Annotated in this window: 40 protein-coding genes and 1 tRNA gene (2 of these 41 cut by a window edge); 22 read left to right on the top strand and 19 right to left on the bottom strand. The window is 46.2% G+C overall.

The genetic code is table 11. The features are described 5' to 3' along the window. Both AC1RJL_RS18545 and AC1RJL_RS18540 read right to left on the bottom strand, forming a co-directional pair. Window positions 1-1255, bottom strand: partial view of an ABC transporter substrate-binding protein gene (locus AC1RJL_RS18545; protein ID WP_492916786.1) — the 5' portion only. The gene continues 53 nt to the left of window position 1, outside the view; 1255 of the gene's 1308 nt are visible here — the first part of the coding sequence; its start codon is at window positions 1253-1255; the stop codon falls past the left edge of the window. Further along, entirely contained in the window at window positions 1255-2526 is a 1272-nt protein-coding gene (locus tag AC1RJL_RS18540) for an ABC transporter ATP-binding protein (RefSeq protein WP_492916784.1), read from the bottom strand. Before AC1RJL_RS18540 ends, AC1RJL_RS18545 begins: the two co-directional genes overlap by 1 nt. Window positions 2527-2627: 101 nt before the next feature. Here AC1RJL_RS18540 and AC1RJL_RS18535 point away from each other — a divergent pair, with 101 nt between their 5' ends. Beyond that, window positions 2628-3713 carry a LacI family DNA-binding transcriptional regulator gene (locus tag AC1RJL_RS18535; RefSeq protein WP_492916782.1) on the top strand — a complete coding sequence of 362 codons (1086 nt, stop codon included), beginning with the start codon at window positions 2628-2630 and terminating at the stop codon, window positions 3711-3713. Between the two features lie 51 nt (window positions 3714-3764). Then, window positions 3765-4310, top strand: a complete 546-nt coding sequence (locus AC1RJL_RS18530; RefSeq protein ID WP_492916780.1) for a DUF4256 domain-containing protein — start codon at window positions 3765-3767, stop codon at window positions 4308-4310. A gap of 69 nt (window positions 4311-4379) precedes the next feature. On the opposite strand, the gene AC1RJL_RS18525 is transcribed toward AC1RJL_RS18530, so the two are convergent. The 4 genes from AC1RJL_RS18525 to AC1RJL_RS18510 form a co-directional block, all read right to left on the bottom strand. Beyond that, window positions 4380-7172 (bottom strand): TonB-dependent receptor, encoded by a 2793-nt coding sequence (locus AC1RJL_RS18525; RefSeq protein ID WP_492916778.1) that lies wholly within the window; start codon window positions 7170-7172, stop codon window positions 4380-4382. 362 nt (window positions 7173-7534) lie between these two features. Further along, a complete protein-coding gene (locus AC1RJL_RS18520) occupies window positions 7535-8968 on the bottom strand; it encodes a sulfatase-like hydrolase/transferase (RefSeq protein WP_492916776.1) in 1434 nt (477 codons plus the stop codon). 139 nt (window positions 8969-9107) lie between these two features. Beyond that, window positions 9108-10514: an aryl-sulfate sulfotransferase gene (locus tag AC1RJL_RS18515; protein ID WP_492916774.1), complete on the bottom strand. Its 1407-nt coding sequence runs from the start codon at window positions 10512-10514 to the stop codon at window positions 9108-9110. A gap of 76 nt (window positions 10515-10590) precedes the next feature. Beyond that, window positions 10591-13440 (bottom strand): TonB-dependent receptor, encoded by a 2850-nt coding sequence (locus AC1RJL_RS18510; protein WP_492916772.1) that lies wholly within the window; start codon window positions 13438-13440, stop codon window positions 10591-10593. Window positions 13441-13940: 500 nt separating this feature from the next. Here AC1RJL_RS18510 and AC1RJL_RS18505 point away from each other — a divergent pair, with 500 nt between their 5' ends. From AC1RJL_RS18505 to AC1RJL_RS18485, 5 genes are all read left to right on the top strand, one after another. Then, complete coding sequence (locus tag AC1RJL_RS18505; RefSeq protein ID WP_492916770.1) at window positions 13941-16427, top strand: DUF1549 and DUF1553 domain-containing protein; 2487 nt, start codon at window positions 13941-13943, stop codon at window positions 16425-16427. 56 nt (window positions 16428-16483) lie between these two features. After that, window positions 16484-17929, top strand: coding sequence for a DUF1501 domain-containing protein (locus AC1RJL_RS18500; protein ID WP_492916768.1), 1446 nt, complete (start codon window positions 16484-16486; stop codon window positions 17927-17929). 66 nt (window positions 17930-17995) lie between these two features. Further along, on the top strand, window positions 17996-18397 hold the full coding sequence (locus tag AC1RJL_RS18495; RefSeq protein WP_492916766.1) for a hypothetical protein: 402 nt from the start codon (window positions 17996-17998) through the stop codon (window positions 18395-18397). A 2-nt stretch (window positions 18398-18399) separates the two neighbouring features. Further along, window positions 18400-19095: a c-type cytochrome gene (locus tag AC1RJL_RS18490; RefSeq protein ID WP_492916764.1), complete on the top strand. Its 696-nt coding sequence runs from the start codon at window positions 18400-18402 to the stop codon at window positions 19093-19095. A gap of 47 nt (window positions 19096-19142) precedes the next feature. Continuing rightward, window positions 19143-19733 (top strand): peroxiredoxin, encoded by a 591-nt coding sequence (locus tag AC1RJL_RS18485; RefSeq protein ID WP_492916762.1) that lies wholly within the window; start codon window positions 19143-19145, stop codon window positions 19731-19733. 154 nt (window positions 19734-19887) lie between these two features. On the opposite strand, the gene AC1RJL_RS18480 is transcribed toward AC1RJL_RS18485, so the two are convergent. The 3 genes from AC1RJL_RS18480 to AC1RJL_RS18470 all read right to left on the bottom strand — a co-directional run bounded on the left by AC1RJL_RS18480 (window position 19888) and on the right by AC1RJL_RS18470 (window position 25784). After that, window positions 19888-20922 carry an Ldh family oxidoreductase gene (locus tag AC1RJL_RS18480; protein ID WP_492916760.1) on the bottom strand — a complete coding sequence of 345 codons (1035 nt, stop codon included), beginning with the start codon at window positions 20920-20922 and terminating at the stop codon, window positions 19888-19890. Between the two features lie 200 nt (window positions 20923-21122). Next, entirely contained in the window at window positions 21123-23984 is a 2862-nt protein-coding gene (locus AC1RJL_RS18475) for a TonB-dependent receptor (protein WP_492916758.1), read from the bottom strand. Between the two features lie 321 nt (window positions 23985-24305). After that, complete coding sequence (locus tag AC1RJL_RS18470) at window positions 24306-25784, bottom strand: MBL fold metallo-hydrolase (RefSeq protein WP_492916756.1); 1479 nt, start codon at window positions 25782-25784, stop codon at window positions 24306-24308. Window positions 25785-26416: 632 nt separating this feature from the next. On the opposite strand from AC1RJL_RS18470, the gene AC1RJL_RS18465 reads away from it, so the two are divergent. Next, the gene (locus AC1RJL_RS18465) at window positions 26417-26932 is read left to right on the top strand and encodes a c-type cytochrome (RefSeq protein ID WP_492916754.1); all 516 of its coding nucleotides are present in this window, start codon (window positions 26417-26419) and stop codon (window positions 26930-26932) included. Between the two features lie 135 nt (window positions 26933-27067). After that, the gene (locus AC1RJL_RS18460; protein ID WP_492916752.1) at window positions 27068-27814 is read left to right on the top strand and encodes a cytochrome b/b6 domain-containing protein; all 747 of its coding nucleotides are present in this window, start codon (window positions 27068-27070) and stop codon (window positions 27812-27814) included. A 131-nt stretch (window positions 27815-27945) separates the two neighbouring features. On the opposite strand, the gene AC1RJL_RS18455 is transcribed toward AC1RJL_RS18460, so the two are convergent. Beyond that, the gene (locus tag AC1RJL_RS18455) at window positions 27946-28737 is read right to left on the bottom strand and encodes a class II glutamine amidotransferase (RefSeq protein WP_492916750.1); all 792 of its coding nucleotides are present in this window, start codon (window positions 28735-28737) and stop codon (window positions 27946-27948) included. Window positions 28738-28766: 29 nt separating this feature from the next. After that, window positions 28767-29561, bottom strand: a complete 795-nt coding sequence (locus AC1RJL_RS18450) for a hypothetical protein (RefSeq protein ID WP_492916748.1) — start codon at window positions 29559-29561, stop codon at window positions 28767-28769. Window positions 29562-29826: 265 nt separating this feature from the next. Here AC1RJL_RS18450 and AC1RJL_RS18445 point away from each other — a divergent pair, with 265 nt between their 5' ends. The 6 genes from AC1RJL_RS18445 to AC1RJL_RS18420 all read left to right on the top strand — a co-directional run bounded on the left by AC1RJL_RS18445 (window position 29827) and on the right by AC1RJL_RS18420 (window position 35618). Next, a complete protein-coding gene (locus tag AC1RJL_RS18445; RefSeq protein ID WP_492916746.1) occupies window positions 29827-30318 on the top strand; it encodes a rhodanese-like domain-containing protein in 492 nt (163 codons plus the stop codon). 74 nt (window positions 30319-30392) lie between these two features. Further along, entirely contained in the window at window positions 30393-31361 is a 969-nt protein-coding gene (gene epsC, locus AC1RJL_RS18440; RefSeq protein ID WP_492916744.1) for a serine O-acetyltransferase EpsC, read from the top strand. Next, window positions 31358-31627: a helix-turn-helix domain-containing protein gene (locus AC1RJL_RS18435; protein WP_492916742.1), complete on the top strand. Its 270-nt coding sequence runs from the start codon at window positions 31358-31360 to the stop codon at window positions 31625-31627. Before epsC ends, AC1RJL_RS18435 begins: the two co-directional genes overlap by 4 nt. 164 nt (window positions 31628-31791) lie before the next feature. Next, window positions 31792-32724: a family 2A encapsulin nanocompartment shell protein gene (locus tag AC1RJL_RS18430; protein WP_492916740.1), complete on the top strand. Its 933-nt coding sequence runs from the start codon at window positions 31792-31794 to the stop codon at window positions 32722-32724. 186 nt (window positions 32725-32910) lie between these two features. After that, window positions 32911-34809 carry a family 2A encapsulin nanocompartment cargo protein cysteine desulfurase gene (locus AC1RJL_RS18425; protein WP_492916738.1) on the top strand — a complete coding sequence of 633 codons (1899 nt, stop codon included), beginning with the start codon at window positions 32911-32913 and terminating at the stop codon, window positions 34807-34809. 224 nt (window positions 34810-35033) lie between these two features. After that, window positions 35034-35618 (top strand): DUF4114 domain-containing protein, encoded by a 585-nt coding sequence (locus tag AC1RJL_RS18420; protein WP_492916736.1) that lies wholly within the window; start codon window positions 35034-35036, stop codon window positions 35616-35618. Window positions 35619-35708: 90 nt separating this feature from the next. Here AC1RJL_RS18420 and AC1RJL_RS18415 read toward each other — a convergent pair whose 3' ends face one another. From AC1RJL_RS18415 to AC1RJL_RS18400, 4 genes are all read right to left on the bottom strand, one after another. Then, window positions 35709-38051 (bottom strand): glycoside hydrolase family 2 protein, encoded by a 2343-nt coding sequence (locus tag AC1RJL_RS18415; protein WP_492916734.1) that lies wholly within the window; start codon window positions 38049-38051, stop codon window positions 35709-35711. Between the two features lie 80 nt (window positions 38052-38131). Then, window positions 38132-39250 carry a glycoside hydrolase family 53 protein gene (locus AC1RJL_RS18410; RefSeq protein WP_492916732.1) on the bottom strand — a complete coding sequence of 373 codons (1119 nt, stop codon included), beginning with the start codon at window positions 39248-39250 and terminating at the stop codon, window positions 38132-38134. 134 nt (window positions 39251-39384) lie between these two features. Further along, complete coding sequence (locus AC1RJL_RS18405; RefSeq protein ID WP_492916730.1) at window positions 39385-42090, bottom strand: TonB-dependent receptor; 2706 nt, start codon at window positions 42088-42090, stop codon at window positions 39385-39387. Between the two features lie 185 nt (window positions 42091-42275). Next, window positions 42276-43853, bottom strand: coding sequence for a protein kinase domain-containing protein (locus tag AC1RJL_RS18400; protein WP_492916728.1), 1578 nt, complete (start codon window positions 43851-43853; stop codon window positions 42276-42278). Window positions 43854-43993: 140 nt separating this feature from the next. Between AC1RJL_RS18400 and AC1RJL_RS18395 the strand changes: the two genes are divergently transcribed. Beyond that, entirely contained in the window at window positions 43994-44482 is a 489-nt protein-coding gene (locus AC1RJL_RS18395; protein WP_492916726.1) for a CinA family protein, read from the top strand. Window positions 44483-44531: 49 nt separating this feature from the next. Here the strand turns inward: AC1RJL_RS18395 and AC1RJL_RS18390 are convergent, their stop codons facing one another. Next, window positions 44532-46649 carry a winged helix-turn-helix domain-containing protein gene (locus AC1RJL_RS18390; RefSeq protein ID WP_492916724.1) on the bottom strand — a complete coding sequence of 706 codons (2118 nt, stop codon included), beginning with the start codon at window positions 46647-46649 and terminating at the stop codon, window positions 44532-44534. Between the two features lie 344 nt (window positions 46650-46993). On the opposite strand from AC1RJL_RS18390, the gene AC1RJL_RS18385 reads away from it, so the two are divergent. Continuing rightward, window positions 46994-47584: a hypothetical protein gene (locus tag AC1RJL_RS18385; RefSeq protein WP_492916722.1), complete on the top strand. Its 591-nt coding sequence runs from the start codon at window positions 46994-46996 to the stop codon at window positions 47582-47584. A 96-nt stretch (window positions 47585-47680) separates the two neighbouring features. On the opposite strand, the gene AC1RJL_RS18380 is transcribed toward AC1RJL_RS18385, so the two are convergent. The 3 genes from AC1RJL_RS18380 to AC1RJL_RS18370 form a co-directional block, all read right to left on the bottom strand. Then, window positions 47681-48772 carry a CARDB domain-containing protein gene (locus AC1RJL_RS18380; protein WP_492916720.1) on the bottom strand — a complete coding sequence of 364 codons (1092 nt, stop codon included), beginning with the start codon at window positions 48770-48772 and terminating at the stop codon, window positions 47681-47683. 16 nt (window positions 48773-48788) lie between these two features. After that, on the bottom strand, window positions 48789-49787 hold the full coding sequence (locus AC1RJL_RS18375; RefSeq protein ID WP_492916718.1) for a hypothetical protein: 999 nt from the start codon (window positions 49785-49787) through the stop codon (window positions 48789-48791). Between the two features lie 269 nt (window positions 49788-50056). Further along, window positions 50057-50142 (bottom strand) — tRNA-Leu (locus AC1RJL_RS18370). Between the two features lie 287 nt (window positions 50143-50429). Between AC1RJL_RS18370 and queA the strand changes: the two genes are divergently transcribed. From queA to AC1RJL_RS18345, 5 genes are all read left to right on the top strand, one after another. Then, window positions 50430-51512: a tRNA preQ1(34) S-adenosylmethionine ribosyltransferase-isomerase QueA gene (gene queA / locus AC1RJL_RS18365; protein ID WP_492916716.1), complete on the top strand. Its 1083-nt coding sequence runs from the start codon at window positions 50430-50432 to the stop codon at window positions 51510-51512. A gap of 63 nt (window positions 51513-51575) precedes the next feature. Continuing rightward, window positions 51576-52697: a tRNA guanosine(34) transglycosylase Tgt gene (gene tgt, locus AC1RJL_RS18360; RefSeq protein WP_492916973.1), complete on the top strand. Its 1122-nt coding sequence runs from the start codon at window positions 51576-51578 to the stop codon at window positions 52695-52697. A gap of 178 nt (window positions 52698-52875) precedes the next feature. Further along, window positions 52876-54759 (top strand): protein translocase subunit SecD, encoded by a 1884-nt coding sequence (secD, locus tag AC1RJL_RS18355; RefSeq protein ID WP_492916714.1) that lies wholly within the window; start codon window positions 52876-52878, stop codon window positions 54757-54759. Window positions 54760-54771: 12 nt separating this feature from the next. Next, the gene (gene secF / locus AC1RJL_RS18350; protein WP_492916712.1) at window positions 54772-55935 is read left to right on the top strand and encodes a protein translocase subunit SecF; all 1164 of its coding nucleotides are present in this window, start codon (window positions 54772-54774) and stop codon (window positions 55933-55935) included. 130 nt (window positions 55936-56065) lie between these two features. Further along, window positions 56066-57671 carry the 5' portion of a PAS domain-containing protein gene (locus tag AC1RJL_RS18345; protein WP_492916710.1) on the top strand. 404 nt of this gene lie beyond the right edge of the window, so only the first 1606 of its 2010 coding nucleotides appear in the window; its start codon is at window positions 56066-56068; its stop codon lies beyond the right edge, outside the window.

The raw sequence follows: 57671 nt of genomic DNA, 5'->3' as shown, positions 1-57671 counted from the left end.
TGCGGGTAAGGCGGCGTTCAATATCGCTCACACCTTCAGTCACGCTCATTGAGCCTCCTAATACGGCAGAGGTTGCCGAGCGAACCGCATTGGAAACTTCTGCATAACGCGGAGTTACCGGGCGCGATTTAGCAGTGAGCAAAACCGGTTCGGCAAACGGCAGCCAAGGGATTTGTGCGTTCAATGCTTCATCGCGATAAAGTGCGGTGCGCGTCGGCAATAAGCCGCCTTTTAATGCGAGATAGGTAGAGACTTCTGTTGATGCCAAATAACGCACCAGTGCAGCCGCTTCTGCCTTGTGACGGGAAAAGGCTGACACTGCCCATTGGTAACCACCGATACAACTCACGTGTTCGCCGCCGGTAATTTTCGGCAAGCGAATAACGCCGATATTGTTGTGCACACGCGAATCGGCATCGCGTTGAAATCTGTCCCAGGCAAAGCCCCAGTTGATGGCAAAAATAGCTTTGCCGGCTTTGAAATCATTTAAAGTATCGCCGGTTTTAATTTCAGCTACGGTTTTTTTGATAACACCTTGTGCGATCAGATCGCGCCACAATTGCAACCCGTTGGTGGCATGGACGCGGTTGAAACTCAGATGACCGTTGTGATCAATCACATCAGAGCCCTGGCTCCAATAAGGCAACAGGAATGTGCAGACTGCGCCTTCGATGGGTGCACCCTGGATCGATAAACCTTGCAGGTTTGCATCATTTTTTGCGGCGAGGATTGTGCGCGCTGCGCTGGCTAACGCTTCCCATGTTTCAGGGGGATTAATGCCATGTTGCTCAAGTAAATCCTTGCGGTAATACATAAACATGGCATCGCTATAAGCGGGCAGGGCGACGAGTCGATTGCCAAACCAATTGGCTTCACGATACACCGGCAAATATTCAGTAAATAATTGTTCGGCGTCATTGCCCAAATAATTATTCAACGGTTCAGTCCAACCGGCTGCTGCAAATTGCGCAGGGCTGGTGATATCCAGAATAAACACGTCATAAGTGGAATCTTTAGCGTTGAGCAAAGTAGTTAAATATTTGCGCTGCAATTCAGCCGTTGCACTGCCCACACTGATTTGGATGTGTACACCGGGACTTTTTGCCTGGTAATCATCCAGCAGTTTGCGCAATAAATCCGGGCGCGTGGTATTTCCGCCGGCAAACAAACGCAATTCGATAGGCGCATCGGCAGCACTTGCTAGCCAACTCGCAGTTAGCAGCACGAACGCGAGTAATGACAGCAGCCGCTTCATCAGGCCTGTGCCTCTGCGGAAGTTGCAGTGCTGAAAAGTTGCAGCGCTAAATTCACGCGCGTTTGCGGATCAAACCAATGCAAGCGTTGATTATCCACAGCGATAGATAACGTAGTTGCAGTTGCCAAATTGCGATCTGCCGCCCAGCGCCCGGTCACCTGTTGGCCGTGCACAGTCAAGGTCACAATAGTTTCTGCACCGAGTGGCTCAATCAATAAGATGCAGGCTGTAGTTGTTTCTGTTTGGCTTTGCGCGCGCAATATAGCTTCCGGGCGCAAACCGACAACAATGTTATCGCCTTGATATGCGGAAAATTCTGCAGGTAATGGCAGAAATAAATCGCCCAGATAAACGCCGCGACTTTCTGTATGAGAACCCGCGTGAATGCACAAGGGCAGCGTCAATAAATTCATTTCCGGCGAGCCGATAAAACTGGCGACGAAGGTCGTAGCCGGTTGGTTGTAAATTTCATCGGGCGTGCCGTACTGCTCGACTTTGCCATTCGACATAACCGCAATGCGATCTGCCAGGGTCATGGCTTCAATTTGATCGTGCGTTACATAGAGTGTGGTGATACCAAATTGCTGATGCAATTTTTTAATTTCCACGCGCATTTCGTTGCGCAGTTTTACATCCAGGTTGGAGAGGGGTTCATCAAACAAAAACAAACGCGCATGGCGGGCGAGGGCGCGGCCAATAGCGACGCGCTGGCGTTGGCCGCCGGAAAGTGCCGCCGGTTTGCGTGGTAAAAATTCGGTGATTTGTAATTGCGCTGCAACTTCGCTGACACGGCGCTCGATCTCATCTTTTGCCGCACCGCGCACACGCAAGCCGAAGGCAATATTTTCAAATACGGTTTTGTGTGGGTAGAGCGCGTAATCCTGGAACACCATGGCGATATCGCGCTGGCTCGGTGGCAGGTCATTAACCGCTTGATCGCCGATAAGGATTTCACCTTCGCTCACGCTTTCAAGCCCGGCCACCATCCGCAGTAATGTAGATTTGCCGCAGCCGGACGGACCAACCAGTACTACAAATTCTCCGGCATTGACTTCCAGATCCACACCCGCCAGAGTCTGGCGCTCGTTGTCATAACGCTTGCCTAACGCGCGCAGCGAGAGCGGAAAGCGTTCTCCATTGCTGCTCAAGGCAGTTTTAAGTGTGGCCGCATTGGACGTGCTTACTGCCTCATTTTCAGAACGGGCGGATTCAACTACCGCATCCGGGCGATAGAACAAGCTGAAGCTGGAAATGATGTTGGAAATACTCATGCGCAATACTTTTATTGTTACCGGTAACATTTGCGCAATATAATGAATGGCACTTAAGTTTCAAAAGAATACTTGGTTATCCTTATATACGATAAAAGCATATGTCAGATTCCACCGAATTCCCCATTGGGCTCTCTAATGAGCTTCCCAAAGAAACACCTGCCCGCAAACGCCGCAGTAACGCGGGTCGCACTACTATTCGCCAGGTCGCCAACCATGTTGGTGTTTCGGCAATTACCATTTCTCGCTACTTCAAACAGCCGGATTCAGTTTCAGAGGAACTGCGTGCGCAGATTGCCGCTGCCGTTGCCGAGCTGGGCTATGTCCCCAATCTGGTCGCTGGTGGTCTGGCCTCGGCCAGCTCGCGCATAGTGGGGATGGTGATTCCCAATATTTCCGGTCCCATCTTCGCCAATACCATCCAGAGCGTTAGCGACATCCTCAACCGGAATGGCTATCAGCTAATGCTGGCATCGAGTTATTTCTCGCCGGAGCAGGAAGAGAATGCAGTGCGCAGTTTTTTGGGCTGGTCGCCCGCCGCATTGGTACTGACAAGCTATTTCCATACTGAAGCGACGGAAAAGATGATCGCGCAAGCGGGGATTCCAGTAGTGGAAACCTGGGATTTGCAAACAGAACGTGCACCGATTCAAGTAGGGTTTTTGCATGAAGATGTAGGTCGCATGGCCGCGCGCTATCTCCTCGACAAAGGCTACCAACGCATCGCCTTCGTCACCAACAGCATTGTCGGCGACTTCAGCGCATTGGAGCGTCGCGACGGCTATGCCGAAATAATGCAACAACACAAGCGCGAAAGTCGCGCCTACACGCCCAACGCGCAAGCACCTCTTGAGGCGGGCGAAGAAGCATTTAAAGCATTAATGAATGGCGATAATCCCGCCGATGCCATCATCTTCGCCAACGACAACCTCGCCTGCGGCGCATTACTCGCCGCCCAACGCGCCGGAATAACAATTCCCACCCAATGCGCTATCGTCGGCTTTGGTGATTACGCTATCGCTGATAAACTCTACCCAAGCCTCACCACCATTCGTCCACCTGCAACTGAAATAGGTGAGGTCGCCGCGCGCAAGATTCTGGAGTTAGTCGGTGCTTTGCCCGAGCCGGAAAATTCGCCTGAGCATTTTCATTTGCAGTGTGAGTTGATTGAGCGGGAGAGTAGTTGATAAGTCTTGGAGAATTATTTTCTTTAAACGAAATATTTCAAAGGAGAGTGTATGAAAGCAAAACAATATGAAGAGTTACTCAAGATCCTGAAATCCCGCTTCGAGAAAAATATAAACCGTCATAAAGATATTGATTGGGATAAGGTTCAAGAGAGATTGGCGGCTAATCCCAAAAAACTTACATCATTAAATGAAATGGAAGAAACTGGTGGCGAGCCGGATGTAGTTGGATTTGATAAAAAAACTGGCGAGTTTATTTTCTTCGACTGTTCAGCGGAAACGCCGAAAGGTCGCAGAAGTGTGTGTTACGACCGCGAAGCGCTGGATTCAAGAAAAGAACACAAGCCGGCAAACAATGCTATCGATATGGCTACTGCCATGGGTATTGAGCTGTTAACGGAAGAGCAATATCGCGAATTACAAACGCTGGGTGAATTTGATTTAAAAACTTCCAGTTGGATTAAAACACCGGAAGAAATCAGAACACTCGACGGTGCACTTTTTTGTGATCGCCGTTATAACCATGTGTTTGTTTATCATAACGGCGCTTCTTCTTATTATGCGGCAAGGGCGTTTCGTGGAGTGTTGAGAGTTTGATTGTGATTTATTCACTTTTGTTTGCGCGGCGGTTTTTATCGCAAAACCGCCGCATATCAAATCATACCGTCAAAACTTTCCGCTCAATACAATACTTGCTGTGCGCGGCAATGCAGGGCTCCAGGTATTCCAGGTTTGGTTTTGGTAGGTGTCATCCTCGAACAAATTTTTCACTACCAGGCTTACATCAAACTCACCTTTGTTTTTTCCGAGACCGATAGAGAAATCGGTGGTGGTTGAACCGTCTACCCAGCCATAGCTGGACAGTGCGTTATCGGAATTAAACTTGGTGTTGTACGACGTATTTACGCTGGTGTGAAATTCGTGGGCGCTGAAAATCGGCGCGCGATAATCGATACCAATGTTGAAGCTATACTTGAATGCACCGGGTAAAGTCTCACCGGAAATATCGCGGAAGGGTGCGGCGCCCTGATAACCATTTTCTACTGGCTGTGCAGAGTTGGGAAACTCTACATAATAAGCGTCGTTATAAGCACCGGAGAAACGAATGGTGGTGTTGGGAATACCGGAATAAATTCCGTCCAGTTCCACACCCTGTGCGCGCACTTTGGGTACATTACCTGTGTAGGAGAGATAGGCGATTTCAGGAACACCATTAATGGTATTTTGTTCAGTAGTATATTCATCTACCGCACGCACAGCTTGTTGATAATCCTTGATGTCAGTTAGAAAAATATCGGCATTAAATACCAGGGTATTATCGAGCAGCACTGTTTTTACACCAATTTCATAAGAGCTGGATTTTTCAGCATCGGTTAAATAAGAAAAGCCATTTACCACTTGTGCGATTCCAGCTTTTTCCCCGTATTGCCAGGATGCATAAGCAGTTAAGTTGTTGTTGATTTTATAGGTGGGGCTGACGACAAATGCAGGTTGGGTCGCTTCAAAACTTTCTGCTTTGACCGTATTCCACAACGCTGCTGCCTGTGTTCTGCGAATGGCTTTGGCATCGGCGACCTGGGCTTTTTGTGCATTACTCAAACTACCGTAAGCAGCACCCGGTGTGCCGGTAATCGCAGTGCCGAAATATTTATTAGCCAAGGTATCAGCCAATGTTAATTGGCTGGTGGTATTGTCATTCACAAAAACGGGAGCATTGTTAATATATTCAATACGCCCTAATGTGCCAGACGGATAGGTTTGTCCATTAATCGTGGCGGTTGTGTTTAAGGAATTAAAACCATCTAAATTAACCTTGTTTACCACATTTATTGCTGCCGGATTCAATGCACTGCCTGCGCCATTATCAGAGAGCAAAGCGCTGGTCGTTGTGTTTCTATCCTCACGCGTGAAGCGTACACCGGTGGTAAGGGTTAGTGGTTCAGAGAGATGCCAGTTAGCTTGCACAAATATTGCACTGCTCTCATTTTCATATTTATTATCTTGCACGCGATTCAAGCGGCTTAATGAATCTTGTAACAATGTTCTACCACTACTACTGGCATCGAGACGATTATATTGTGCCGTGGTTGCAAACCAGGCGCCTGCATCGGAACCCCAGCCGGCACGGGTTGCGTGGTCAATATCGGTTGCTAACCAAAACAAACCGGCTTGATAATCTACGAATCCGCCGGTTTTTGAACTCAGGCGCAGTTCCTGGCTGTATTGTTTATAGTCCACCAAACCACCACCATTTTTGCTGATGTCGAAGGGCGTACCTTCATCATTGCGCGCGGCAAAATAATAATCTTTATAGGCCGTAATTGACGTTACTTCGTATTCATTTAATTGCCAATTCAATTCGGTAGATGCACCATTAGTGCCGGTGACAATGGGGTTGTAATTGTCGGCATTGATGCGGTCGCGCTTACTGTTGTCGAGCCAATCGTTTTCATAACGATAGTTACTTTGCTCAAGGAACCAGCGGCGATTCAATCGGGTTTTGGCGTCTGAACTTAAGGGGTTTATGTTAGTTCCCGCATTTGGACCCGTGGTATTGATTCCTGCATAGACAGTTGGGGTTGGTTTGTTAAACGATCTACCATTAGTGGCTTCGCCTGCTTTTGGTTGTGCGTCCAGGCTGATACGAGCAGTAAAATTTTCGCTGGGAGTTAATAAAAACTGTACGCGTGCGGATAGCCGATCTTTATTTGCATAAGTCTGGTCTTCATTGTAAGTATTAACAATATCGCCATCTGCTTTTTGCGCAGTAAATACGCCACGCCATGCCAGTAAATCATCGATAACTGCGCCGCCCAATACGGCAGAACCAAACAAATCATTGTATGAGCCGTAGCTTACCGTTGCATGAGCTTCTTTGGTAAATGTAGGACGGCGCGAGGTGATATTAATTACGCCAAGGCTCGTGTTTTTCCCCAGCAATGTTCCCTGTGGTCCACGCGTAACTTCAACGGCGGCGATATCAGTGAAATTTACGCTGGATGAAAGCGGGTTATAGGCATAATTAACGCCGTCGACAATAATTCCAACGCTTGGGTCCTGTGCGTCGGTTTGTGCTTGTTTGCCAACGCCGCGCACTGACAAACTGAATTGCCGCGGGTTGCCGGGATTCCAGATAACATTCCCTACACGTTTGCTGAACGATGCAACGTCCAATGCTTGTAACCGTTCCAATTCCTGGCCGGTAACGACGGAAATAGATAAAGGTACATCCTGCAACTTCTCAATACGGTTACGTGAGCGAACTGTCACCGCTTGTAATACGGTGGCGTTTTCTACTTTCTTCTCTGCGGGTTTTGATGTTTCCTCTGTGTCCTGGGCGAGCAGAGAGGGAGTATAAATTCCCAAGCTGCCGAGCAGGATTAACGATGCAGTTAGATAGGGTGCCGGTCGATTTTTTGCAATACTGAATATAGGTTGCGAATAAAAGAATCTTGTCATCGTTAGCTCCTTGGCATAGTGAAGTAAGTTGAGAATAAAAATGCACGCAGCATTTCGCTCTCCCCCTATCGCAAGTAGCAGGCCACAAGTTATTCGGTTTTGAATAAAAAATAATAGCTAAATTAAACTGTTGATAATTAAAAATCAGCTGATGATATTTAATTGACTGGCGTTGGTGTTTGTTTTGTATGAGGCAATAACTGCATTATTTGAAGCGGGGATGGCGTGCATAATAAGATTGCGAAGTGATAATACAACATCCCTGTTGCGATCATTATTTTTGGTGGTAAATAAATTTTTTTAGCGATTATTTCAAGTTGTTAATTTTTGATCATATTATTTGTACAGGTGTTTTAAAGGCTTCATTTTTTAGTGCTAATAACACCATGTCGATCCGCTTGCGATTTGCCATCTACTACATGTGTGCTGGCTTCCTCGGGAATAGCCAGCATGGTTTTATTCCAGTTTTCCCATTGCTGTTTAAGCTCGTTAAATTTTTCCGGATTATGCTCGGCATAATTGGCGCGTTCACGCACGTCTTCTGCAAGGTTAAATAGAAACTCGTTATTGGCGATCTTTAAATATTTCCAATCACCTGAGCGTATAGCGCGTTGGTTATTACCTTTGTAACGCCAGAAAAGTGTGCGTGGTTTGACTGGTTGTGCGCCGAACAGGATGGGCAACAAGTTTTCGCCGTCGCTTGGATAAGCTGGATCAGGCGCACCTTCTGCGGCAGATAATAGCGTTGGGAGCCAATCCATTGTAATGGCTACCTGCTCAGAGACTTGCCCACTCTTAATCGCTGCTGGCCAGCGGATAATAGCGGGAACACGTATGCCGCCTTCGAGCAATTCGGTTTTTTGACCGGTAAAAGGCCAGGTGTCGGAAAAACGCTCGCCACCATTATCACTGGTAAAGATAACGATAGTATTTTTGGTAAGGCCATGAGTGTCGAGAGTTTTTAATACCCGACCGACAGCAGAATCCAATGACCTCACCATTTTTGCGTAGGTTTCAAGGCTGCCGCCTTCATAATGGAACAAACTTTTAATTTCCTGTGCGACAGCTTCATCCTCCGGACCTTCCCACGGCCAATGAGGTGCGGTGAAATGCAGCGATAACAAAAAGGGAGTTTTTTTGTCATGGCTTTTAATGTAGTCAACTGCACGGTCTGCAATCAAGTCGGTGTAATAACCCACTTTTTCCACCGGTACTTCACCTTCAAATAATCCTTCTTTTGCATCGGGACCAACGTTGGTTTTGTGCGTGAAATAATCGAGTGCGCCGCCATAGTTACCAAAAAAAGTATCATATCCACTTTTAAGTGGCCCGAAAGCAGGTAAGGAGCCAAGGTGCCATTTGCCAAAGAGCGCCGTTTTATAACCCTGCTTTTTCAGTAGTGATGGCAAGGTTGGATGATCAATCGGCAAACCAATATTGTTGTTAGCGCTGGATAAGGGTTCTTCCAATCCGCCGCGTAAACGATATTGATAGCGGCCTGTAATCAAGCCAAAACGTGTCGCAGAGCAGACTGCGGAATTTGCGTAGGCCTGGGTGAAACGCACACCTTGTTTGGCAAGTTTATCCAAATGCGGTGTTTCAAAATGGCGCTGACCATAAACACTTAAATCGGCGTAACCGAGGTCATCGGCAAGGATAAAAATAATATTGGGTTTTACTGCAGTCTTTGCATAAGCCCATTTTCCACCAAGCAAGCCGGTTGCGGCCAGTGATGCGGCAGACACTTTTGGAATGCGTGAAATAAAATAGCGGCGGCTGTGGTCAATTCGATTCATAGATAAATCCGGAAGCAAAAAGGGATAAGCGGAAAAATCTGCCAGCAGTAGCCCACTGGCAGTAGAGGAAAAACATCCCTGTTGAGTGAATGCTCTTTATGAAGTTGGTTAGCGAATTTTTTTACACAAGTAGTTGGTGTTAATTGTTGGTATTGACGCGAAAGGTTTTTACATCAATCGCTTTTACCGGTTTCTCCGAGCGCGGTGTTCCTTCAGGAACCCAGTCATAGGGAACAGGTTGCGCGCGATACACCGTATTGTTGGAGAATTGTTGTGCATCTTCCGGTTTTGGCGTGTTGAAGTAAGGGCTTATGTATTCCCACACAATTTCACCTTTGCTGGTGATTTGGAATAAACGGCCATTCATACCTTCATTGATTAGCGTATTACCGTTGGGTAAACGGCGCGCGCTACTGATATAGGAACTATAAAAACTATAGCCTGGTTTACCCGAATCAACGCCGGTGTATTGCCATACGATTTCTTTTTTCACCGGATCAATTTCCACCACGCGAGAGCGTGGCTGGGTGCCGATATTGACTGGCGGATATCCCGCTGCGCCCTGGTTATCAAAGATCAATACATTGCCTTCACCGGGCAAACCTTTGGCAATAAGGTGCGCATCGTGCTGACCGGATATTTGGTCAACAGGACGAGGCAAATTAAATTGATTAATTGACGGTGGATAATCCGGGCCGATGCGCCACACAATTTTTCCGCTTTTCTTATCAATAATGCCAATTACGTTTGCTTCGCGTGCATCAAATAATAAATTGTCGGGGTGAAAGCGTTGGTCGCCTGCGTCATACCACTTGTTAGGGCCAACGACGGATAAATTGTTGAAATGCAAATAGTCGAACGGAATAGTTTTATCGTTGCGGGTTAATGATTCGCGCAATATTTTTAAAGATGTTTCACTGAAGCCGAATTCGTCCAGATGTTCAAAGGCAGCCCATTTCCACACCACTTCGCCTTTAGGATTGACTTCGTATACACCATCTTCCAGTAATTTTTCGGCCTTCCAGCCTTTTACCGGGATCACATAGTTAACGAGGATAATCGTGTTGCCGTTAGGCAGGCGACGCCAATCATGGTGTTGGCGAATGCTAGTGCCATAGCCGCTCGCATCAGTCGCGGTACCATTACTTGCGTACGCATCCTGCGCACCAGCAGCACCCCATTGCCACACTACCTTGCCATTCCAATCGACTTCACCAATAGATTGTGTTGTCGCATTGGCGCGACCACCGGTTTCACCGGATAACTGAACCAGCACATGGCCGCGTTTACCGTTGTTAAGCGCCGGATCAATCAATACTGGTGGAAAAGCGTTGTAATTCCATTCATGAACGACATTGCCATTCAAATCGATCAAGTGAGTTTTTTTATCTTGTCCGGCAAATAACACATAGGAGTTATAGGCTTTGGTGGGATTGTAAATAGTAGTGCCGGTTGGATATACGCTGGGTATTGCATGTGTTGTGGTATTAAAACCCAGTAACAATAACCCTGCGAGTGCAGTCCGGCGAAAATTTAATGTAATCAATTTGCTGCTCCTTGAAATCACATCACCAATGTATTGCCAATCAATTCACCGCAATGAATTGATTGGCTACCGGTAATTAAAAACGACCGCTAAAGCTGATACCAGCCCAGCGTGGGTTAGCAGGTGTGTAGCTATTCCACGTGCGGGTGCTTGGGGTATCGTCATCAAACAAATTCTTAACGATCACACTTACATCAAACGTCTGATCGGCATTGCCGATACCGATACCAAAATCCACCAGCGTTCTGCCTTCAATCCAACCGTACGTTGACAGGGAGTTATCCGAGTTGTATTTGCTGTTGTATTGGGCATTCAAATTGGTGTGGAATTCTTTACCGCTGCCAATTGGCAGGCGGTAATCAACACCAATGTTGAACGAGTATTTTGATGCGCCGGGCAAAGTTTCACCGCTCACATCTTTATAGGGATCTGCACCTGGGTAGCTATCTTCTGACGGTTGTGCCGAGTTAGTGAACTCTACATATTCTGCATCAGTAATAGCACCGGCAAAGCGCAAAGTAGTATTGGGGATACCAGTGTAGATGCTGTCGATTTCAATACCGCGTGCTTCCACTTTGGGAATGTTGGCGGTGGCGTTAGTGTAGACATCTACCGCAGTTGGGTCAGCTTGACGGTTGAGGGTGGTTGTGTATTCGTCAAATATACGGCTGGTTTGTTGGTAATCCTTAATATTCATTTGGAACAATGCAAGGTTAAATACCAGGGTGTTATCCAATAGCAATGTCTTTACACCCAACTCATAAGCATCAATTTTTTCTTCGGTTACCAGATTGGAAATACCGTTTGTTGCTTGCGCGATACCCGCTTTTTCACCATGTTGCCAGGAGGCGTATGTGGTCAGGTTTTGGTTCCATTTGTAGGTCGGACTGATCACAAAAGAGGGCAAGGTTTTTTCGTAAGGTTCCACATCAAATTCATTAAACACGACCCCGATTTGCGATTGGCGAAGTGCTTTTGCTGCGCCCACTTGCGCTTTTTGTGCGGCGGTCAGGCTCGCATAGGTATCACCGGGTGCACCGCTAATTGTTTTAGCAAAATATTCGTTAGCAAGCTGATCAGCCAATGTTAGTTGTGCTGTCGAGTTATCGGTAATAAATGTTTTGGTGCCGTCTGGATTGGTGACTACGCGCCCCAGTGTACCCGCTGGAATGGTAAGGTCATCGCTGATTTTGGTAGCGGCATTGATAGAGTGAAAGCCACCCAGATTGACATTGTTTACCACCGCCGGATTCAGCTCAGCACCAAAACCACTATCCTTAATGTAGGTTCCGGTGCGATTGGTGCGCTCCTCACGAGTAAAACGTAAACCGGTAGTCAATACAAACTGGTCAGTGAAATTCCAGTTGGCTTGCGCAAATACTGCAGCACTTTCGTTATTAATATCCTGAAAACCAGCCGGGCTATTCCATGCCATGTTTAAACCTGAGAGTGAATTAATTAACAGGTAACGGCCGTAAGAATCCCTATCGAGCGTAGTGTATTGGGCGTTACTGGCAAACCAGGCACCAGCATCGTTACCCCATACGCGTTGATATTCAGCAACGTTATTCACATCCAAATAAAACAAACCGGTTTGATAATCGACAAAACCGCCTTGTTGTGAACTTAAACGTAACTCCTGGCTTTTTTGTTTGTAGTCATTAAAAAACCCACCGGAATTACGTTGGATATCAAACGGTGTACCTTCATCATTTACTGCATTGAAATGGTAATCTTTGTACGCGGTAATTGAGGTGATGGTGAATGTATCCAATTTCCAGTTTAATTCTGCAGTGGCACCATTGCTGCCGGTGATGAGTGGGCGGCGGCCATCAGTGTTGTACTCGTTTTCGCCACCACCATAGAGATAGCTGCCTTCATAAGTATAATTAGGGCTTTGCGTAAACCAACGGCGTGCTAAGCGAGTGCTGGCTTCGGCGCTTTGTGGATTTGGGGCGCCGTTAGAATATTCTGTTGGCGTCGGTGTATAAATAGTCCGGCCATTAGTGCGTTCACCAGAGCGCGGTTGGGCATCAAATGCAAAGCGTGCGCTGAAATCTTCATTCGGTGTTAATAAAAATTGTACGCGCCCGGAAACTCGTTCTTTGTTAGAAATACTTTCATCACTGTTGTAAGCATTTTTAATATCACCTTGGCCTTTACTCACGCTAAGGGTGCCGCGCCATGCCAATAAATCATCAATGATCGGACCACCACCGGCAAAACGACCTTGTACTGTGTCCCATTCACCAATGGTAAGCGAGTAATTAAAATCCGGATCAAACGACGGACGTTTAGTGGTGACGTTGATAGCACCAATACTGCTGTTTTTACCTAGTAGTGTTCCTTGTGGTCCGCGCGTTACTTCCACCGTTTCGATATCCGTGAAATCAAAACTGGAAGAGAGTGCATTATAGGCGTAATTGACGCCATCCACGATCAAGCCAACAGCTGGATCCTGTGCTTCAGTTTGTCCTTGCTTACCAATGCCGCGGATAGAGAGGCTGCTGGTGCGTTGGTTGCCCTGGTTCCAGGAGATGTTTGCCAGACGTTGGGTGAGGGCGCTGATGTCTGTAGCATTCAAGCGCTCCAGTTCTTTACCTTGCACAACCGATACGGAGAGCGGAACGTCTTGCAGTTTTTCAATACGGTTACGGCTACGTACAGTCACAGTACCTAATACCAACGGTTTCTTGGCTTCACTTTGCCCGGCTGTCGAAGCTGTACTATTTTGCGCAGCGGTATTTTGAGAAGTTGCATTCTGTGCAGCGGCAGAATTTGCATTGTCTGCTGTTTGTGCAACAACGGCTGATGAAACAAAAACACTGGCAACAAAAAATGCTAAAGGTGATAAAGAAAATCGATTTTTATGTGTTGAAAAAGAAGCATTTTTTACGGGTGTTGATTTTTTACTAACGATGCTCATCAAGAGACTCCTGGTTTTCGAATTAAGACGACAACAGGAGTTTGGCAATTTGTATGCCATTGAAAATTTAACTATTTTTTTGAGGTCTTTCCGCAATTTAAAAAAGTCATACAAAACAAACGCTTGGTTTATGAATAATTTATTTTTTTAATAACTAAATTAAGCTATTTTTTACCTCATTTTCATCGCTACCCGGTGTTCAAAAATAATCAGTTTGCACCAGGTGATCATAGATTGAATTTCCCAATGCTGTTGGCTGTTAAAAATTCCGTGTTGCCAAGAATGCAGTTGTTTTGTTTGATGTTTTTTATCCATCACTAAACCGTTTGTTGGTGTCTATAAGCAGGATTTTCTGCGGTGTACTAAAAATAGTTTAATAAAAAAATTATCAATAGATTCAACCTTCTACAAGCAAAAATGGTTTTGTTTTTTACTCGCTTCCAAAACATGGCTCGCTAGTTGCTTTTATGGATTTGTCTTTTGCAGCTGTTGATAAATCAATGGCTTTTGTAATTGTTAATGCCAGCAGTTTTGTCGCTTTGGTGTTCCCGGTGGTGTTACGAGTAGAAGCCATCATCTGTTTTAGGAGTGAGTTGATGAACAAGAAGAAAATAGTTCAGGCCGTTCTTATCGGCTTGTCCGCATCCGTGTTTATAGCTGGGTCTGCGTATGCAGCAGAGGCTGCCAAAGCATCTGAAAAAAAACCGGCAGCGGCAAAAAAAGAAACGGTTAAGCCAATTACCAGTAATGCAGCCAAAGATTGGGCTTACCTGCCAATCAATACAGGTGTACAGGTACCAGATGCTGGTGGGAGTAAATGGGTGCGTTCTCCCATCGATAATTTTGTTCTGGCTCGTTTAAATGAATATGGTTTAAAGCCATCGGAAGAAGCGGACCGCGCAACCTATATTCGTCGCGTTACTTTGGATTTATTGGGTTTATTGCCAACACCGGCAGAAGTTGCGGCATTTGAACAAGATCGCTCACCCGATGCTTATGAGAAATTAGTTGATCGTTTGTTGGCATCGCCACACTTCGGTGAGCGTCAGGCGCGTCGCTGGTTGGATTTGGCGCGCTATGCTGACAGCGCGGGTTTCCAAAATGACCAAACCCGTCCTAACAACTGGCGCTATCGCGATTACGTCATCAAATCATTCAATGAAGATAAACCTTTCGACCAATTTGTTCGTGAGCAAATCGCCGGTGATGAGTTGTGGCCTGATAGCCAGGAAGCAAAAATCGCTACCGGACTGTTAGCCGGTTATCCCGATAACTTTAACTCGCGCGATTTGGTTCAGCGTCACTATCAAATTTCTACTGACATGACCGATTTGGTCGGCGAAACGTTTCTGGCTTCTACTATCGGTTGCGCGAGATGTCACAACCATAAAATCGACAAGATTAGCCAGGTCGAGTATTTCCAATTGCAAGCGTTTTTTGCCAATACCTTTGCCAACGAGCGCGCCGAGTTAGCGAAGGGTACTGAAAGCCAGTGGGATGTCGATTTTATTACCTCACAGGCTCTGTATCAGGCAGCGATCAAGCCGATTACTGACCAGCAAAAAGCAATTCTGGATCAGGTGCGCGAGAAAGGGCGTAAATATCACAACGAGCGCTATTTGACTGATAGCCGCGATGCGATTTTCAAACCAAAAGACCAATGGACACCTTTGGATAAGTGGGTTAATTCCCGTTTGAATGCGGTAGCGTCCGAGCGTGATATCGCTGGTTATTTGCGCGAAACGTCCGAAAAGCACCATCCGCAATATGACCCTGCGAATGTTGAACGTTGGGCTGAGTATCAAAAACTTACTGACGAGTTGAAAAAATACGACAACTTGCGTCCGCGTCGCGGCTCAAAAACCTATACCGCACTCACTGAGTTAGGCACAGAGGCACCGCCGACCCATGTACGTTTCAATGGTATCCATGAGCGTCCATTGGAAGCAGTTGAGCCAGGTTTGCCGAAGCTTTGGGCCGGTAATAACACCCAATTGCAAATTACTCCGACTGCCACCTCAACGGGCCGTCGTACAGCGCTAGCGAATTGGCTGGTCAGTCCGGAAAATCCGTTGACTACCCGTGTGTATGTCAACCGTGTGTGGGCGCAATTATTTGCCAAGGGTATTGCAGGCATTGTAGAAGACTTTGGTCGCGCCGGTGAAAAACCAACGCATCCGGAATTGTTGGATTACCTCGCCGCTGATTTTGTGAAAAATGGTTGGAGCCCGAAAAAACTGCAGCGTGAAATCGTGTTGTCAGCAGTGTATCGCCAAAAGTCTGATGAACGTTCTGACGTGGTTGCGGTTGATCCTGCCAATAAATTGCTGGCGGTATATCCACGCAAACGTTTGGAAGCAGAAGAGCTGCGCGACTCCTTGCTCTATGCATCGGGTGAGTTGGATGAAACTATCGGCGGCCCAGCAGTATTCCCGAAAGTGCCTTCCAGTTTGGTTGCGGGTAATACCTTGAACAACGGTCAGGGTGGTGCATTGTGGGAAGAGGCAAAAGATCCAAACGATCACAAGCGTCGCAGTATTTACACTTTTGTGCGTCGCAGTTTGCCTTATCCATTGACCGCATCGTTTGACCCGGCTGATCCATCCAAGCCACATCACAAGCGCGATGTGAGTACAACGGCCCTGCAGGCACTGACTCTGTTTAATAGTGATGTTGTATTTGGTTGGTCACAAGCACTTGCCGGTCGTGTCATCTCGGAAGCGGGCGCAAATGAAAATGCACAGTTGGATAAGCTGTACGAAATTTTGTTCTCACGTAAGCCAACCCGCACAGAAAAAGCGGCACTTAAGAGCTTCCTGAAAGAACAGGAAAAATTGGTTGAGAACAAAACCTGGACTGACAAATTTGAAGTGGCTGTACCTACCGGATTGAAGGACACCAAAAATCTCGATCCATTCAAAGCAGCAGCTTTTGTGGACCTGGTACATGCAGTAGCTAACTCCAACGAATTTGCGTATCGCTTCTGATACGCAATTCGCTGAACAACTTTTTATTTAACAACATTTACCAAGAGAGTAATGCAATGGACAATAAATCACGTCGCGATTTTTTAAAAAATAGTAGCTTGGGTGTAGGCGGTGCGGCACTGGCTGGCGTTATTCCCGGACTTAATATTTCAGCGGCATCGGCGGCTGAATTGATTGATCCGCTCGCACCTAAAGATCCGCATTTTCCGGCAAAAATCAAGTCTGTAATTTGGTTACACCAGAATGGCGCACCGAGTACATTGGATCTGTATGACTACAAGCCGGAATTGGTAAAGCAAGCCGGTAAAGGTGTTCCTGATTCATTCTTGAAAGGTATCAAGACCAGTACACAGGGCGGTGTAAATGAATTGTTCGTTTCCAATAATCGTTCCTGGAAACAGTATGGTGAAAGTGGGGCGTGGTTTTCCAACTTATTACCCAACCTTGCCCAGCATGCTGACAAACTGACCTTTATCAAATCCAGTGTAACCATTGGTGCAACACATGATATTTCAATTTTGAAATTGAATACCGGCGATTTGAACCCGGGTCGCCCATCACTTGGTGCATGGATTTCCTATGCATTGGGTTCAGCTAACCCTGATTTGCCACCTTACGTCGTACTATACAACGGTGCATCTGAACCGCGTGCTGGTTCAGTGAATTGGAATTCGGGCTTTTTGCCAGCGGTTTATCAAGGAACCGCATTCCGTCCGGGTGATTCACCCATTTATTATTTGGATCGCCCTGAATTGCGCTCTGCATCGCAACAACGCAGTTCGCTCGATTTATTGAATCGTTTGAATAAATTGGGTGCGGAAAATCGTCCATTGGATACGGAATTGAAAGCGCGTTTACGCTCTTACGATTTGGCAGACCGCATGCAAGTTGCAGCCCCGGAAGCTGTTGATCTCTCCAAAGAAACTGACGCAACTAAAAAATTGTACGGCATTGATGATGCGATTACCGGCAGCTACGGAACCAGTCTGTTGCGTGCGCGCCGTTTGGTAGAGCGCGGTGTACGTTTTATTCAAGTTGTGAGCGGTGCACCTGAGGGTGAAACTGAAATCACCAGCTGGGACGCGCATGATGACCTGGATAAAAACCACGGCTTGATGGCAAAAATGGTAGACAAGCCAATCGCCGGTTTGTTGGAAGACTTGAAATCGCGCGGTTTGCTGGAGACAACTTTGGTTGTGTGGACTTCCGAGTTTTCACGTACTCCATGGGGTGAGAGCGGTACCGGTCGTGACCACAACCCCTGGGGTTATACCCAGTGGATGGCAGGTGGTGGTTTGAAAGCTGGCTTTACTTACGGCGGCACTGATGAGTTGGGTGTTCAGGTTGCAGATAAAGATACTGCTGTTGATACCTATGATTTACATGCGACCGTATTGCATCTGTTAGGTTTGAATCACCTCAAGACTACGTTCATTAACAACGGCCGCTCAGAGCGTCCTACTGTAGTGTTCGGTAAAGTAGTTAAGGAAATTCTGGCTTAATTCATCGTAGTAATGTTTTGGGGCAGCTTGTGCTGCCCCCATTTTTGAAAATATTTTTGGGACTTTATGCGCAATTTTGCAGGTGTTTTACGTTTAGTTGTAATAGCAATCAGTAGTAGCTTCCTTATCAGTATCGCCAGCGTTGCTGAAGAAACTGAAATGGATATGGATTTGATGCAAAACATCGAAGACATCAATGACAGTTTATCCTCGAATATTGCACTCGAAGAAGCAGACGCTGCGATTGCAGACGCGAAAATGCTTAATGAATTGTTCCTGGTAGTTGAAAAACATTTTATTGCCCAACCGGACTCGGCAGAAGCGGTCGAGTTGTCCAAAAAAAGTGTCAAACTCTCTAGCGAGATAGTGACTTTTATTGAGCAAAACGATTTTGAAAGCGCTGCAAATGCAGCGACCGATTTATCCCGCGCGTGCAAAACTTGCCATAATTTTTATAAAGAAGACTAAACATGCTGTTATTGCGCGGTCTTCTTATCAGGTTATGCCTGCTAATCTGTTGCTCCTTATTTGCATCGTTGCTTGCACTGGCTGAGGAACCTGATTATTCGCTTCTCGATACCGCGAGTGTGGAGAATGGCAAAATTGCCTCTGCCGATGAGCGCTGCCAGGAGTGTCACGGTGCGGATGGAAATATTCACGCTGACAATGAATCCGGCAAAATTCCCAAGTTGGCAGGACAGCATCCTGCGTATCTATTAAAACAATTTAATGATTTTCGCACCAACACACGCCACAATGATTTCATGGCGATGATGGCAAGGACGGTTGATGACGAAACAGCGGCGGATATATTTGCGTATTATGCGGCGCAGCCGGTTATGAAAGGTGATGGGGCAGGGAACAATGCTTTGGGCAAGAAACTGTACCTTGAGGGCGATTCCGCAAGGCAGATTCAAGCCTGTTCCACTTGTCATGGTTCTAACGGGCGCGGACTTACTGCGAATCAACCATCACCGGTTGCAGGATTGGCGGTGGAACTTATCCCGGTAATCGGTGGCCAGGATTGGCACTATCTGGATCAACAGCTGCGCGATTGGCGCGACGGAGAGCGTACCAATAGTGCCCAGGGTATTATGAATAAAGTTACCGCCAAGTTAACGGATAATGAAATTAAAGCCTTAAACGATTATATTTCGAGCTTGTAAACGTCGTCCTCTTTCAAGTTATAGCATTCACTAATAAGGTACAGATTATGAAACGTTTATTAACATTGGGTCTGATGGCAGGACTATCGGTGGGATTAATGAGTACATCAGCATTTGCAGCATTAGAAGAGGGCGATAAAGCGCCTGTATTTAACCTTGAAGCATCGCTTGCCGGTAAACCGTTTAACTTTTCGTTGGCGGAAAGCTTGAAGAAAGGTCCGGTAGTCGTTTATTTCTATCCATCAGCTTACACCGGTGGTTGTAATATCCAGGCACATACTTTTTCCGTGAATAGTGACAAGTTTGCGGCGGCGGGTGCGACAGTCATTGGTGTATCACTCGATAGCATTGAGCGTCTCAACGATTTTTCTGCTGATCCTGAATATTGTGCAGGGAAATTTGCTGTAGGCTCTGATGTTGGTGGAAAGGTTGCTCGTTCATTTGAGCTGAATGTCCGCGAAGCTGCTGAAGGAAAAGTAGATTCACGTGGTAAAGTAATCGAACACGGTTTTGCAGAGCGCACTACTTTTATCATTACCCCTGATGGAAAAATCGCGGCGACTATTGGTGGTGTGACACCTGCTGAAAATGTTAAAGCGGCATTGGAAAAAGTTCAGCAGTTAGCAAAAGCGGGTTAATAAATACACCCGCTAAAGCTTGTCTCTTATTGGATATTTTTTAAGGTGTCTTTTTTAGGATAACAAGGATGTTATCAACTCTTGTCTCCTCTCTGATTTAATTTCCCTGCTTCTACCTTTCCTGATTATCACAGTTTTTATTTTGCTACAGTTGCTATTTGAATACACCGCGAAGATTTACCCCTACCGATTCCAGACGCGCAATTATTTCCTTGTGTAGCGGAACACCGTCAAGCAAATTAAGTTGCCGGACTTGCCAGCCGCGTTCACCGGGATAATTGAAGGGGGTTGCCTCGGTTTTCAAATAATCCAGAAAATGTCGTACCCGTTGTTTGAATACGGGCAATTCGATAAATGCATTCACATTCAGTGCAATAAAAATTTTGCTGGAGTTTGGATCTATACCACTTTGGTCGCCTGCCAATAGCTCCTGGGTAAACGCGGCGCCGGCCAATGCGGCGGTAAGCAATTCAATCATCACCGCTAATCCCGCACCTTTGTGTTCCCCCATAGGCAGCACTGCGCCGGAAAGAATTGCATTGGCATCATTGGTTGGATTGCCTTGCGCATCGATTCCCCAATTATCAGGTAAGGATTTTCCTTCGCGCAGCCAAGTACCGACTTTGCCCACTGCGGCCTGGCTCATCGCCATATCCAGCACTATGGGTTCGCTGTTATTAATTCCGGGTATGCCTATCGCAAGAGGATTGTTGCCAATCACCGGCTTTTTTGCACCGCCAATTGCCATACTGGGGATGGCATTGGTAGTGCAGAGTCCGATAAAACCATCTTGTGCTGCACGACTCGCGTAAGCATGGGCGCGACCCCAGTGAGTGGTACGCTTCGCAAGGCAAATCCCAACACCAAATTGCTTTGCCCGTGTTTTGGCTTGCTCCATTGCATGTGCTGCTGCATATCTACCCGGTCCGTTACCGCAATCCAATACACAAATTGCTCCAAACTCGCGCTCCAATGAAAAGACCGGGTTTGTTTTTACCCGGCTATCCGCCAGTGCGGATAATAATCCGGGGAGCATGCGCACTCCATGGGATGGAACTTCTTGTAAATCTGCTTCAGCCATAATGGTGGCTTCCAGTAGTGCTTGCTGTTGCGGAATACCCGCTTCGTGCAGGCGTTGTGCCAAGCGTTGGCAAAGCACGTCATATGAAATCCGTAAGGTATCAGTCATGTTTTTCCCTGGTTAAAATTATTCGTTACACAAAGTTACCCAATAGAAAATCGCGGCCTTACTGTGCAAGGCCGCGATTTTTTTTCGTCCATGAATGTTGCATCAGATCAACTTGGAGGTTTAATCGTTGCAATATTCTCACCTGAGAATTCTCTTCTGACTAAGATTGTATTTTTCTTTGTCTTGATAAGTAGGGTGCATTAAAACTTTCCAGTGAATACTACGCCAACCCAGCGTGGGTAAGGCCAGGGCGCATAGCTGCTCCAACCGCGCTCATGGGTGCGATCATCAAACGCATTTTTCACAATCAAACTCACGTCCAGGTTGCCATCCAGCGAACCAAGACCAATGGACGCATCGGTGCGGCTGTAACCGGGTGTATAGGAGTAAGAAGACAAATCATCCAGGTTCAAATAATCGCTGGTGTAAGCAGTGTTAAAGCTTGCATGGAATTCAGCAGCGTTCAGTACTGGCAAACGATATTCTACACCGAGGTTAACTGTCCATTTTGCTGCGCCGGGTAAATTCTTTCCGGTTTGGTCTACAAATTGATTAGTTAAATAATTTAATTCGGCAGGTTTTGGTGAGTTTTTAAAGTCGGTGTAGTATGCATCATTAAATGCACCGCTCAAACGAAAGCTGAAATTTTCAATGCCGGTGTAGTAACCATCAAATTCAACACCTTCTACACGCACACCATTAACGTTACCTTGTGCGGTGACATAAGCGAGAGGGTTTTCAAGGCCATTATTGATATTGTCCTGTGTGGCCCACTCATCGACTTTGCGAATGGCTTGCTGATAATCTTCAATGTCCATTCTGAAAAGGTTGATATTGAATATCAGATCATCATCAAAGAGTGTTGTTTTTACTCCGATTTCATAGGCCGTGGTTTTTTCCGGTTTTACGCCTAGTGGCTCACCATTAACATTAAAGGCAGTTCCGGATTTTTCACCATATTGCCAGGCAACATAACCGCGCACCTGATCATTAAACTCATAGGATTGGCTTAACGTGCCGGTATAGATTGTATCGTCGTAGTGACTTTCTATCCACGGAATTAATTGACCAATCTGACTGGCGCGGATGCTTTTTGCAGCAGCGATTTGCGCTCGTTGTGCAGCAGTGAGACTGGCGTATGCCTGGCCTGGTGTTTCGGTAATGGCTGCACCGTAATAGGTATTAGCAACCTGATCTGCGACACGCAACTGTTCCGCAGAATTATTATTAATAAATGTTCCGCCAACAACTTGCCCCAAACTTCCGGCAGGGTAGGTTACGCCATTGACAGTGGTTGCAGAAGCGAGCGATGCAAATCCACCAAGGTTGTAACCGCGGACACTTACAGGATTAAGATTGGTTCCAGCTCCATTGTTTTGCAAAATCACTTCATCAGTGGTGCTACGGTCTTCTGATCCCACACGCAAACCCGCGGTTAATGTTGCCGATTCATGCCAATGCCAATTTGCGTTACCGTAAATTGCATTGCTTTCGGTTTCAACATAGGTACCGCCAAATTTACGCCCGTTATCCAGAGAATCTTGTAGCAGCGCTCTGCCTGCTCCACGGTTTACACCCGCATTTCTTTCCAATGTATTGTATTGTGCTGTGGTGGCGAACCATGCACCTGCATCAGAACCCCAGCCGGTTTTCGATGTAATGGTATTTTCGGTTTGAAAGAAAAATAATCCGGCAATGTAATCGAAGGCTCCGTCTTTATCAGATTGAATACTGAATTCCTGGCTATATTGTTTGTAAAAAACACCGCCGCCACCATCAATGTTGATATCAAAGGGTGTGCCTTCATCGTTATGCGCATCGAATGTGTAAGCGCGCCATGCCGTTATCGAATTTAATTTGTGATTTTCCAAGGCGTAATCGATATTTAAAGACGCACCTTTGTTTGATACTGTCTGGCCCTGGTTCTCATTAAAATAGACAGTTTCATCATCTTCATTAGCGAGATAATCATCATAAGTGTAAACATTGTTTGCGGTAAATGTACGACCAACAAACCATGAGCGCGCAGGTGTATATACGTTGCTAGCGTTGGTGAATCCCGCAAGTTTTGCTTTTGCAGTGGTGCCTGAAGGATCGGTGAGTGAGCCATCAGCATAACGTTCCGGTTGATCTACATAAAAGGTTAAGCCGTTTTGCAATTGCGGTCCGCGCGGTTCAAGATCGATACTCAATCGTGCATTGAGCTCCGGAGTCGGCGTAAGTAAAAATTGCAACCGGCCGCTTACACGATTTTTGTTGTACATACTATAGTTTTCGTCATAACGCGACTCATAATAACCGCGTTGCTTATCAACAACAAAGGAGCCGCGCCATGCTAATAAATCGTCAATTACAGGTCCGCCATAGGCGCCTTTTAGTATTACTGTATCGCGCTCACCATAGGCAATGCTTAATTCGCTGCTCGGCTCAAATGTTGGCTTTTTGGTGTTGACATATATCGCACCGGAACTTCCCCCTTTACCACCTAATGTTCCTACTGGACCGCGAAAACCCTCTACGGTTTCTACATCATAAAAATCAAAGTTACCTTGTGCCGTTAAACCAAAACTAACACCATCTTGAATAACCAATACACTTGGGTCCTGTACTTCAGCGAAGGCGCGCTTACCGACGCCGCGAATAGAGAGAGATGCACCGCGGGTATTGTTTTGATTAAATGTAACGTTCGCAAGTCGTTTTGACATGGCTTCATAATCAAGGCCCAATTCACGGTCAAGCGTTGCACCGGAAATAATGGATTGAGAAAACGGTTGTTCGTGAACAGTTGCCAGTTTTCTTTCAACTACTTCTCTCACGCCAATAGTAACCAGCTCCTGCACTCTGGGACTTCTTTTTCCTCCGGCGCTGGTTGGTTCTTCTTCCAAAAGCTCGTTAACGTCAGTGTCTTCCGGAAGCGGCGCTTGTTTTTCATTTTCTTGCGCATAAGCGACACCTGCACCAAGTAAAATAATGCTGGTTAATAATGCTGATAAAGGCTTAGTGCGAAATTTATGTTTAGCTGTTTTTTTGATTTTTGTGAGTGTGTTGAAACTATCAATCATCTCGTTCTCCAGAACTATTAAATTATATCGACGAGCTGTTATAGCAAGCGGTATACCAAATAATTAAAAGGAGTTTAATTTTTATAAGGTGATGATTTTTATAGTAATTAATTAAAATTTTAATCATTTTTATTATTTTGAATATCATTGCATTGATGATGTGTTTGATTTGATGTCATTGATTTGATGTTATACAAACAGATTATGTTTTAAACAATGCACTTGTCTTTAATAAAAAGTTTTAATAAAAGGCTTTAATAAAAAAGGCACAACTGAATAGCCAGTTGTGCCTTTTTGTTGATACTTTTTAAATGTTGTTAATTAATTTTGGGCAACAGTGATAAATGAATTTAATTCTTCCAGTTTTACCAAGCGGCCATGTAAGGGAGCGATTGTCACTACATCTAATTTTAAGCGTTTGATGTTTTCATAGAGATTGGCGGCAAACGGATTAACTGATGTTTGCGCCGGAGAGTTTGGTGGCGGTGGTGTAAAGGCGTCCGCCTCAATAAGGATTTTTTCTTTGGGTAAATAAACCAAAGCAAAAGCATCATTGTGTCCGTTATCTTTAATTTGGTGTATTTCAATTTTACGTTGACCGTCATCCAGTACTAATTTGTCAGAGAAGGTTTGGTATTTAGCCGCTTTTTTCGATATGGAAAGTTTATCGGCATTAATTGAACGTGGTTGCTTCCACGCAGTTTCATAGAATGGTTTGTTTAACTCATGAGTCACTATGGTTGCTCCCGCATCAACATAAGTGCGTAGGCCACCAGAGTGGTCAAAGTGTTGGTGGCTATTGATTACATGAGTAATTTTTTTATTGGGAATAAGTTGGTTAACTTTGGCGATCACCGCTAAAGAACGCTCTTCATTTTGTGGTGCTTCAACGATCACAATGTGATCTTTCTGGTCAATGGCGAGGCTGTGATGAGTGCCACCTTGTAGATAGTAAACTCCCGGGGCCAACTCAGTACTTGCAACAGTAATGGCCGGTTTTGGATTGCTTTTTACTTCATCAGGTACTGGAAAGTCAGCAGTGATATTGCCTTTTACTGATGCAACTTTAATGTCAAGTACCGGCGCTCCCCCTTGGGTTTTTACAATATGGGAAGGAAAGTTGATTCCGTTAAAATCCTTATAATTGCTGTAAGTAATTTGAATGGGAGTATCGCCCAATACCGGATTATCAATCCAGGTTTGCACACGCTCTACCTGGCCTGCCTTGTTAATCAAGCCAACATATTTGTTTTTCTGGCGGGTGAACTCTACGCGGGTATTTACACCTTCCTGGCTGACAATAGCATTGTTTTTTTGCGCTGCTTTTAAAAAGCCCTGTGGAGTAGTCCAAATTTCTGCCTGACGCTCTTCAACTGCAGCGGCTTGTGCTTGGGCAGCAGGTGCTGTACCTGCTGGAGCACCCTGTGGTACGGCAATGTTCCAGGCGATATCACCACTCACATATTGATCGGGTTTTTGCTCAACTGGAACCGGGCGAGCACGATTCGCTTCTACTACTTGCTTGCGTGTTTGCAAAACTCTGGCTGATGCGGTGTCAAAGTTAATTGAAGTTGTGTAGCTGCTTACGTCAAACGCTGGCCATGCGGTACCGGGGGCAGGTGATTGACCAAATTGGTACCAACTACCTGAACCGTTGATTTCCAATGAAGAAAGTTTGTCTGCACCTAATGTTTTATAAGCTTTTTCCAGTACATTGTTATCGGCTGCCAGCGCGGACGGGAACGTGAAGCTGGTTAACGTCAGCAGGCCGACGCCATAAAACTGTTTAATATTTTTCATTGCTTGTTTCCTTAATAAATGATGTTTCCGCAGTCGACACAGCAAGCGGTATACCAATATTGGAAAAGGCAATGGAAGTAAATCTGCTGCTTTAAGCTCAACTGATTTTGTTGAAATGCTTGCAGCTACTGTTGCTTTAATTGAATACGTCACATGTATTAACCTAAATGCAAATCTTTCCTGTTTTAAAATAGACATCTGTCTGTTTACCATTGCTGTCTATTAATAAACAATTCGCAAAATTGCACTGATTGTTAATCAGCAGGTTGTTTTTATCTATGCACTGCAATAATCTCCTATCGGGTTGTTCACTGTTGAAAAACAATCAGAGCCTATGTTAATAGCTCAATTAATCAGCAAATTATTCGCGATTGCTAAACGCTGGTAAAAAGAGTTGCGGTGATTTTTTCCGGCATAGTCTTTGCTGTAAACAATTTGCTTTAGGATCCTTCAGGGGGTGTCATTTTGGATCATTTTTTATGGTCCGTTTGGAATGATCTTTTTTACCTTAAGTGGTCTTGTTAATGATTTCATAGAGGGGTTTTACGTTAGACCTTTTGTCATTCACAGATCGCAAAATCAATAATGGTTATACCGGTTAGCCTTTAAATATGAATAGGAGAAAATGGTTAATGACTCGTGTATCGAAAATAGCTCTCTCATTAAAACTCTTGGGTGCTGCTCTGTTGGTATCGACAAGTGCAGGATTGTTTGCCGCCGATGATGCCAAGGCGCAAACAGCAGCAGCTGATCCTGCTGCTGCCAAGCAAGCTATTGCAGTTCGCAAAGCCGCATTTGTCTTGATTGCTAACAATTTCAAGCCAATTGGTGACGTGCTGCAAGGTAAGGCTGCATACAATCAGGCAGATATTGCCAAGCGTGCAGAGCGTGTTGCCTTCCTGAGTTTATTGTTGGACGGTACTTTCCCCGAAGATTCAAATTTGGGTGCGCCGCACACCAAATCCAAACCAGCGGTTTGGACCAAAAAAGCAGACTTTGAGAAGCAAATTAAAGACTTCCAGGTAAATGCGGCTGCACTTGCACAAATTGCTGCCAAAGAGTCAACCGCATCTGATGCTTTTAAAAATGCAGCAAAAGCGGTTGCTGAAGGTTGCAAAGGCTGTCATGACGGTTATAAGGAAAAGTAATTGTTAGGGTGGGGTAGGCTGGGATAGTTAACCCGATAATCGCTCTTGTTGTTTTACCGCATCAAGAGCGATTTGCATTCAGGATGGTGCGTTTTTTCATTCAAACTCATTAAAAGAATTTGGCAAGATCTGATTATGACTGAGCAAATTGTTGAATCTGTAGAAAGCACAACGACTGTTGATAGTCCTGTCGACACCCATCTTAAAATCTGGGATCTGCCGACGCGGGTTTTCCATTGGTTATTGGTTATCTCGTTTATTGCTGCCTATGTAACTAACTGGTTGGGGGTAAGTTATTTCACTTATCACCTGTGGGCCGGTTATTTTGTTGTCATCCTTTTGGTATTTAGAATTTTGTGGGGAATTGTTGGTACCCACCATGCGCGGTTTGCTAATTTTGTTCGCCATCCCATTGAAAGTGTCCGGTATGCGTTTCATCTTACCAAAGGCAAAGCTAAATCTTACCCAGGGCATAATCCGCTGGGTGCGCTAATGGTATTAACTTTGTTGTTGGTTTTATTATTGCAGGCGGTTACCGGCCTATTTGCCAATGATGAGATATTCAATATCGGCCCTCTGTATGGTTATGTCTCCCATGAATTGAGCCTGAAGCTCACCGCAGTACATAAAGAATTATTTTATTGGATTGTCGGTGCGGTAGTCATTCATGTGGGTGCCGTATTATTTTATGTATTTGTTAAGCGCGAAAATTTAATTAAAGCAATGGTTACCGGAAAAAAACCGGTGCATGGCTTGCAAGAAGCTGAAACCATTGATTCATCGCGCATTTGGTTGGCACTGTTGTTGATAGTCATTATTTCTGCTGTGTTGGCCTGGATTATTGCGACAGCACCTGAGGCCAGTCTCGATTTGGGTTATTGATAACCTCTATTCAGAGTCGTAAAAAAACCGGGGGATTTACAACATACGGTAAATCCCCCGGTTTTTTTATTGCTGATCACTTATGCAAATGTAATTGTGTATACAGTAAGTAGTGATTGCGCAAATACCGGTTAAGCAACTTCCAGCTGATTGCGCTCCAATAACAGTTCACCATCGTTAAACAGGCGAGATTCATGCTCGGCGTAAATTTTCCAGTTTTCATTCAGCGTCAGTGGTTTGGTTGCAATCAGGATTACCTTGTCGTCCTGGGTGGTGTGCTGGCTTAAATCCAATGACAAATCTTTATCAATTAACGTTACGGTGGTGAATGGATATTTACGTTCTACGTAAGCCAAACTCGTAGAGCAATAAGTGTATAACCACTCGCCGTTTGACAAAATAATATTGAATGTACCATAAGTTGCTATTTCCCGGCTGAGTTTATCCAGTATGTTAAATAAATCGACAGCGCTGGTTGCTCCGTCTGGTAATGCTTGTTCCAGCTGTTGCAGTAAATAGCAAAATGCCAGTTCGCTGTCGGTTTCTCCTTGCGGAAGAAATTGTCCAGTTAATTGCGGATTGAAATTTTTTAAATCGCCATTGTGGCAAAATACCCACTCACTGTTCCAAAGGTTGCGTTGGAATGGATGGCAATTGCTCAGCTTGACTTCACCTACGGTGGCTTTGCGGATGTGCGCAAGAATTGTTTTTGATTTGATGTCGGCACGGTGCACTTGCTCTGCCAATTTGGATTCGGCAGCAGGTTCATGATCCACAAACACATCAACACTGGTTTCGTTAAAAAAGGCGATACCCCAGCCGTCTTTATGCTCATCGGTCAAACCGCCGCGTGCGCGAAAGCCCTCAAACGAAAAACCTATGCTTGTCGGTTTTTTGCAACTCATTCCTAATAACTGGCACATGACAGCGTCAATCACTCACTCGTCTAGCGTTAAGAAAATGCCGATTGCGGCAATGTATAAGTATCTTCAGCATTAAATAAATAACCGTCAAGTCCGTTGCTGGTGGTGACATCTATGCCGGGATTTTTAGCAATCAGGATACGCAGGCTTGGATCAAATTCAGCTGGCAAGGGTTTTTCAATCAGCAATTGGGTCAACGCTGGATGATCTGCAAAAATAACATCTGGCGTTAAACCAAGATTAATTAACAGATCCAGCTCGCGTGCATTGCCAAGGTGAATACCAATTTTGTAACCGCGCTGGCGATAGCTTGCTAATGCCTGCTGAAAATGTGGCAGTGTGGAGGTATCCAATAAACGGGTATGCAATAGCACTCGCTCAGGACCCAAACCGCAATCGCTCAATATTTTTTCAAAGGTTTTACCGTGGTCGCTTACTACGCTGATGATATGGCGCGGTTGTACTTGCAATGACAATAAATCTTTACGGCCATCAAATTGCTGCAAATAATTTAGTGAATGCAGTGTGCGTACCAGTCGATCCAAATGAATGATTTGATCGTTGTTATCTAATGAATTAAAAATACTATCAATATCGAGTGAATTACCCGCAGCGGAACGAACCAGCAGGTCGCTGTTATAGCCAATGATGCTATCGTCAGTGAATGTATGGATTGCCTCAAACTTACTTCCCAGAATTAAGCTACCAAAGCGACTCCAATAAATGTTATCGGCTTTAAAGAAGCCGGTTTTGGGTAATGACTTGGTACGCGCTTGCGTTTGCAATTGATCATTAAAGTAGTTCATTAATTCTGTGAGTGGCATTTCGTGGCCTTGCGTCTCGTAAAATAACCGGTTATGGCTGCACATCTTAGAGAGGCGCGTCGTGTTATGAAAATAATTAAATATTCTCAGCTTATAACGAGCATTAGAACGGGCAGGTTCTGCGTTGCATGATTATAAGGATATACAGATATATTCTTTCCAATTGCCTATACCCATCATTATATTTGCACTGTTGAACAGGGTTATCCACGCCATTACAAATGAGTGTTTAAAAGTAAACACGCAATGGGATAGAGGACATTTTATGACGGTTATTCAATTGAGTAGCGCTGCTGCTCCAGCAGCTGAAGTGGAGCTGCCAGCAATATTACTCGCTGCAAGAAATGAAGCTCAGGCTGAGGGATTGGCTTACGCAGGTAAAGTTTCTCCGGATGAGGCGTGGAAGCTATTTATTGGCGGCCATGCGCATTTGGTTGATGTGCGTGCGGCAGAAGAGCGGAAGTTTGTCGGCCATGTTCCCAATACTTTCCATGTTGCCTGGCAGGTTGGGCCGGCACTGATCAAGAATCCTCGCTTTTTACGTGAGCTGGAGAGCAAGTTGCCCAAGGATGCGGTCATCCTTTTGTTATGCCGGAGTGGCAAGCGTTCGGCCGCAGCCGCAGCCGCAGCGACAGCAGCGGGCTTTAAAAATGTATTTAATGTTCGTGAAGGATTTGAAGGTGATCTGGATGAAAAGCAACAACGTGGTGCCAGCGGTGGTTGGCGTCAGCGCGGCCTGCCTTGGGTTCAGGATTAGCAAGTTGTTAGCGTTAATCCTGCCGGGCTCAGCAACAGTTGATTTTTTAAACATGGATTCACAAGAGAATAACAATGACCGTCATCATTAATAAAGGCCCGGATTTTAACTCCACTAATGCCGCCAATTGGGAATTGGATAAGATTGTGCAAGAGTTGCGCAATGCCCGTAACGATTGGCGCAACCAACGTGGACGCACCCGTGAGCCGGGTTTGCGTGAATTGCCTTCGCGCGATGTGCTACAGCAGATTATCCGTGATCTTTGCGGTGCACTTTTCCCTATGCGTTTGGGACCACAGGAATTGCGTGAAGAGAGCGAAGATTATTATGTCGGTCACACGCTCGATGCCGCATTAAACCAATTGCTCCAACAGGTGCATTTGGAACTTTTCTACGTCGCCCGCCAGCAAGGCAATCAAGTCAATGAGGCCGAGTTAAAGTTACAAGCCACCAATATTGTCCGCTTGTTTGCGGCGGCATTACCGAATTTGCGCCGTATTTTGGATATCGATATTCAGGCGGCTTACCAAGGTGATCCCGCTGCGCGCAGTGTTGATGAAGTTTTGCTTTGCTATCCGGGTGTGCTCGCTATTATCCATCACCGTTTGGCCCATACCCTGTACCAACTGGGTGTATTGTTATTGGCGCGTATTGTGGCGGAGTTGGCCCATTCGCTTACCGGTATTGATATACATCCCGGCGCGGAGATCGGCAGCGGTTTCTTTATCGATCACGGGACAGGCGTGGTGATTGGAGAGACCGCCGTGATAGGTGAGCGAGTACGTGTTTATCAGGCTGTTACCCTTGGAGCAAAAACATTCCCGACGGATGACAATGGAGCCTTGCAAAAAGGTCTGCCCCGTCACCCGATTGTTGAGGATGATGTAGTGATTTACGCGGGCGCTACGGTGCTTGGGCGAATTACTATCGGAAAAGGTTCTACCATCGGGGGTAATGTGTGGTTAACGCGCAGTGTGCCGCCCGGCAGCAGTATTACCCAGGCAAGTTCCCGCAATTTGGTGCCGCAAGAGGCGAATGTATGAGTATTGCTATTTATTTTGGGCGCGTCGTCAAACAATTGCGTGAAGAGCATCGATATTCACAGGAGGTGCTTGCAGATCGTGCCAGTCTTAACCGAACTTATTTGGGTGAAGTTGAGCGCGGTGTAGCGGTACCATCGCTTGCAACGATTAATAAAATTGCGAATGCATTAAATCTCTCCGCATCAGAATTACTTGCCCTTAGTGAACGACAAGAAAAATCAGATAGTGATGTAAAGGAAAAGTCACTTCTTCAAACTGTTGTTTAATCAGCATTTTCATAACATATTTATCCATTGCTTTTTTGATGGCTATAGCCGGTTGAGCCTCTCTTAGAACAATGCGATCTTAGCTTAGTGTTTTTTCTTATATAGATTTTTGTTCTATCCAATTCTTTTTATCCTGCCTACATGAATTTAAAGGAGCCTTCGGGATGTCTACCGAAAATGAAGTCCAATTAGCGCTTGGTGATAATGCTGCACGGCAGCTTGCCAATGCCACCAAGACTACGCCGCAATTATCGACAATTTCTCCCCGGTGGTTAGTGCATTTCCTGCAATGGGTTCCGGTTGAGGCAGGTATCTTCCGTTTGAACCGTGTTAAAAATCCGCGTCAGGTGACGGTGACCTGTTCACAGCGTGATGAATCAGAAATCAAACCTACTTTTGTTGATTACGAAGATAAGCCGCGCGAATATTTTTTGAATGCGGTGACCAGTGTGGTAGATGTGCATACCCGTGTGTCGGATTTGTATAATAGCCCGCACGATCAAATCAAAGAACAATTGCGTCTGACGATTGAAACCATCAAAGAGCGTCAAGAGAGCGAGTTGATTAATAACCCGGAATACGGTCTGTTGGCTAATGTTGATGAGACTCAACGTATCTGCACATTGACTGGCGCACCTACGCCGGATGATCTGGATGAGTTATTGGTGAGAGTTTGGAAAGAGCCGGGCTTTTTCCTTGCACACCCATTGGCGATTGCAGCTTTCGGTCGCGAATGTACCCGTCGTGGTGTGCCACCACCCACTGTAAGTTTGTTCGGTTCGCAATTTATTACCTGGCGTGGCGTGCCGTTAATCCCATCGGATAAATTGCCGATTGATGAAGATGGCAAAACCAAAATTTTATTGATTCGTGTTGGTGAAAAACGCCAAGGTGTAGTCGGACTCTATCAACCTGGTTTGGCCGGCCAGCAAAGCCCGGGATTGTCTGTACGCTTTATGGGTATTGGTCGCAACGCCATCGCCTCTTATTTGATTTCACTTTATTGCTCTTTGGCGATTCTTACCGAAGATGCGGTTGCCGTATTGGAAGATGTTGAAGTAGGTAAGTATCACGACTATCCCGACACCTACAAATAGTCCCGATACCTACAAACAATAATGCGGAGCAGAAATGCCAAGCAGTAATCCGGTTCAGCAAACAGTTGTAAGCACTAATTCAGTGAGTAGCTGTTTTAATAAGTAACTGGTTTAACATCGATAATAATTCGCTGCTATGGAAAATTTCCATGCAGCGGGTTAGCGAACATTTAAAAGAGTGCTGATATGTCCGAGCATCCAGGTTTGCCTGACCTCCAATCTCTTGCCGCTATGGCCAACGAAATATTTCAGTCGCTGCCAACTACAGCCTTGCCGATTGTATCCGGTTTGCAACCCAATATTCCGGCAGCGGGTTTTGCTAATGGTCAGCAGCGCCCGCAACTCGGTCGCACCAGTGAAACCCCATCATTTACTTCACCCACTACAGACCAACATGCCGCCGCTGTTCCTGCACCGACTTATTATTTTGCGGATAACGCCAGTAATTACCCTATGGCGAATTTGCAGATTGATCAGTTAGTAACTCAGGTTTCACCGCATGAATTTGGTTTGCCGGATGAAAATGATTTACGTGAATTGTTGGCCGATAATCGTTTCGTGACTAGCGCTCCCGCCAGATCGCAAGCGAACCCTGATTTGCAAGTGCCTCAAGGTCTGGAATCCAATGCGGGCGATTATCATAAGCCGCAAGTGGGTTCAGATCGGGTATCACCTAATGCAGCGCATTTGCCCGGTGAGCCGGATATTCAACAATTACTTGCTGCTGAATTCAGTTTTAGTAAATTTGATTCACCTGCTCCTACAGTAACTCCAGCTCCTGATTCGCGTTTTTATTTTCTCGATTCCGGGGCACAACCGGTATTTGGTAATACGGCAAAATCAGGACATTTTGCAGCAGAGAACTCCGGGTTTGATGTGCATGCGATTCGTCGCGATTTTCCAATTTTATCCGAGCGTGTCAATGGTAAGCCGTTGGCATGGTTTGATAATGCGGCGACTACACAGAAACCGAAAAGTGTAATTGAGCGCGTCAGTTATTTTTATGAGCATGAGAATTCCAATATTCATCGTGCTGCGCATGAATTGGCGGCGCGTGCAACTGATGCTTATGAGGGCGCACGTAATAAGGTTGCAAAATTTCTTGGTGCTAAATCAGCGGATGAAATTATTTTTGTACGCGGAGCAACCGAAGGTATCAATCTACTGGCGAACACTTTTGGGCAGCAACAAGTAGGTGAGGGCGACGAGATCATCGTTTCGCAATTGGAACATCACGCCAATATAGTACCTTGGCATATGTTGGCACAACGTGTTGGTGCAAAACTTCGCGTTATCCCAGTTGATGATACCGGCCAAATTTTGTTGGAAGAGTTCAGCAAATTAATCAACGGTCGAACCAGATTGGTTTCCGTTACGCAAGTGTCCAATGCATTAGGTACTGTCACACCGATTAAAGAAATAATCGATATCGCTCACGCTAACGGTGTTCCGGTTGTTGTGGACGGCGCGCAATCCGTATCTCATATGCGTGTTAACGTACAGACATTGGATGCAGATTTTTTTGTGTTCTCCGGTCACAAGGTTTTTGGTCCTACCGGGATTGGTGTTGTTTACGGTAAAGCAGAACATCTGAAAAAAATGACACCCTGGCAGGGCGGCGGCAACATGATTGCTGATGTCACTTTCGATCGCATCATTTTTCAGGAAGCGCCTAATCGTTTTGAAGCAGGTACAGGTAACATCGCTGACGCTGTTGGTTTGGGTGCGGCGATTGATTACGTAGAGCGTATTGGAATGGATCGTATTGCACGTTACGAGCACGATTTGTTGGTTTACGGTACCCAGCGCTTGCAACCAATTCCCGGTGTACGTTTGGTTGGAACTGCTGCGAACAAAGCAAGTGTGCTGTCTTTTGTGCTGGCTGGTTATAAAACAGAAGAGGTGGGTGTTGAATTAAATCGTGAAGGTATTGCGGTACGTTCCGGGCATCACTGTGCGCAACCCATTTTGCGCCGCTTTGGTTTGGAAACAACTGTTCGCCCAAGTTTTGCATTTTATAACACCTGCGAGGAAATTGATCTTATGATTTCTGTTATAGAAAGATTAAGCCGCGCAAAACGCTAATTTTCCCCCTCCCTATAAACCAAGCCGGTGGGTTATCTGCCGGTTTATTTTCTCAATTTAGCGGTGTCGAAGTATTTGACGCTTCTCGCTTGACTTATTTGTAGAGCAAAATTATCTCTCTGATTTTTATCGATTATTCGATATGGCATGGCAATTGCTCCTTCAGGTATTGATCGTTTGTGTTTGAACTTTAGCTAATGCCTTTTAATTCATGGAGAATAGATATGTTAAAACAAGTAAGTCTGACCGCAGTTGCTTTATGCGCTTCACTGGCAATGTCTGCTCAAGCGGGTCCTATCCCTTATCCGGACATTGGTACACCAGCTCCAGCAAACTCATTTGTTGCTGAAGCAGATGGTGCTATTACTGCGTACTTTTTCGCGACCAGTGCTGGCTACACCAGTAGAATTGGCCTTTGGGCAAATGGAGTTCAGGTTGGTGATTATGGTTTGCAGAACCACTCGTCATCCTATGGTGATCAATACACTTTTGGAAACGTATCAGCTGGTGACGAATTAGTGTTTGAATTGCAAGTGTTGACTACATCCGGTTCCTGGTATTCCCTCGCCACCAGTAATTCAGATGGCTTAAATCACACTTATTCTACTGATTGGGCCGGTGATGCCTGGATTCCAGCTGGCACCTATATTGGCTTTGAGGATTTGCCAAATTTGGGTGATATTGACTACAACGATCACCAATTTGTGTTCACTAATGTAAGAAATACGACAGTGCCTGAACCTTTTAGTCTTGTACTGTTTGGAATGGGTATTGCAGCGTTGGGTTTTGCACGTAAACGTGCTGCCTAACAAGTGTTGTAATAAAAAAAACCGCGCCTGGCGCGGTTTTTTTATGCATCAAACAATAATTTGGCGCATTGTAAAAATGGTTTTATGTTTTTATCGAATATCTACACTTGATGAAGTGATTCCATTGCTTTCTGCGCCCACATCAATGTCCTCAAGTGAATCGCCAATTTGAATCAACGCGCTGGCGATACCGTTGGTAGTGACAACTTCAGTGGGGCTAATTAATTGTGCTGCGCCATCAACATTAAATGTTACGGGCACATTATTATCTCGTACCGGATTGCCTTTGCTATCGACTAGCTGTGCATAAACAAAAATTGAATCATTAACACGCGCTTGCGGCGTCTTACCGCTGGTGTCCACAGTCAATCGTAAGTTAGTGGCTACGCCTGCGGTAACAACCTTATGTTCAGCAACCGCTTTTCCCGCGATATAAGCAGTCGCTTTTAATTCACCTGCTTCAAATTTTTGCAAGGCGAATGTAAAAGGAGGGTGATTCAGATTTTTGCTGTTGGCATTGGTATCCGGTTTTTGCTTTGCAACTATTTTTCCATTCAGGATCAATTCGACTTCATCAGCATTGCTGAATACACGGATATTCTTATCCGATTTTTCATTCCATTCACTTGCGATAAATACCATCGGACCAGATGCAAACTTATCCGATACTTCATTCGCATCGCGTTGACTCTGGTAAAAGTAGTAGCTGTATTTCGGCAGGCGATCAATGCTCATGATGCCAGAAGATTCCAGGTCTGGCGCATAGCCACGGTTGTAATCAAACATGACCCAGTAACCATCGGCAAATGCGGGAGTATTGAAGTTATCGTTGTGTGCTTCCTGAATGTTTGCTGCTTGTTGCAATAAACGTGTTTCACCGTCGCTTAACAGTTGGCGACTGGATCTATCAGCTTGCAGCAGATTGGCCCACTCGGTTTGATTTAAACCGGCATTCATGGCGTAGTATTCCCAATCGCCATATTCACTGACCACATAGGGCTTATTTGGGGTGTTATAGTGCTCCAAGCGGTGTTGACGCGCTTGCAGATAAATATCGTAACCATATTCCTGCCAGCCCGCAGACATAGCGCCGGGATATTCTTCGTGAACAATGTTGGTAAGCGAATCAATAAAAGATTCAGTCATCCATGATTCATTGAGTGAGCACTCCCAGGCAACTACTGATGCATGGTTGCGGTCGCGGCGAATTAAATCGCGGCAAGTTTGTTGGATCTGTGCCTGGAATGCCGGATCTTCTGAAAAGTATTGCCAACCTAAAATAGAATCCAATAATACTAAACCAAGTTCATCAGCAGCGGCCATAAACGCAGGTGAATGTGGATAGTGTGACAAGCGAACATAATCAAAACCGGCTGATTTTATTTTTACTGCATCGCGATAATCTGCTGCATCTGATGTGGCGTAGCCTATATAAGGATATTCCTGATGGCGATTTACGCCGCGCAAAAATGTTTTCTCGCCGTTGATAAATAATTGTCCATCAACAAATCTAAACTCACGTACACCGATACGTAAGGTTTGTTCATCAACCAATGAATCACCTTCATACACTCGGGTAACCAGATTGTAGAGGTTAGGGGTTTTCGGTGACCAAAGGCGCGGTTTGGCAAGTAATAATTCAATGGTGTTTTCCGCATCGCTCTTACCATTAACTGTTTGTAAAATACTGGTTTGGTCAACAATAACTTTCTCACCGTCCGATAATTTTTGTACTACACGGAATTTCTTTGGATCGATATGCGCGTTAAATACATGGGTTTTGATATTGATAGTCGCCTGGTCTTTAGTAACTTGCGGATAGGTTACAAAAACACCACCGCTCGCTGTTTTTCCAGCTGCTACTGCATCAGTAATATGTAAATCATTATTCAGCTGTAGATAAACATGGCGATAGATTCCGCCGTAGGTATTGAAGTCTAAATCTTTTAAAGGCTTGGGGCCAGTGACGGCATTGTCGCGGTTGTCCAGGCGCACCATCAGGGTGTTTTCTGAATCCCATTTTAATTTTTCAGTAAGGTTAACGGTGAAAGGTAAATAACCGCCAACATGGGTGATGAGCTTTTCTCCATTAAGCCATACTTCGGCAACATTCATTGCTGCTTCAAATTTCAATGAAACTTGTTTTCCGGCCCAGCTTTTATCTGCCACTATAGTTTTTTTATACCAGGCATCACCCTGAAATTGTTCGTTCACAATTAAGGGTTCGATTTTGGGAGTGTGTGGAATCTGAACTGTTTCCCAGTGTTGTTGTTTTTGGGCGGTGGCTAAATCGAGCGCGTTTTCGCTGCGAAAAAATTGCCAGTCTTTATCGTAATTACTATCACTGATAAAACCTGGCTTTGGTGATGGCGAGCAGGCGCTGATCAAGCTGCCGAGTGCCAGTGCGCTGAAGAGCTGTAGGGATTTTTTCATGTTGCCTCTCACTTCATTTCTCATTATGTGCTTTACCTTACTATATTTCTCGCTTTGTCAATCTTGTTAATGGCCAAGATTTATTCGGTGTATTCTGCCGAGAAAAACAAAAATGCGGGCAGGGCATTGTTATGGCGTGTAGCATCAAAGAAACTGGCGTTTTCCCAGTGGGAGCCTTTGCCCCATAGCGTTCTGCAGCGGGTGCTTACCCAAGCCGGTTCCCAGTATATGACACCCAGGCCGCCGCTGGTTTTTACTAGCTGGGTTAAGGTTAGCAGATACAGCAGTTGGCCTTTGGCGGTGGCCGGAAACTCCGGTTGTAACGCCTTTTCACCTAATACATTGCCAGCTTTGTCAAAATTTTCCAATGTCCAAGGGTATGCAGTTTCCACAATCATCACGTCTTTGCGATAGGTGCTTTTCAATTCTTTAATCGCATCGGGTAATTGCGGTAATTTGTAGCTGGACCATTGGGGATAATAGGAGAGGCCGATAATATCGTAATCTTTCACACCATTTTCAGTGCCTTGTTTGAACCACCAGAGTGCATTTTCCGGTTGCGCTATGTGCAATACAATTTGGACCTTTTTATTGAATTTTTTGCTGTAGTCACGCACGGCTTTGATACCGCTATTCAGCAGCACAGCATTACGTTGCCAGTTGGGAATGCCGTGCACAATCGATTTTTCTTGCTGTAATATTTCGATATTGGTTTCGTTGCCAACTTGCACCATATCCGGCAACAGGTTTTTCGCATCGAGTGCGGCCAATGTTTCACTGGTGTAGCTATAGAGTGCTTGGGCGAGTTCATCGGTATCGCTTATGTGTGCCCAGGCTTTGGGGATAAATTGTTTGTCCGGATCAGTCCAGGTATCGGAATAATGAAAATCCAACAGGGTTTTCATCTTGTTTTGTTTCGCGCGTTGTAGTGTTTTGCTCACATCGGCGAGATTGGAATATTGGGTCCAATCGGCATTATGCCAAAGGCGAACCCGTACAATATCAGAGCCTTTTTGGGCAAAGAGTGCAAAGGGATCCTGTTTTTTCCCTTGCTCATAATAGGTTGCGCCACAATCTTCCATTTCATTGACATAGGATAGATCAGCGCCGACATAAAATGGTTTTTCAATTGATTCCGGTTTGTTTGCCAGCGCATTGCAAACAATATAGCTAGTGAGCAGCAGCAATATTTTTTTCATTAGCTTTTCTCGATTATTCACTTGTTACTTATTCATTATTCCGAACGCTTCCATAAAAAAATACGGCTGCCAATGCAGCCGTAAATAAGGGAAGAGATCCAGCAGCAACATTTAATAAAATTAATGAATACGAATTACAGTTTCCAATTCAAGCCAACAGAGTAACGAGTACCGAATTCTTCATACTTGTTGATATGATGTGGATTGTTGGATTCCAAACCATAGGTTTTATATGGCTCGTTAGTCAGGTTTTGTACCTGGAAGGATATTTTGTAATGGTCGTTGAATTCATACGACAAACTCAAATCCCAATAGCCTTCTGAATCGTTCATACCTTCTTCGCCCATTACTAGATTGATGTCGCGCTGGAATGCACTGCGATAACTGTAAGATGCGCGCGCTTCAAAGCCATTCAGGTAGTACCAGAGCGTGAAGTTGGCAACGTCTTCGGATAGGCCGGTGAGCTGTGCTTTGTATTCGCTGTAAAGCGGCACAAATTGTTCAACGTTGGATTCGTTGTGCGAGTAGTTGGTGTAAATACCCAAACCGTTAAACGGTACGGGTAAGAAATCAAACGATTGTTGCCACAGCAATTCGTAGCCGCGAATATAGCCGCCGCTGCCATTAATAGGGCGCGATACTTTGTACTCTTTGCCGTTGCTCACCACAGTTTCCGCGTCTGCAGCGCGAGCGATAAAACTTTCCAGATCTTTGTAGAAAAGATTCACCGCAACTTGTGAGCCTTCGGAGTAATACCATTCATATGCCAGATCTGCTTGATCGGCGCGAAATGGATTCAACCTGGGATTACCAGAAGTGGATTCACCCGGGTTGGAACCCCAGAGATCCTGATTCAAATTGAGGCTCGGACTCATCATATTTACTGGCGCGCGCGCCATGGTTTTACCGGCTGCGAAGCGAATCAGTTGTTCATCGGTCAATGACAGAGTCCAGTTGGTACTTGGCAATACATCGTTGTAGTCGTGATCAACAGAAATGGCCTCGATCATTGCTTGTGGCTGCCAGTTGCCAGGAGTCACTTCTACCCAGACATCTTCACCTTGTTGATACCCGCGGGAAATGGTATCGGTATCCACATGGCGCACACCGATATTACCAGTCAATGACCGGCCGGCGATTTCAGTGGCCAGGTCGACCTGGATATATTGCGCAAATATATCTTCGCTCACATCCCAACTGGCGATCAGATCGTCGGCATCACCGGGGCTTGGGTTTTTCAAGCTGCCGAAGTAATAGCTGATTAATGCACCGCGATCCAGGCTCAGATAGTCAGGCAGGTCGTTCCAATAACTGTCGCTTTTGGCATTAATCACAGCGCTTACCGGAATAGCACTACCGGTGTTTTGCATGACGCTTTGGGTCCAGATTTGGCTGTGTTCAAATTTGTCGCGGCTGGAGCTGGCTAAACCTACTTTCACTGCTTTCAGGATGCCGACTGCGAGGTCGCGTTGTACATCCAGTTTGAAGGAGGTGAGTTTGTCGCCACCTTCAGCATCAGGTTGTACCTGGATATCGCCAATACTGTTGCTCGCCAGATCAGTCAGGTCAGCGTCAAGCAGATCGAAGATCATACGGCCATCGCCGGTTGCACCAAAGGTTGCGCGGCCGGGATTGTTAACAATAGTGCGGATAGAAGCCCAGCGCTTGTCGCGGTTGGTTTCAGATACTCCCGTGTCAGCAGCGACACTCCACAGCCCTTGCGTCCATTTTACGTTTAAGCCGTGACTAGTGAGTTCGTCATTCTGCACATACTCTTCGTTGATGTTACGCAGGCTGCTCAATCCTACAGTACCGGAGAGCAAGTCCACCGCATTCGCACCCAGGTCGGTATTGGTATAAGCAGTGGGAATGGTGTCGATTAAATCCCATTGGTCGGCGTAGGTATCAGCGATCTGGAAATCAAAACCGCGCTGTTGTTCAGACACATTAAATGAGGACCAGAAACCGTCATAGGCGATTTCCAGATCGTCATTCGGTTTCCATTGGATAGCTGCCATCACGCCTTGGCGCTCGTCTTCGCCACCGCGCACCAGTGCGGAGCCGCCCCAAGGTGCGATCACATTTGTACCGAGTTCATCGTTCCATTGGGTGTTATGCCAGGTATCACCATAGTTCCACAGCTCTGCGCGCTGGGTGGCGATTGGCTCGGAGCGGGTTGAGTAGCCAAGTGCTACACCGAGGCTGTTGTCGGCAAATTGGTCGATATAAGAAATGCTGTAACGTTGGCCGATCCCATCGCTTGCAGCGTCATCAATGTCTCTACCCAAATCAAATGAGGTTGCGCGCACATCAACAACGACTTTGGTTGAGTCGTACTCCAGCGGTTTGATGGTGTCCAGATTTACGCTGCCGGATACGGCGCCTTCGGCAATTGAAGCTTGCGGGGTTTTATACACTTGTGCACCGTTGATCAATTCAGATGGGAACTGGTCGTAACGGATATTGCGGGTCTCTTCCAGAATCGCCACTTCACGGCCATTAAGGGTGGTGAAGCCGAGCATGCCGCCCATACCGCGGATCGAAATCTGGCTACCATTACCGCGGTCGCGATCTTGCGCCAGACCGGGCAAACGCTTAAGTGAGTCGCTGATGGAAACATCGGGCAATTGACCGATATCTTCGGCGGAAATGGCTTCAACGACACTGGCGGAGTTGCGTTTGACTTCCATTGCTGACTGTAAGCTTTTCAGGAATTTACCGGTAATGACGACTTCTTCAATCGGTTCATTGTCCTGCGCATGAGTGGTAAGGGGAGCTAATATACTGATGGCTAAAAACAGGCTGGTGCGGGCAAATCCGGATGGTGAGTTGTGTTTCATAGTTTCCTCTATTTTGCTTGTTTTTATATATCATATTTATATTTTAATTGTACTTGGCTGTAAAGAACTGTCAATAGAGGGATGGTCTATTATCTAATTATATTATCAATGAGATATGTGGCACGAGAAAGCGGGAAGTGAGGCAGGAGACTTTTAAGCAGGGAGAGGAATTGTGAATGTACGTCTCAGATGCTAACCATCTTCTCTAACACTTGCGTTTTTTGCTCCCCCTGGATCTGGTTAAAAGCAGTGCCGGCGAGTTCGGCGTTGGCGATGCGTTTGGTGGGATTAGTGTGGATAATGTGTAAGATGAGGGTGCGCAATTTTTTGGGTGTTTTACGCAATTGCCAATGGTTTTTTAAACCCCAGTATTCAGTACTGGGTAAATTGCCAGTGAATAATTGAAACAGGATTGCGCCGAGGGCGTAGACATCGGTGTTGCTTGAAGTGGGTTCATTGGCGGGTTGATACCAGCGGGCGTCGTCGCCGTAATTGTGTGCGGGAAAACCAAAGTCACTTAATTTGAGATGGTTGTTCCCGGCAAACAAAATATTACTGGGGCGCAAATTGCCGTGCACGATTCCATAAGAATGCGCACAGGCGAGGGCGTTACAAAGTTGCTGGGCGATAGTCAGGCACTGGCCAAAACTGAGCGATTGGGTGAGGCGTTCTTGCAAGCTGCCAGCAGGTAAATATTCCATTGCACTGATAAATACCCGGGAATTTTTTCCGGTGCCGTAAATGCGTGCAATATGTGGATGTTGCACCTGAGTGAGTTTGGTAGCGCATTGCGGCGCATTGCCGAGATGATCCAGATTTTGTTTTTTGATGACTAAAAAGCGTTGGCGGTTTGGATCATTCACTACATAAGTTGCGCCAAAGGGATTTTCTTTTAATACATCAAGCAAGATGTAATTAGGTGGAATATTATCGCGCGTAGCTTCTGTTCCCCAGCGATTGACTTGCAAATGTCGCCCTTGCGCAATGAGTAATAATTGTTGTCGAACTTCATCGACCGAGATGGGGCGCTTGGTCGGATTAGCTTCAATGCAGCGATTAATGAGCGGTCGCAGCGTTATGATAATCGAATATTTGTCTTGTGGTTGCGCTTCGTAAGTTTGCTCTGTCGCCAACAGGGGCACTACGCCAAAAATCAATTCATGTATTAACACACCCAGCGAATAAATATCGCTTAGCTGGTTAGTGTGCGATGTTCCCTCGCGTTGCTCCGGCGCCATATAGGCGCCCGTGCCCATCACCATTTCTTTTTTATTTTCGTTATCTTCGTTGTTGGCAGTGAAATAACCGGCGATACCAAAATCCACCAGATACGCATGGCCATCGTAATCGACCAAAATATTGGCCGGTTTAATGTCGCGGTGCACCACACCGTTGCGATGGGCATAAGCGAGGGCGCTGCAAAGTTGGATCAGGATATCCAGCTTGCGGGTAAGGCTAATATCTTTGCGCGGCAGTACAGTTTCCAGCGAAATACTTTTGACATAGGGCATCACAAAGTAGGGTAACTGCTGCTCGCTAATGCCTTTGTCGATAATCTGGATAATATTCGGGTGACTCAGGCGCGCCACCAACAGTGATTCCTGCTCAAACTGCTGCTGAATGATCGGGTCCTGATTGAGGCTAGCATCCAGTACTTTAATCGCCACTGGCCGGTCGAGTGATTTTTGTATCGCCAAATACACTTTAGCCATACCGCCTTCACCAAGCAGTGTTTTGATGTGATAACCGGGAATTGTCTGCACGCTGAATTTCTCGCAAGTGTTATGGCTTGGAGTATAGATCGCCTTCCTGCACGCGTTTGAAAGTTTCCGCTGCTAGCGTCAATACGCAAATGACGGCACACTAGCGCCATCAAATCCGCGCATCACCTTGGGGCAATAGAATGAATGATCAATTAGGTCAGTTAAGCCAGCGCCTTGGCGAACATTTATTACAGCGCAGCTGGCATATTGCGACGGCCGAATCCTGCACCGGTGGCGGAGTCGCCGCCGCTATCACCGCGATTGCTGGAAGCTCCGCCTGGTTTGAATATGGCATCGTCAGCTATGCCAATTCCGCTAAAGAAAAACTGCTCGGCGTATCCGCTGAAACCCTCGAACGTGAAGGTGCGGTCAGCGAAGCTGTCGTCATAGAAATGGCACGCGGAGCGATTACTATTTCCGGTGCTGATATTTCAGTCGCTATCAGCGGCATCGCGGGCCCAAGCGGTGGTTCACCGGAAAAACCGGTTGGCACAGTATGGTTTGCCTGGGCGAGAGCAACAGGCGAAATTAAAACGGTATTAAAACAGTTTGATGGGGATAGGGCTGCTGTGCAGGAGCAGGCTGTCGTTTTTGCGCTGGAAGCTACCTGCGGTTTTTTGATGCATTAAATCTATTAAATGAAAAGGGGCAGACGTAAAAAATTTGTCCCTTCCCATATCACTTTATCAACACAATATTCGCCTCAGACAAATAACACTCCGTTTGCAACAACCCTTTATTGATATTAAATGATGTGGTTGATACGGCGCTGTTTTTCTGCGTTATAAATACTACTTTGTCTGCGCTGGTGAATTCCTGATAATAAACATCTGATTCCTGGCAGATTCCGCCGGTGATAAAGTAAATTCCCTTATTATCTGCTTTGAGCAATTTGTTGTATTGATTAAGGTTTGGGGTTACTTGTTCAAGCGTATCATTGTTGCCACGCAACGCCCACAAACCATTTTCGCCAACATATTGGAAAAATACATCACCACTAAATTCGACAGCAGACGCAACTGCACCAAAAGTAAGTTGCTTTTGCTGTTCGCCTTCAATGCGCCACAGGTTCCTACTCTCACCATTGTATTTGAGCGCAAAAATTTGGTTGTTAGCAGGTGCGTAGGCTATGGGTTCGATTTTATTGGTATCACTCAAAAGTAAATTTGTTTCGGTAGTAAGTATATTGTGATGATAGAGCTGGCTGTCTGCATTAAACATAATATGCTCACCATTGTCTGACCAAATAATGCTTTCTACTTTTTTCGGCACAGGTTGCTTGGTGAGTTGATGTTCTTGGCCATTCTCAACTAGCCATAAATGAATTTGATTGTTGCGTACCGAGGCGTAAACCACTTTCTCTCCATTCGGGGAAAAACTGGCGGCGTAGTTAAAATCGGTATTTTCAGTGAGACGGCTTTTAGTGCCGTCCAATGCTGATAATAAAATATTCGAACTGCGTTTTTCTTCGGTATAAAAAATACCACTGCCGTCTGCACTGTAATGCGGGCGCGCGAAAATTTTATCTTTGCTATCTGCTAATGGGATAATAACTTGTTTACCATCCAAATAAGCGGCAATTAATTTACGCTCGGCTTCGGCATAAACCAGAACACCGCTACCATCGGGAATCCAGCTCATATCCGCGGCGGTTATATCTAACCGCGTACGGCTTATCGGCTTTTGTTGCGCGTTGAGGAAGTCAATTTGAATACGGTTTTTATAACGACTGGCCAGCGCCGTTTTTTGATTGAGAATTGCGCTGGCGACCGGATTTGCCGCGCCTTCAAATTCATCCAATAGCTTTAATTGTTGGTCTGCAATCGAATAGCGATAGCGGCCATTGCCGGAATTTGGTCCCTGTTTGGCAACAATCTCCAGCGTAGTGTCATCCCACCAGGTGACACTGAATATCTGCCCCTGCCACTGGCTGAGTTGTTGTTTCTCAAGCAAACGATTTTGCGCAAGATCCAGCGCAAAAATATGGAAGGAATAGAGATAATTCGGCGGTTGATAAAATTGGGTACCGAGTGGTAAGCCGTCGCGTCGCTTGATTTCAATTGCGACCAAATTTTTACCGGCAGGCGACCATGCTAATTTGAACCATGTGTCGTTACTGCTGGCGATGCGCCAGTCTTTGCCCGCTGCATCGCGAACCACAATTTCACTCTCGGTTTCGCCCGGCTGATTGGCAGCTGGTTTTTCGCGGATATAGGCGATGTGTTGGTTATCCGGATGCGGCGTCGCGCTGCGCTCGTGTCCGGTTTCATTGGTGTAGCCCTGGATCGAGTTAAAGACAGTTTGGTGATTGTTTGGTAAGTAAAGGGTATTCCAATTAACGCCTTTATAGATTGCAATAGTGACCGTTACCAAGCCTATAAGGCCTAGTGCAATACGCCAGTGGTTATGGTTGGCAGCCGGAGTTTCGATGTTATTGGCGACGACTTGTATTTCCGGGTTTTCCGCTGTGAGAAATTGTGGTTCAAGCGTGAGTTGATAACCGCGCTTGGAATAATGTGCGATGAACTCATGGTCACCAATCAATTCATTCAGGGCGCTACGCAGCGCATTAATGCTTTTTTGTACTGAGCCATGGGTGACAACGCGGCCTTTCCACAAGTGCTCGATCAGCTCTTCATTGCTGATCACGCGGTCGTAGTTACGAGCGAGATAATGCAATACCGCCATGGCCTTGGGTTGTAGTTTAAGGCTTTGATCGTTCACCCGGAGTGTGTTGTGTGAGGGCGAGACTTTGACATCGCCCAGCATAAAGCTGGTTTCTTGATGGGCGTCCATTACAGCACGAGCCTTGTTGCGGTCAGCATGGTTGTACCTTTTTCGGTAAGTTTTTCTTATTAGTTGCTTGAGTCACGATTCACCGGGTGAGACGCGACTATGAGTATAATTTTGCAAGAAATGAGTTGCTGAATACAAGTAAAGTACGCGTTTAAATAATTTCTATCTTATTGATTTCTAAATGGAAAAATTTGGTAAGCAAAAGGTAAGCACGAGGTTTTTGTATGGTCAGTGTTTTCATCGCCATTTGCAATATATTCATCTCACACACATCCTGTGAGTTACCGCTGGGTGTGTCATTACACCAGCACTATAACTGCATCACCAGCATAAAAGGTAAGGCTATGAAACTCTTACATATCAAATTCCCACCTATAAAACTGTCACTGCTCATCTCTCTGTTTACTTGTCCATTGCTGGCAACAGCGGCATCGGAACCAGCCCCATTGGGCGCCAATGCACCGCTCGTCTACGTTAACCAAAACATTGGTTTCAATGTGAAGGGCTACAAATATAAGCAATCTGAATTTCCCTGTGAAATAGATAAAGTATTGGTCAGCAATCTTGTCGAGCGGGCACAAGGCAATGGTATACAGCTTGAGGCGGTTGCTACTGCCGACAAAATTCGCAATGGTGTGATCCCGGTGTTGGCGATTGATATTGAGCAATTGGTATTGGGCGGGCATGATCGCCAATTTGGTGTAAAGCAGGATATGTCGTTACCGAAAGTTCAAGTTACCGCCGCCTTAATAAAAGGTGAGGATATGGTAACGGCGAAACACACTTGCGCCATCATGACCTTAAACGAGTTTTCCCCATCAACCAATATTATGGATATGGGTAATACCGGCACGACGGTTTGTTCCGCAACGCGTAAATGCCTGCGCGACCTGAGTAAAGATGTGGTTGAGTGGATGTCACCGCAGGTGAAATAAACGGGCTTTGACTGCTAGCTATGAGTTGATAAAAAACTGCCGACACATTCCTGTGTCGGCAGTTTTTTATGATTGCATGATACGAGTGGTGCCCGCTTATTGAATTCGCATTGGAATATAAGCCATGTTGTTGGTGTTATTGGTCTCGGAAATTTCATTTTTCTCATCAATGATAATTCCAAGCCAATAATTTTGGCCCACTGTCAGATCATTTGGGATAGCGACCGCAACTGTGGTGGTCAATACGTCATCCGGGCTGAGTGAACCAAAGGTACCGCCGCCAATTCTTCTATCGCTGGTGCTGATGAAATCGTTAGTGGATACATAAATTCCAAAGCTGATATTGCTTTGCGTTGTTTTGCCATTATTTTCCAGTGTGAACTCAGGGCGTACCGTGGTACCGCGTGTTACACGAAAGCCTGGTTCACCGGCAATGGTGATTGGCGACAAGGTGGCAGTGTCAGCACTGTTACGGATACGCACCCGGTCGTGGCTGGAATATTCACCATCGGCTCCGGTACGGCGCCAGTGACTGACGGATACATCATTAAATGCACTTGCCTGATTGCCATACAGAACACGTGAACCGTGCGACGCGTCCTCACCGAAATAGGTATTGGCAATTGTCCCGTTGGTGTGATGATGACGCCATGAATCCCCCATCACGTTGTATTCCCAATTAACATGCATCAAGCCGAGGAAATGTCCTGCTTCATGAGTGATTACAGCATCAATTGGCAGCGCACTTCCGGTATAGGCAAAGTTGGCACTTTTTGCGGTAGAGCTGGTCCAGCTGCGGGATGAATCCAACACAATATCCACTTCATCCAAGCCGTAGTGCCAGCCGAAAAACCAATAGCAGTGGTAATTCATCTGTGCTACACCCGGTGGTGAAATATTTTTTGCATAGATTTCATTTTGTCCGTTGCCTCTGCTAACACCGCCGGTTTCAGTAACGGTGTTCACCACAAACGGCGATGGATTCGCGTTAGTAGCGGTAATGCCGCGTTGTACTGCAGTCAGATTATTACCGGAAAAGCTGATGGTGTTGATTCGTGCAGTAGTAGAGTTGCCGCTCCAGCGCAATTTTTTGCCGCTGTCGCCATTACACTCAAGCCAGGAGGCGCTCAATGCTGGTTGTGCCAGCAATACAATTAACGAACTAATTAATAATTTAAACCGTAACATGATATGTCTCCCTATATTACTTAACGGTTAATGGCGCGCTGGTAACAGTCGCGGTTTTGCGAACAGGCTCATCCGACTGCTTCAGGAATTCGATTTCCTCGGCGCTGGGTCTTGGCGTGCTTACTGTCACTTCTTTTACCAGTTCAGCCACCGGCGGCTTGACGGTAAATGCTGCTTTGGCACTGGCCAGTACAACTCTTGAATCCGGTTGACCCAATTCAGCATTGAAGTGTTCGATCAATTTAAAAAATTCATCGGTGAGTAATGGCTCGCGATATTTTTTAATAATACTTGCTGGTGCTTCCCCGGAATAATCATCTGGTTTGGTGTAGCCCTCAACATTTATGTTAATACGATAAAGCGCTGGAGCTTCTGCTTCGTATTTCTTGCGCAGTTCTTCCAGACCTTTGCTGTCGATTTTATTTGCCTCAATAAAACGTGCTGCATCCGGTTGTTTGATTACCTTATCAAATGCAGGGCGGGGTACCTCCATAGTGTTTAATTCAAAGCGTGGTTTGCCACCAAATTCCAGTGTTTTTTCAGCCGCTACCAGCGGTACACCAAAGCCGCTGTAAATACGCTCATCAACAACACGGAAACGCCCTTCAACGCAATTTACCAATTGGCAATCGCCGGCTTCACCACCCGGGATGAACAGTACATCCGCTTCGCCGCGTGCAAACGTCGGCGCAGTGGTTTCGGTGTAAGCACCGCCGCTACCATCAGCACCGCCGGGAATACGCAGAATAATTTTTTCGGGTAGATATCCACGAAATACTTTGCCAATTTCGTAAGTCACAAATGTATGTGGTACGCCTTTGGGTTCTTCGCGGGTAGGTTCGGAATTGCGGTATTCGATATCCACGACTTTGCCGTAAGCGATTGCTGCGCTCTGGGCTACCAGTTCGCGCAAGCCGCCTTCCGGGGCATCGGCAGCGCTGTGGGCCAGGAGGGTATGGCTGGATAGAAAAAGGGAACAGGCTGTTGCCAGCCTCAATAACAATTGCGGCTTCATAACGAAACTCCTTCTAATGGTTAACAACACGGTCTATTTAAACGTTAGATAGACCTGCTCAAGAACATTGAGAATCCTTAATGTTCTGGTTGCCAGAGTAGCGGTGTCTGCGATTGTGTTCGAGGAAATAGTGCCTTGGTATTTAGGTAATTTTTCACAGCGAGATGGATATGAAGCTTGTGGGTGGGCAAAACTGGGAGGTAAAAAATATGGGGCAATAATCTCGACAATAAAAAAGGGCTTACATTGCTGTAAGCCCCTTTCGGATTTGGTGCCAGTGGTCGGACTCGAACCGACACGCTTTAAGGGCGCCGGATTTTGAATCCGGTGCGTCTACCAATTCCGCCACACTGGCGAGTGGTGCGCATTTTAATGATTTGCGCCTGTGTGTCAAACACTTATTACGAAAACTTCGTAAAGCCGCCATTTAGTAATCCTGTTGATGCATTTACTAAACAACTTGATCAAAAAGCAGTTAATTCTTGGACATGATTGAGTCCTTGACGCACCGGATTCGGACTTCGGTGCCATCATATATAAAATTAGAGCAAGTCTGATGCAGGTAATTTTGCAACAGCCATAAATTGGGTTACCCTGCCGACCTTTTCCACGCCAATCCCTTTTAAAAGCTGTCTGATTGTTATGCGCCGCCAGGATTTTTCTTACGATTTGCCCGATTCCCTTATTGCCCGTGCACCCGCTGCAGAACGACGGGGTAGTCGTTTATTGCAGTTGGACGGTCCGAGCGGGCAGCTTACGCATGGGCTATTTCCCGATCTGCTCAATCTGGTTGAGTCGGGCGATTTGATGGTGTTTAACAATACCCGCGTGATTCCCGCGCGCTTGTTCGGCCAGAAAACATCGGGCGGGCAGGTGGAAATTCTGGTGGAGCGCGTGCTGGATAATCGCCGCGTGCTTGCCCATACCCGCGCCAGCAAAGCGCCCAAAGTGGATTCGCAGGTTATGCTGCAGGACGGCACCCGCGTGCAATTGGTTGCCCGTCACAATGCGTTATTTGAATGGGAATTCCTGGGCGATGATTCAGCGTTGGTTGTTTTGGATCGTATCGGCCATATGCCGCTACCTCCTTATATAGATAGGGACGATGTTGCTGCCGACCGCGAGCGTTATCAAACCGTGTATAGCACAGAGCAGGGGGCTGTTGCGGCGCCGACTGCCGGTTTGCATTTTGATGAGTTGATGCTGGAGCAGTTGCGTGCAAAAGGTGTTAACACCGCGTTTGTGACTTTGCACGTGGGCGCTGGGACTTTCCAGAATATGCGCGTCGATAATATTGTCGAGCACCAGATGCATTCGGAAATTATGGCGGTATCGCCCGAGGTGTGTGAGTTGGTGCGCGCAACCAAAGCGGCGGGCAAGCGTGTTATCGCCGTGGGTACAACCAGTGTGCGCAGTTTGGAATCTGCTGCGCAAGGTTATGCTGATGCCGCGCAAAAAGGTGCGATCCATCCTTATCAGGGCGAAACCAATATCTTTATTTATCCCGGTTACCAATTCCAGGTAGTGGATGCATTGGTAACCAATTTTCATTTGCCGGAATCGACGTTGATTATGTTGGTATCGGCCTTTGCCGGTTATGGTTTTACCATGGCGGCATACAAGGAAGCGGTTGCACAGCAGTACCGTTTTTTCAGTTATGGCGATGCCATGTTTATCACCCGCAATCCCGCTGCTGCGCAACAGCCAGTGAGCGCGTCTAACTGAGTACCTTTTCCTTAACCCCATGTAGCAGAAGCCAGAGAGAAGATCGTGACTAACCAATGTTTTATGGAATTTGAATTAGATAGCCAGACGGGCAGAGCGCGTCGCGGCCGGTTGAAGTTTCCGCGCGGCACAGTCGAGACTCCGGCATTTATGCCTGTAGGAACCTACGGTACTGTGAAAGGTATGACCCCGCGCGATGTGGAAGATATAGGTGCGCAAATTATTTTGGGCAACACCTTCCATTTAATGCTGCGCCCCGGCACTGAAGTGATAAAGGCGCATGGCGACCTGCACGATTTTATGCAATGGAAAGGGCCGATCCTCACTGACTCGGGTGGCTTTCAGGTTTTCAGTTTGGGCAAGTTGCGCAAGATCACCGAAGACGGTGTGACTTTTAAATCACCGATCAACGGCAGCAAGGTGTTTATGGGGCCTGAAGAATCGATGCAAGTGCAGCGGGATTTGGGCTCGGACATCGTCATGATTTTTGACGAGTGCACACCCTATCCGGCGAGTATGCATGAGGCGCGCGATTCAATGGAGTTATCGCTGCGCTGGGCGAAGCGCTCCAAAGTTGCCCATGGCGATAGCCCGTCTGCACTTTTCGGCATTGTGCAGGGCGGAATGTACGAAAACCTGCGCGGTGAATCCCTGCGTGGTTTGGTTGACATCGGGTTTGATGGTTATGCGATTGGCGGTTTGTCGGTCGGCGAGCCTAAAGAAGATATGTTGCGAATCCTGGAAGACCTCACCCCGCAAATGCCCAAGCATAAACCGCGTTATTTGATGGGTGTGGGTAAACCTTCGGACCTGGTAGAGGGCGTGCGTCGCGGTGTGGATATGTTCGACTGCGTAATGCCGACCCGTAACGCGCGCAACGGTCATTTATTCACCAGCGAAGGCGTGATCAAATTGCGCAATGCCAGGTATCGCGAAGACACTGGACCGCTTGATCCTTTGTGCGATTGCTATACCTGCAAAAACTTCTCCCGCGCTTACTTGCATCATTTGGACAAATGTAACGAGATGTTGGGCGCGCAACTTAATACTATTCACAATTTGCGCTATTACCAACAGATCATGGTGGATATACGTAAGGCCTTGAGTGATAACACTTTTGATGCATTTTTGGCAGATTTTTATGGTCGCCAAGGCTTGGAAGTTCCGCCGGCGCCCCAACAATGATCGCTTCGCCGTTGTTGTAAGTGAATTAAAGGGTATAATCCGGCGCCTTAGACCATACCGCAGTCAGCAATTTGATTGTGTGCAAGTAGAAAAGTAGGCGAATTAAAGTACACGATTTGAGCGGTACAGCGAATCGAAACGACTTCAAAACCCGCCGTTGATAAGTTGGGAAATATATATGCTAAATCGCTACCCGCTGTGGAAATACCTGATGCTTATCGCCTTGACGGCAATAGGTTTTATTTATTCCATTCCTAATATTTATATCCCTGATCCGGCTGTACAGGTATCGGGCGACTCCAGTGCGAAAGTTATCGATGCGGCAGTGCAGTCGCGTATCGAGCAGGCATTGAAAGACGCCAACATCGAATACTTCGGCGCTGAGTCAGATGGTCACTCGGCCATGGTTCGCCTGAGAGGTCATGAAGCACAAATGCATGCGCGTACGGCTATCCAACGCGCATTGGGCGACGGCTACATCGTTGCTTTGAATAGTGCGCCCACAACACCTGGCTGGTTACAAGCAGTGGGGGCAGCGCCAATGAAATTAGGTTTGGATCTCGCGGGTGGTGTGCACTTTTTGTTGGAAGTTGACAGCGAATCTGCAGTGGCCAAGCGTCAATTGATCAGCGCGGATGATATGAAAGATAAATTGCGCAAAGCCAAGCTGCGCTATTCATCTATCGTGGCTAATAAAGACAACCAAATCGTAGCGCGTTTCCGTACGCAAGAATCTGTTGACCAGGCTATCAGTGCATTGCGTGGCGATTATCCAGGTATGCAATTTGTAAAACAAACTGCAGCAGCAGACGCGGAGGAATTTTCATTTGTCGCTACCTTAAGTGAAGCAGCGGTGAAAGAAATTGAGGACTACGCACTCAACCAAAACCTGGTGACTTTGCGTAACCGCGTAAATGAATTGGGTGTATCCGAACCTATTGTGCAACGTCAGGGCCGCAGCCGTATTATTGTGCAGTTACCTGGTGTGCAAGATCCTGCAGAAGCCAAACGTGTTATCGGTAAAACCGCTAACCTTGAATTCCGTTTGGCCGCATCGCCCGATACTTTGGTTTCAAACAAAGAAGAATTTCCTTTCAAAGATGAGTTGATGCAAATGCAGCGTGGGAATGCTGTATTGGAAAAACAACTTATCGTGACTGGCGACAGCGTTACCGATGCGAAGAGCAGCTTCGATCCGGAAACCAACCAACCGCAAGTAAATATCACGCTCGATAATCTCGGCGGAACCAAAATGAACCGCGTGACGCGCAACAATGTCGGCCGTCAAATGGGCATTCTGTTTATCGAATACAAAACCCGTACGCAAATTGTAAAAAATGCGGCAGGTGAAGAAGTTGAAAAAGCAACGCAATATATCGAGCGTAAAGTCATTAGTTTGGCCACTATCCAAAGCGCATTGGGTATCCAATTCCGTATCACCGGTTTGGATCAACCCGGTGAAGCAGCTGAGCTTGCGTTGCTGTTGCGTGCCGGTGCACTTGCTGCGCCTATGCACTTTGTTGAAGAGCGAACCATCGGTCCATCACTCGGTGCGGATAACATCAAAAAAGGTGTTGAATCCTGTATCTGGGCGTTGATCATGGTGTTCATCTTTATGATGGTTTTCTATCGTGTGTTCGGCATCTTTGCCAATATCGCTCTGGCTATTAACGTACTGTTATTGATGACCGTATTGTCAATGTTCGGTGCAACACTGACCTTGCCGGGGATCGCGGGGATCGTACTCACCATGGGGGTAGCGGTAGATGCGAACGTACTTATTTACTCGCGGATACGCGAAGAGCTGCGCAACGGCGCTTCTCCTCAGCAGGCAATTTATACCGGTTATGAGCGCGCTTTTATTACGATTCTCGATGCGAACCTGACAACGATGATTGTGGCAATTATTTTGTTTGCCGTAGGCACTGGTCCAATTAAAGGTTTTGCGATCACATTGTGGATTGGTCTGGTTACTTCCATGATTACTTCCATCATGGTAAGTCGCGCATTGGCGAACCTGGTTTATGGCCGTCAAAAAAATCTGCAAAAAATTTCCGTATAAGAGAGCGCGGCTATGACTCATGAATTAAAAGTTATTAACTTTATGGGAATTCGTAAGTATACGAACGCATTCTCAATTGTTATTGCGATCCTGGCGATTGCATCTATTGTGTTTCAAGGATTCAAACTCGGTTTGGACTTTACCGGTGGTACACAGCTGGAAGTGCAATTTGATCGTCCAGCCGATCTGGTAAAAATTCGTCATGTGTTGGAAGAGGAAAATCTTCACAGCCCTGTTGCGGTAACCTTTGGTAGTGACCGCGACGTTATGATTCGTACCCAGGATCAAATGTCGTTGAAAGGTCGCGATCAAATTACAGCCGAGATCGCAAAATTAGGTAATGGCGCTGCGCTGTTTGAAGTGGCCCGCCCGACGCGGGAACTGGATGGATTTGTTGATGTAATAGTGATCAGCAATGCGACACCTGAGCAAATTACCCAATCCAATATTTTTGATTCGCAACGTTTTGGCCGCACGCTTATCGGTCAGCGTGACGGTTACACCACTGTTGCCATCGAGAAAGGTTTGGAGTCTGTTTACAGTCAGGTACTGTTACAAAAATTGCAAACAGCTACCGGTGCCTCTATTCAATTGCGCAGTAGTGAGTCGGTTGGGCCACAAATTGGTGACGAGCTTCGCGATAGCGGTGGCTTGGGCATCCTGTTTGCGTTTGCGCTGGTATTTTTATACGTTGCAGTGCAATTCCAGTGGAAGTTTTCCGTCGGTGCATTAGTTGGTTTGGTGCATGTTACCCTGGTAACCCTTGCCTGCTTTACCTTCTTTCAATGGGATTTCGATCTCAATGTGTTGGCGGCGATCATCGCGCTGATTGGTTATTCCATTAACGATACCATCGTAATTTTCGACCGTATCCGCGAAAATTTCCGCAAGTTGCGCGCGATGGACCCTATCGAAATTGTGAATATTTCCATGACCCAAACACTGGCCCGCTCGTTGATGACTCACGTTACGGTGTTTTTGGTAATGACTGTACTTTTCATCTTCGGTGGTGAATTGTTGGCGGGTTTTTCCAAGGCAATGATGATCGGTGTAGTGTTCGGCTGTTTCTCATCTATTTACATCGCGGCAAACGCGACTGTTGCAATGGGTATCTCCAAAGAAGACTTGATGCCACGTCCGAAAGAGGGTGAAGAGGGCGCTGACCTTTCTCCTTGATTCTCCTTTCGTAATGTAACTGAAAAAACAGCGCCCACAGGCGCTGTTTTTGTTTGCAGGTTTCGGTAATTGTACATTCGCGATATCTCGGGTATCGTCCAACCAAATTCTCCACTCGCTAATAATTCCTATGATCGAGCACATCAGTTTTAGTCCCTCCTTGCAGTTTAGCGATGACCTTGAGTTATTGCGTGCCACCGTGGGCCGTTTCCAGCGCATCTTTAATGGTAGCGGTTATGGTTTTTGGGAGTGGGATCTACAGACTCAGCACATCGAATGGTCTGGTGGATTTTGGGAGCGTTTGGGGTACGGACCCGAGGACGCTGAGAGCATCAGCGATGCTTCCAAAGTGCTTACTTTTATGCATCCTGATGACCGGGAGTTTGCGATTGAAGCGGCACGACAACATTTGCGCAGTGGTAAACCGCTCGATGTTTCCTATCGCATCAAAACCAAAAATGGTGACTATATCTGGACGCAAGTGCGTGCTGATTCGCTGCGCGATGAAAATGGTCACGCGACGATTATGTCGGGTGTGAATTTTGATATCACTGAAATCAAAAAAGTAGAAGCCGCCTTGCGTGAGAGTGAGGCGCGGCAGGTACGGATTATCCAGGCATCCAGTGACGGTATTTGGGAGTGGTATGCAGATCGCGGTGGATTTCATTTTTCGCATCGCTGTTGGGAATTGTTGGGTTATGACGATCTGGATGATGTGTTAACCGAAGGTGAAGACCGGTTAAAAATTTGGCGCAAACATATTTATCCGCAGGATTTATCCAAATTCGATAATGCATTAATCGAGCACATGGCCGGACGTTCGCCGTTTGATGTGGAATACCGGCTGATTAGTACCCAAGGCGAAATTCGCTGGATTCGCGGTCGTGGCCGCGCCGTGTTCAATGAGAAAGGCCAGCCGATTATGATGTCGGGCAGCAATATGGATATCACTGAAGTAAAGCGCGCTGAAGAGCGTGTAATTCAAGCGAAAGAGCAGGCCGAAAAAGCTAACCGGGCAAAATCGGAATTCCTGTCCAGTATGAGCCATGAGTTGCGCACGCCACTCAATGCAATCCTCGGTTATACGCAGTTATTTGAGTACGACGGCAACTTAAAATCCCAACAAGTTGATAACGTGCGCGAAATCCGCAAAGCAGGTGAGCATCTATTGCAATTGATTAACGATGTATTGGATCTTGCGAAAATTGAATCGGGCAATATGACTGTCTCGCTTGAGCCGGTCTTGGTCTCTCGCCTTATAACGGAATGTTTTACCTTGGTTCAACCGCAGGCGGATGCAAAAGGAATCCGTTTATCGTCATCGCTCGCAGAATTTTCCAATACTTATGTCATCGCCGATCATGTTCGCTTTAAGCAAGCGCTATTAAATTTGCTGAGCAACGCAGTGAAATACAACCATGTCGGCGGTGAAGTTGAAGTGAAACTGGCCGCGCAGCCGGGGCAGCAATTGCGTATTAGTGTACGTGATACGGGGCGTGGAATTCCGTTGCAACGTCAGAGCGAAGTTTTTCAACCCTTCAATCGATTAAGTGCCGAAAATACCAGCATTGAAGGTTCCGGCGTTGGCTTGGTAATCACCAAGCAGCTGGTAGAAATGATGCAAGGGCGCCTCGATTTTACCAGTGCAGAAGGGATGGGTACGACTTTCTGGATCGACTTTCCGATGGCAACTGAATGGAATACCGATTCAATTGCGCGCAACGCATCGAATAAGG

This window comes from Cellvibrio sp. GW822-FHT04B05 (genome assembly GCF_058800985.1).
This window is presented reverse-complemented; position numbering and strand designations above follow the sequence as displayed.

What these genes read in the sequence shown, in the direction of transcription:
- AC1RJL_RS18460 (WP_492916752.1), top strand. Translation starts at nt 27,068, where the DNA reads ATGACTGAGCAAATTGTTGAATCTGTAGAAAGCACAACGACTGTTGAT.
- AC1RJL_RS18490 (WP_492916764.1), top strand. Translation starts at nt 18,400, where the DNA reads ATGCTGTTATTGCGCGGTCTTCTTATCAGGTTATGCCTGCTAATCTGT.
- AC1RJL_RS18520 (WP_492916776.1), bottom strand. Translation starts at nt 8,968, where the DNA reads ATGAATCGAATTGACCACAGCCGCCGCTATTTTATTTCACGCATTCCA.
- AC1RJL_RS18405 (WP_492916730.1), bottom strand. Translation starts at nt 42,090, where the DNA reads ATGAAACACAACTCACCATCCGGATTTGCCCGCACCAGCCTGTTTTTA.
- AC1RJL_RS18500 (WP_492916768.1), top strand. Translation starts at nt 16,484, where the DNA reads ATGGACAATAAATCACGTCGCGATTTTTTAAAAAATAGTAGCTTGGGT.
- AC1RJL_RS18425 (WP_492916738.1), top strand. Translation starts at nt 32,911, where the DNA reads ATGTCCGAGCATCCAGGTTTGCCTGACCTCCAATCTCTTGCCGCTATG.
- AC1RJL_RS18510 (WP_492916772.1), bottom strand. Translation starts at nt 13,440, where the DNA reads ATGAGCATCGTTAGTAAAAAATCAACACCCGTAAAAAATGCTTCTTTT.
- AC1RJL_RS18535 (WP_492916782.1), top strand. Translation starts at nt 2,628, where the DNA reads ATGTCAGATTCCACCGAATTCCCCATTGGGCTCTCTAATGAGCTTCCC.
- AC1RJL_RS18385 (WP_492916722.1), top strand. Translation starts at nt 46,994, where the DNA reads ATGAAACTCTTACATATCAAATTCCCACCTATAAAACTGTCACTGCTC.
- AC1RJL_RS18395 (WP_492916726.1), top strand. Translation starts at nt 43,994, where the DNA reads ATGAATGATCAATTAGGTCAGTTAAGCCAGCGCCTTGGCGAACATTTA.
- AC1RJL_RS18410 (WP_492916732.1), bottom strand. Translation starts at nt 39,250, where the DNA reads ATGAAAAAAATATTGCTGCTGCTCACTAGCTATATTGTTTGCAATGCG.
- AC1RJL_RS18420 (WP_492916736.1), top strand. Translation starts at nt 35,034, where the DNA reads ATGTTAAAACAAGTAAGTCTGACCGCAGTTGCTTTATGCGCTTCACTG.
- secF (WP_492916712.1), top strand. Translation starts at nt 54,772, where the DNA reads ATGACTCATGAATTAAAAGTTATTAACTTTATGGGAATTCGTAAGTAT.
- AC1RJL_RS18415 (WP_492916734.1), bottom strand. Translation starts at nt 38,051, where the DNA reads ATGAAAAAATCCCTACAGCTCTTCAGCGCACTGGCACTCGGCAGCTTG.
- AC1RJL_RS18430 (WP_492916740.1), top strand. Translation starts at nt 31,792, where the DNA reads ATGTCTACCGAAAATGAAGTCCAATTAGCGCTTGGTGATAATGCTGCA.
- AC1RJL_RS18530 (WP_492916780.1), top strand. Translation starts at nt 3,765, where the DNA reads ATGAAAGCAAAACAATATGAAGAGTTACTCAAGATCCTGAAATCCCGC.
- secD (WP_492916714.1), top strand. Translation starts at nt 52,876, where the DNA reads ATGCTAAATCGCTACCCGCTGTGGAAATACCTGATGCTTATCGCCTTG.
- AC1RJL_RS18475 (WP_492916758.1), bottom strand. Translation starts at nt 23,984, where the DNA reads ATGATTGATAGTTTCAACACACTCACAAAAATCAAAAAAACAGCTAAA.
- epsC (WP_492916744.1), top strand. Translation starts at nt 30,393, where the DNA reads ATGACCGTCATCATTAATAAAGGCCCGGATTTTAACTCCACTAATGCC.
- AC1RJL_RS18390 (WP_492916724.1), bottom strand. Translation starts at nt 46,649, where the DNA reads ATGGACGCCCATCAAGAAACCAGCTTTATGCTGGGCGATGTCAAAGTC.
- AC1RJL_RS18495 (WP_492916766.1), top strand. Translation starts at nt 17,996, where the DNA reads ATGCGCAATTTTGCAGGTGTTTTACGTTTAGTTGTAATAGCAATCAGT.
- AC1RJL_RS18435 (WP_492916742.1), top strand. Translation starts at nt 31,358, where the DNA reads ATGAGTATTGCTATTTATTTTGGGCGCGTCGTCAAACAATTGCGTGAA.
- AC1RJL_RS18380 (WP_492916720.1), bottom strand. Translation starts at nt 48,772, where the DNA reads ATGTTACGGTTTAAATTATTAATTAGTTCGTTAATTGTATTGCTGGCA.
- AC1RJL_RS18445 (WP_492916746.1), top strand. Translation starts at nt 29,827, where the DNA reads ATGACGGTTATTCAATTGAGTAGCGCTGCTGCTCCAGCAGCTGAAGTG.
- AC1RJL_RS18470 (WP_492916756.1), bottom strand. Translation starts at nt 25,784, where the DNA reads ATGAAAAATATTAAACAGTTTTATGGCGTCGGCCTGCTGACGTTAACC.
- AC1RJL_RS18455 (WP_492916750.1), bottom strand. Translation starts at nt 28,737, where the DNA reads ATGTGCCAGTTATTAGGAATGAGTTGCAAAAAACCGACAAGCATAGGT.
- queA (WP_492916716.1), top strand. Translation starts at nt 50,430, where the DNA reads ATGCGCCGCCAGGATTTTTCTTACGATTTGCCCGATTCCCTTATTGCC.
- AC1RJL_RS18375 (WP_492916718.1), bottom strand. Translation starts at nt 49,787, where the DNA reads ATGAAGCCGCAATTGTTATTGAGGCTGGCAACAGCCTGTTCCCTTTTT.
- tgt (WP_492916973.1), top strand. Translation starts at nt 51,576, where the DNA reads ATGGAATTTGAATTAGATAGCCAGACGGGCAGAGCGCGTCGCGGCCGG.
- AC1RJL_RS18465 (WP_492916754.1), top strand. Translation starts at nt 26,417, where the DNA reads ATGACTCGTGTATCGAAAATAGCTCTCTCATTAAAACTCTTGGGTGCT.
- AC1RJL_RS18485 (WP_492916762.1), top strand. Translation starts at nt 19,143, where the DNA reads ATGAAACGTTTATTAACATTGGGTCTGATGGCAGGACTATCGGTGGGA.
- AC1RJL_RS18525 (WP_492916778.1), bottom strand. Translation starts at nt 7,172, where the DNA reads ATGACAAGATTCTTTTATTCGCAACCTATATTCAGTATTGCAAAAAAT.
- AC1RJL_RS18450 (WP_492916748.1), bottom strand. Translation starts at nt 29,561, where the DNA reads ATGCCACTCACAGAATTAATGAACTACTTTAATGATCAATTGCAAACG.
- AC1RJL_RS18505 (WP_492916770.1), top strand. Translation starts at nt 13,941, where the DNA reads ATGGCTTTTGTAATTGTTAATGCCAGCAGTTTTGTCGCTTTGGTGTTC.
- AC1RJL_RS18480 (WP_492916760.1), bottom strand. Translation starts at nt 20,922, where the DNA reads ATGACTGATACCTTACGGATTTCATATGACGTGCTTTGCCAACGCTTG.
- AC1RJL_RS18540 (WP_492916784.1), bottom strand. Translation starts at nt 2,526, where the DNA reads ATGAGTATTTCCAACATCATTTCCAGCTTCAGCTTGTTCTATCGCCCG.